The organism is Pseudomonas sp. UF-293 (genome assembly GCF_058245595.1).
Window position 1 is genome coordinate 1 of sequence record NZ_JBSICA010000040.1, and the last position, 45,564, is coordinate 45,564.

Here is a 45,564-nt window from a genome sequence, read left to right on the forward strand (position 1 = left end):
GCGGTATGTCTGGCAGTATCAAAGGTGACTGACACACCGCTTTCGCGAGCAAGCCCGCTCCCACAGGGTATTTGCGTCATGGCGGTAATCGCGCTCGCGGATATCTGACCCACAGGTTTACAATCCACGCTCCTGATCAGGAGTAATCCCGTGCTGACTCATCTCGATTCCCAAGGTCGCGCCAACATGGTCGACGTCACTGAAAAAGCCGTGACGTTCCGTGAAGCGACGGCTCAAGCGCTGGTGCGCATGCTCCCTGAAACCCTGCAGATGATCGTCAGCGGCGGCCACCCCAAGGGCGATGTGTTCGCCGTGGCGCGCATTGCCGGGATTCAGGCGGCGAAGAAAACCAGCGATCTGATTCCACTGTGCCACCCGCTGATGCTGACTGGCGTCAAAGTCGAACTCAGCGCCGAAGGCGAAGACAGCGTGCGCATCGTCGCCCGCTGCAAGTTGTCCGGGCAGACCGGCGTCGAGATGGAAGCACTGACTGCCGCCAGCGTCGCCGCCCTGACCATCTACGACATGTGCAAAGCCGTCGATCGTGGCATGACCATCGAAAGCGTGCGTCTGCTGGAGAAAGTCGGCGGCAAGAGCGGCCACTTCCAGGCGGAGCAGCCATGAAACTGACCGTGAAGTTTTTTGCCCGCTACCGTGAAGCGCTGGGCGTGGATTCGGTTGCGGTTGAAGGCGATTTCGCGACCATCGATGACGTTCGCGCACTGCTTGCGCAACGTGATGGCGCCGAGGTCTTGAGCGAGCAGAACCTGATGTGCGCGCGCAACGAAGATCTCTGCCAGCTCGACGAGCCGGTGGTCGATGGCGACGAAGTGGCGTTTTTTCCCACCGTGACCGGAGGCTGAACATGGCGATTCGCGTGCAGGCCACGCCGTTCGATCCGGGTGCTGAAGTCAATGCGATGCACGCGGCCAATGTCGGCGTTGGTGCGGTGGTGAGTTTTGTCGGTTACGTACGCGATTTCAACGATGGGCTCGACGTGGCCGGGATGTTTCTCGAGCACTATCCGGGCATGACCGAAAAGGCCCTCGGCAAGATTGCTGTCGAAGCCGAGCAGCGCTGGCCGCTGCTGAAACTTGAAGTGCTGCACCGCATCGGCGCGCTGGAGCCGGGCGAACCGATCGTCTTCGTCGGCGCCGCCAGCGCCCACCGCCAGGCCGCATTCGATGCCTGCGCCTTCGTCATGGACTACCTGAAAACCCGCGCGCCGTTCTGGAAGAAAGAAAACACCAGTGATGGACCACGTTGGGTCGAAGGGCGCGACAGTGATCATGCGGCTGCGGATCGCTGGAAAAAGTAATTCCTGTAGCGTCCTCTGGTCAGTCTTCGCGAGCAGGCTCGCTCCCACAATTGGAAAGCGTTCCCTTGTGGGAGCGAGCCTGCTCGCGAAGGCGTCATCTGTGACACCGAAAATCCTCCCCTCTCTACCCGATTGACGATTTGTACCTGAGAGTCCAGTATGGATTTCCAAGTACAAAAAAAGCTTCTGTCTTGCAGCTATCAGCTTGCCGCTTGTAGCTGCCCTTCTTCGCCAAACCAACAACAACCCGCGAGAGAACGGACATGAAGAAACTTCCCCTCATCACCGGTCTGGCTCTCAGTCTGCTGGCCTGCTCCAGCGTCTTCGCCGCCGAGAAAACCCTGCGTATCGGCATCGAAGCGGCCTATCCGCCATTCGCGTCGAAAACCGACAAAGGTGAAATCGTCGGGTTCGACTACGACATCGGTAATGCCCTGTGTGCGCAGATGAAGGTCAAGTGCGTGTGGGTTGAAGGTGAGTTCGACGGGCTGATTCCTTCGCTGAAAGTGAAGAAGATCGACATGGCGCTGTCGTCGATGACCATCAACGAAGATCGCAAGAAGTCGGTGGATTTCAGCCACAAGTACTACTTCACTTCCTCGCGTCTGGTCATGAAGGAGGGCGCGACGGTGGATGATCAGTACGCCAGCCTCAAAGGCAAGAATGTCGGTGTGCAGCGCGCGACCACCACCGATCGTTATGCCACCGAAGTGTTCGAACCCAAGGGCATCAACGTCAAGCGCTACAGCAACAACGAAGAAATCTACATGGACCTGGCGGCGGGGCGCCTCGATGCGATTTTCGCCGACACCATTCCGCTTAACGACTTTCTGTCGATGCCGCGCGGCCAGGGTTATGCGTTTGTCGGGCCGGAGCTGAAGGACCCGAAGTACGTCGGCGAGGGTGCCGGGATTGCCGTGCGCAAGGGCAACGGTGAACTGGTCAGCCAGTTGAACAGCGCCATCGACGGGATTCGCGCGAGTGGCGAGTATCAGAAGATTTCCGAGAAGTATTTCAAGGCCGATATCTACGGCGACTGATAAAAAGATCGCAGCCTTCGGCAGCTCCTACATGGGAATGCGTTCTCCTGTAGGAGCTGCCGAAGGCTGCGATCTTTTGCTTTTCAGCCCTTCAATTCCTTCAAATGCTTGTACACCGTCGCCCGCCCCATGTTCAGCACATTGGCCACGTAGTTCGAAGCGCTCTTGCCCTTGAACGCGCCCTCGGCGTGCAGTGCCAGCACCAGTTCGCGTTTGTGATCGCGGGTCAGCAGATTCAGGCTCAGCTGCCGTTCGCGCAGCCAGGCGTGAAGGAAGGTGTTGATGCGCTCCTGCCAGTCATCACGGAACAGCGAGTTCGGCTGCGGAATCAGTTTGCTCGGTGACAGAAACAGGTCCAGCGCCGCTTTGGCGTTCTCGAACAGGGAAATATTCAGATTGATGCACAGCACCGCCAGCGGACGACTTTCGCTGTCGCGCAGCACGGTGCTCAGGCTGCGAATTTTCTGACCGTCCCAGTTGAGCTTTTCGTAGGGGCCGATATTCCTGTCGCTGACATCCTTGCTGAGCATGTCTTCCAGCGATGAATCGTCGCCGATCTCGCGCTTGGACAGGTTATTGGCAATGTAGTCGACCTTCTGAGTGCGCAGGTCGTGCAGCACCACCTCGGCGTGCGGAAAGAACAGCGTAGCGATGGCGTCGGCGATGGCGCGGAAGTTATCCAGCGCCGGGTCGAATTCGGGGGCAGTCATGACAGTGGAGCTCCAGGCAGCGTCAGCGCCCCTTGTGCCGGGGCGCTGCGAGTGTGCCGCAATCTTTTGGGCGAGTCGATGCGATCAAGCCAGTCGGGCCGGGGAGAGCATGGCGCTGTCCAGACCGAATTCATGCAAGTGTTCAGGTAGCGGTTCGCCGCGCACCAGCGCCGCACTGGCCTGACCCATCGCCGGCGACGTCTGAATGCCGTAACCGCCCTGCGCGGCGACCCAGAACAGCCCCGGTATTTGCGGATCGAAGCCGCTGAGCAGATCACCGTCGGCGACGAAACTGCGCAGGCCTGCCCACGTGCGGGTCGGGCGGCGGATCGTCAGCGTGGTGGCCTCTTCGATCTGATAAATGCCCATGGCGATGTCGAGTTCTTCCGGCTGCACATCGTGTGGTTCGACCGGATCAGCGTTGGCCGGCGAGCCGAGAAACATGCCGGCGTCGGGCTTCATGTAGAAGGATTCGTCGAGGCTGACCAGCATCGGCCAATGATGAGTGTCCACACCCTCAGGGCCGGCAAAGATAAATGCGGCGCGGCGTTTCGCTTGCAGCCCCAGCGGCTGCGCACCGGCCAGGGCACCGATTTTGTCGGCCCAGGCACCGGCGGCGTTGATGATCACGGGGGCGCGGAACGTCTCGCCATTGGTCTGCACGTGCCACAGGCCATCGGCTTCGCGGCGCAGGCCAAGCACTTCGCAATCGGTGCGCACTTCGCCGTGGTTGCGCCGAATGCCGCGCAGGTAACCCTGATGCAGCGCATCGGTGTCGATGTCGCAGGCCGAAGGATCGTAGATCGCGCCGTGGACTTTGTCCCGGCGCAGGATTGGCAGGCGTGCGCAGGCTTCGTCGGCGCTGAGCAGTTGCATCTGCGGCACGGTGGCTTTGGCGCTGAGGTATTGATTGTTCAGCTCGGCGGGATCACCGATGAAGTCGACGGTCATTTCGCCACGCGGGGTCAGCAGCGGATGCTCGCAGAAGCCGCTTGGAGGATGGTCGAAGAACGCGCGGCTGGCCTGAGTCAGTGCGCGTACCTGTGCGGTACCGTAGGCTGCGGTGTACAGCGCAGCGGAGCGTCCTGTGGAGTGATAGCCGGGATGGGTTTCACGCTCGAGCACGATCACTTTGCCGTGCGGCGCCAGCCAGAACCCGGTGGAAGCGCCGGCAATCCCGCCGCCGATGATGATGAAATCTGCGTGGCTCATGAAAACTCCCAAGTTATCGAGAACCCTGTAGGAGCTGTCGAGTGAAACGAGGCTACGATCTTTTGATCTTGATCTTGAAAAAAACAGGATCAAAAGATCGCAGCCTTCGGCAGCTCCTACAGGAGATGTGTGGTGTCAGTGGTGCAGGTGATAAACCGCATTGGCGAGGGCAATGTCTTCCAGGCCCAAGCCGATTGAACGGAAGAACACGTGACGGTCGTAACCCGGGCGCTGCACTTTTTCGCTGAGCAAGTCGGCGAGGTCGCCGACAATCGAATCCTTGCTCCAGCCATGCTGTTCAGTGGCAATCAGCATCTCACCTGCCGACCCCGGCGTGGTCTGACGATAGTCGCAGAACACCTGCATGTCGCTGAGGCTTTGCGCTGGTACTTCATGGGCGCGGGGGGCGTTGGTGCTGATCGAGGTGATCAGCGCCGGTTTGCTTAACGTTGCAGGATCAATCACCGGCCCGGCCGACGAGGTGCAGAGCATGATCACATCCGCGTCGGCAACGGCGGTCTCGCAGCTGTCGGCAATCTTCAGTGACGGCGCGATGGACTTCAACGCAGCCTGTGTTTCCGCATCTTCCAGCAGCGACGGCGAGTACACGTTGATACTTTGCCAGTCGCGCAAGGTTCTGACGTAATGCAGATGCGCCTGAGCAACTTTGCCACTGCCGATGATCGCCAATCGTTGAACGTTCAACGGGGCGAGGGCGTCGACCGCCACCGCTGTGGTCGCGGCGGTACGTGCGGTAGTCAGTTCGCCGGCATCGCAGAGCAACAGCGGCTGACCGGTTTTCATCGACATCAGCAGGGTCCAGGCCGTCACCAGCGCACCCTGCTCACGCACGATGTACGGCGAAGTCTTCACTCCGTAGACACCATCCTCCGCCAGCACGCCCAAGTAGTTGATGAAGTCGCCGGCGCCCTGCGGGAATTCCACCAGTTGCTGCGCCGGCTGCATTGCGTTACCGGCCGCCAGATCGCGGAACAGCTTGCGCAGGATCTGCGGCACATCGATACGCGCCAACAGCTCATGGGCCCGGGCTTGATCGATCACGTAAGGCGTAGTGGACATTTCGCGCTCCGAAACTAAACTTATTTTTCCATTATGGACTTTTAGTTTGGCTGGGCAACCATCAGGCGTAAAAAAAGCGCAGTCCGTTTCCGGCTGCGCTTTTTCGTATCGCGACGCTTACTGTGGACGCTTGCGCTCAACCGCACGCAGCAGATGCGTCGGCGGGGTTTCGCAGCTGATCTTGCGACCGAGTTTTTCTTCGATGGACGGCAACTGGTAAGAGTCGTCCTCGCCGGCAAAGCTGATCGACACGCCGTCAGCGCCGGCACGCCCGGTACGGCCGATGCGGTGCACGTAGTCGTCCGGGACTTCCGGCAGGGTGAAGTTGATCACGTGGCTGATGCCGTCGATGTGGATGCCGCGACCGGCGACATCGGTTGCGACCAGCACGCGAATCTTGCCTTCGCGGAAACCTTCCAGAGTCTTGATGCGCTTGTGCTGCGGCACGTCGCCGGACAGCTGCGCGGCGTTGATGCCGTCACGCACCAGGCGCTCTTCGATGCGGCGCACTTCGTCCTTGCGGTTGGCAAACACGATGACCCGCTCCCAACCGTTATCGTTGACCAGGTTGTAGAGCAGCTTGTATTTGTCGGCAGCGGCGACGGCGTAGATGTGCTGCTCGACGTTTTCATTGGCGACGTTGGTGATCTCGATTTCGACGATGGCCGGGTCGGTGGTCCATTGCTTGGCCAGATTCATCACGTCTTCAGTGAAGGTCGCGGAGAACAGCAGAGTCTGGCGCTCGGATTTCGGCGGGGTCTGACGAATGATCTGCCGCACCTGCGGGATGAAACCCATGTCGAGCATGCGGTCGGCTTCGTCCAGCACCATCACTTCGACCATGTCCAGGTGCACGTCGCCGCGCTGGTTGAAGTCGAGCAGGCGGCCCGGCGTCGCAACAAGAATGTCGCAGTGACGCGCTTCGAGGTGCTTGAGCTGTTTGTCGAAATCCATGCCACCGACGAAGGTCATTACGTTGAGGCCGGTGTATTTGGTCAGGTCAGCGGCGTCCTTGGCGATCTGCACCACCAGCTCGCGGGTCGGCGCGATGATCAGCGCACGCGGCTCGCCCATATAGCGCTCTTTCGGCGGCGGCGTTTGCAGCAATTGGGTGATGATCGAGATCAGGAACGCGGCGGTCTTGCCGGTGCCGGTCTGCGCGCGGCCGATGGCGTCTTTGCCGGCGAGGGTGAAGCCCAGCACCTGCGCCTGGATCGGCGTGCAGTAAGGAAAACCCAGATCCTGAATGGCGTGCATCAGTTCCGGTGCAAGTTTGAAATCGTGAAAGCGGGTTTTGCCTTCCTGTGGCTCGACGACGAAGTCTTCGAGTTTCCATGGTATTACCGGTGCCTTGGGCTTCGGTTCGCGACGTGGTCTGGCCGGTTTCGGCGCTTCGCTGTGCGCAGTCTCGGCGGCAACAGGCGCGGCCGCAGCGGGTTTTTCTTCTGGCTTCGGTTTCGCTATGGAAGCGGGGCGGTCGGCCTGCGGGGCATCGGTGCGATGACCGGGGGCGTGCGACGGCGCACTGGGAACTGGCGCGAGCTGCTCAGCCTCGCTTTTACCGAACATTTTCTTGAGTGCTTTGAGCACGGTCATCTCATCAGTTGGTTAAGGAGTGTACGCCGGCCAGTGTAATGCAAGAATCGGGCGCGGCGTAGTAGGAGGGATCAATGGGCGGGCATTGCTCGCGAATCAGCGCAGGCGTTCGCTCAGCCAGACGCCGACGTCGCGAATCTCTTCAGGTAACACTTCGTGCTCCATTGGGTATTCCTGCCATGTCACGGTGACACCATGCTTCACCAAATGCTCATAGGCACTGCGTCCCATCGAGTTCTGCACCACGCCATCGAACTGGCCGTGCAGACACAGCACCGGAATGCGCTGCTGACTGGCGGATAACTCCAGTTCGTCGCTGAACGTCGGCGCGTAAGTCGACAGCGCCAGCACCCCGCCCAACGGTCCCTGCCATTTCAGAAAAGCGGTGTGCAGTACCACCGCGCCACCTTGCGAAAACCCGGCAAGAAAAATCCGCGAGGCGTCTATTCCGCTGGCGCGCTCGTTTTCGATCAGTTCGATGATGCGGTCTGCCGAAGCTTCCAGCTCGTCGCGGTCGATCGCCCGGGCCGGGCTCATGGCTTTGATGTCGTACCAGCTGGGCATGGCATATCCGCCATTTATCGTCACTGGACGCGTCGGTGCCTGCGGCAGGACAAAACGCGTGCTCAGCAGGCTTTCCTGCAACGCCTCGGCCACCGGCAGGAAGTCGTAGCGGTCGGCGCCGAGGCCGTGCAGCCAGATCACGCAGGCGTCTGCGGGCTTAACAGGCTGAAGAATCAAGGGCTCGGTCATGTCTGCTCCAAAAATGTGCGGGCGCTCTCATTGAGTGCGTGATTGAAGTGCGCGCCCGGTTGATCCGTTAACAAGATGTCGCAAGGTTACAAGTTTAGCTATTGACGTGTCGCGCAATCACTTCGGCAAGCGGTGTGGTACGGCGTTTGCTATGGAGCTTTGCGTACGAAGCATCCGTTGCGCGGCGGTAACACTATCAGTGTCAGTCGCGCGATGGGATAGCAACGAATCCGGTGATGGATGTTCGCCAATGGCCGCTACGGGCTTAGCGAACGTGAAAGGGCTACAGCCCGTTCGGCCGATTGGTGAGAAGTGAGTGATCCATGATGTGGATTTTCTCCTACTAGACTCATAGCGAAGGTCTTACGTCGGTTGACCCCAAAAAAAGCCAACACGGGTCAACAACGCCTCAAAAGGGTGCGACAGGACTCAAGCTCCGACACAACAAGAGCAAAACTGGAGGTTTGAATGAAGATGTTGAAATCCACTCTGGCGGTCGTGACTGCTGCAGCAGTACTCGGTGTCAGCGGGTTCGCTCAGGCGGGTGCAACCCTGGATGCGGTACAGAAAAAAGGTTTCGTGCAGTGTGGCGTGAGCGACGGTCTGCCGGGCTTCTCGGTACCGGATGCGACCGGCAAGATCCTCGGCATCGACGCCGACGTCTGCCGCGCTGTGGCCGCAGCCGTTTTCGGCGACGCCAACAAGGTCAAGTTCAGCCAGTTGAACGCCAAGGAGCGCTTCACCGCGCTGCAGTCCGGCGAGATCGACATCCTGTCGCGCAACACCACCATGACCAGCTCCCGTGACGCGGGCATGGGCCTGAAATTTCCGGGCTTCATTACCTACTACGACGGCATCGGCTTCCTGGTGAACAACAAGCTGGGCGTGAAGAGTGCCAAAGAGCTGGACGGTGCAACCATCTGCATCCAGGCCGGTACCACCACCGAACTGAACGTTTCCGACTACTTCCGTGGCAACGGTCTGAAATACACCCCGATCACTTTCGACACCTCCGATGAAAGCGCCAAATCGCTGGAATCCGGTCGTTGCGACGTGCTGACCTCCGACAAATCCCAGCTGTTCGCCCAGCGCAGCAAGCTGGCTTCGCCGAAGGACTACGTGGTTCTGCCGGAAACCATTTCCAAAGAGCCACTGGGCCCGGTCGTGCGTAATGGCGACGACGAGTGGCTGGCCATCGTGCGTTGGGTAGGCTACGCGCTGCTCAATGCCGAAGAAGCCGGCATCACTTCGAAGAACGTCGAAGCTGAAGCCAAGTCGACCAAGAACCCGGACGTGGCCCGTATGCTCGGTGCTGACGGCGAATACGGCAAAGACCTGAAGCTGCCGAAAGACTGGGTTGTGCAGATCGTCAAGCAGGTCGGCAACTACGGTGAAATCTTCGAGAAAAACCTCGGCAAGAGCACTCCGCTGGAAATCGACCGTGGCCTGAACGCCCTGTGGAACAACGGCGGCATTCAGTACGCACCACCAGTGCGCTAATGGTTCTATCGCCCGGCGGGCCAACCGCCGGGTGATGTTCTTGTTCCATTTCTTCCGGGGCACTTCATGCAAAATTCTATCGGCGCACCAAAGCAGAGGTTCAGCCTCAGCGATCCACGAGTGCGTGCGTGGCTATTCCAGATCATCACCGTTGTGGCGGTGGTCTCGCTTGGCTGGTACCTGTTCGACAATACCCAAACCAACCTTCAGCACCGGGGCATCACCTCCGGTTTCAGCTTTCTGGAGCGCAGTGCCGGATTCGGCATCGCTCAAACCCTGATCGACTACACCGAAGCGGACAGTTACGCGCGGGTGTTTGTCATCGGCCTGCTCAATACCCTGTTGGTGACCTTTATCGGCGTGATCCTGGCGACGATCCTCGGTTTCATCGTCGGTGTAGCGCGGCTGTCGCAGAACTGGATCATCGCCAAGCTGGCGACGGTGTATGTGGAAGTGTTCCGCAACATTCCGCCACTGCTGCAGATCCTGTTCTGGTACTTCGCGGTGTTCCTGACCATGCCGGGGCCGCGCAACAGCCACAACTTCGGCGACACCTTCTTCGTCAGCAGCCGTGGCCTGAACATGCCGGCCGCAATCGCCGCTGACGGCTTCTGGGCCTTCGTGGTCAGCATCGTGCTGGCGATCGTCGGCATCGTGCTGATGTGCCGCTGGGCCAACAAGCGCTTCGAAGAAACCGGCGTACCGTTCCACAAGTTCTGGACTGGCCTGGCGATTCTGTTGGTGATCCCGACCCTGTGCGCGCTGATCTTCGGCGCTCCGCTGCACTGGGAGCTGCCTGAGCTCAAGGGCTTCAATTTTGTCGGTGGCTGGGTGCTGATCCCGGAATTGCTGGCGTTGACCCTGGCGCTCACCGTGTACACCGCAGCGTTCATCGCTGAAATCGTGCGTTCCGGGATCAAGTCGGTCAGCCACGGTCAGACCGAAGCGGCGCGTTCCCTCGGCCTGCGCAACGGCCCGACCCTGCGCAAGGTGATCATCCCGCAAGCCCTGCGCGTGATCATTCCGCCGCTGACGAGCCAATACCTCAACCTGGCGAAAAACTCCTCGCTGGCCGCCGGTATCGGCTATCCGGAAATGGTTTCGCTGTTCGCTGGCACCGTGCTCAACCAGACCGGGCAGGCCATCGAAGTGATTGCCATCACCATGAGCGTGTACCTGGCGATCAGTATCAGCATTTCCCTGCTGATGAACTGGTACAACAAGCGCATTGCGCTGATCGAGCGGTAAGGAAAAGCGCATGAGTACTCATACTTTCAAACCCGACATGCCTCCACCCAACAGCAGCATCGGTGTGGTGGCGTGGATGCGCGCGAACATGTTCTCCAGCTGGCTCAACACTCTGCTGACCCTGTTCGCGTTTTACCTGATCTACCTGGTCGTGCCACCGATCCTCAGTTGGGCGATCGTCGACGCCAACTGGGTCGGCACCACACGCGCCGACTGCACCAAGGAAGGCGCCTGCTGGGTGTTCATTCAGCAGCGTTTCGGCCAGTTCATGTACGGCTACTACCCGACCGACCTGCGCTGGCGCGTCGACCTGACCGTGTGGCTGGCGGTCATTGGCGCAGCACCCCTGTTCATCTCGCGCGTGCCGCGTAAAGCGGTGTACGGCCTGAGCTTCCTGGTGCTGTACCCGATCATCGCCTTCACTTTGCTGCATGGCGGTTTCGGTCTGACCACCGTGCCGACCAGCCAGTGGGGCGGCCTGATGCTGACCCTGGTGATCGCCACCGTCGGCATCGCCGGAGCATTGCCGCTGGGCATCGTGCTGGCGCTGGGGCGACGTTCGAACATGCCGGCGATTCGTGTGGTCTGCGTGACCTTCATCGAGTTCTGGCGCGGCGTGCCGTTGATCACGGTGTTGTTCATGTCCTCGGTGATGCTGCCGTTGTTCCTGCCCGAAGGCATGAACTTCGACAAGCTGCTGCGGGCGCTGATCGGTGTGATCCTGTTCCAGTCGGCCTACGTTGCCGAAGTGGTGCGCGGTGGTCTGCAGGCGATTCCCAAAGGGCAGTACGAAGCGGCTGCAGCGATGGGCCTCGGTTACTGGCGTTCGATGGGCCTGGTGATTCTGCCGCAAGCGCTGAAGCTGGTGATCCCGGGTATCGTCAACACGTTCATTGCGCTGTTCAAGGACACCAGTCTGGTGATCATCATCGGCCTGTTTGATCTGCTCAACAGCGTCAAGCAAGCCGCTGCCGACCCGAAATGGCTGGGCATGGCTACCGAAGGCTACGTGTTCGCCGCCTTGGTGTTCTGGATTTTCTGTTTTGGTATGTCGCGCTATTCCATGCATCTGGAACGCAAGCTCGACACTGGCCACAAGCGTTAGGAGTTCTCTGTAAATGAGCGAAGCAATCAAAAAGCCTGTGGGTCCGGAAGGCATCATCCAGATGCAGGGCGTGAACAAGTGGTACGGCCAGTTTCACGTACTCAAGGACATCAACCTCAACGTCAAACAGGGCGAGCGCATCGTCCTGTGTGGCCCTTCGGGTTCCGGTAAATCGACCACGATCCGTTGCCTGAATCGTCTGGAAGAACACCAGCAGGGCCGCATCGTCGTCGATGGCGTGGAACTGACCAACGACCTCAAGCAGATCGAAGCGATCCGTCGCGAAGTCGGCATGGTGTTCCAGCACTTCAACCTGTTCCCGCACCTGACCATCCTGCAGAACTGCACCCTGGCGCCGATGTGGGTGCGCAAGATGCCCAAGCGCAAGGCCGAAGAAATTGCCATGCACTACCTGGAACGCGTACGCATTCCGGAGCAGGCGCACAAATATCCGGGGCAACTGTCCGGCGGTCAGCAACAGCGTGTGGCGATCGCCCGCGCCTTGTGCATGAAGCCGAAAATCATGCTGTTCGACGAACCGACTTCAGCACTCGATCCGGAGATGGTGAAGGAAGTGCTCGACACCATGATCGGTCTGGCCGAAGACGGTATGACCATGCTCTGCGTGACCCACGAAATGGGCTTCGCCCGCACCGTGGCCAATCGCGTGATCTTCATGGACAAGGGCGAAATCGTTGAACAGGCCGCGCCGAATGACTTCTTCGACAATCCGCAGAACGATCGGACCAAGTTGTTCTTGAGTCAGATTTTGCATTGATGCCAGCCAGGCATTGAAACAAACCCGGACTCAGTTCCGGGTTTGTTTTGTCTGGGCTCATCTGGCCAGAACAGTTTCCCGATCCGGGTGACGAGTTTCCAGAAGCTGCTTGAGACCGTCATCTGTGTGAAGTGCCTGAATTTCCTCTAGCAGATCGGGATGACGATCCAGAAGCCGCATCAGTGTGAACAACGGCTGCGGCGGAGCCAGTTCGCCGCGTTCATATCGTGAAAACGCATTATGCCCACCTCCTGACAGCCACTTCACCGCACTTCTTTGAGTGAGATGGAGCTTTCGGCGAATACGCTTCATCTCGGTACCGATCAGCCCAAGTACGTCTTCGAGTAATTGATCGCCGGCATCTACGTAGCGCTCGGCACTGTCGGTGCCACTGTCAAAAATGATTTCGCCACAGACCCTGCACTCCCAGCCGGCCAGATGGTGTACGGGCCGCGAAAACTGTTTGTAATTGACCTCGAGACTGCGATCTTGAAAGTGATGCATTGCGTGTTCGGTGCCGCAAGTCAGGCATTGCCTCTTGCTCATGTGTTTTTCTCCTTGAAGGAAATCACCGGAGAACCACCGCTGATGCAGTAGGTCACTTTGATGTAGATCTCCCGATTTCGAAACGATACGTGGTAGACGTCGTGCCAGTTCCGATGGTTGGAATACGACGTCATGGATTTGTAGAGCATCCGCCGCTCAAGCGTACCCACAACCTGCATCATCACTTTCCAGGACATGCCCATGTCCCGGCCTGTCTCAAGTGCATAACGTGTAAAGGCTTCTTTGCCTCGTCTAACTACTTCGGCCTTTACGACTGCCAAGTCGTAATGGGGTGTGTTCTTTTCCATAAGAAGCCAAAACCCTGTCCCTGAAATTACCCTTAAAGGGTAATTTTGACCAATCGAAAATGCCGCTCCATGTGTCTCCGATTGACCCTAGGTGGTTGCCGTCCTACATGGGTCTGACTAACATGTCGGAAAATTCATCCTATGATTGGATGAAAAGGCGAGGCTCATGTCTGAAATTTCCCCTTTGATCAAACGATCCCTGGTCGATCAGGCTTTGGATCAACTGCGTCAGCGCATCAACAGCGGTGCGTGGCAGGTCGGCGAGCGCTTGCCTACCGAGCCGGAGCTGTGTGCCGAACTGGGCATCAGCCGCAATACGGTGCGTGAGGCGATGCGTGTTCTGGCGTTCTCGGGATTGATCGAAATTCGTCAGGGCGACGGCAGTTATCTGCGCGCGGTGGTCGATCCGCTGGATACGCTGAAAGCCTTGTCCCGCTGTTCGTTGGAGCAGGCCCGGGAGACCCGACACATCCTTGAAGTCGAGGCCATCGGCCTGGCGGCGTTGCGCCGTACCGATGAGGATCTGGCGGCGCTGCGCGAAGCGCTCGGCACCAGCGGCAGCCACTACCACGGCGATCTCGACACCTATATCGCCTGCGATCTGGTGTTCCATCGCCGACTGGTCGACGCCGCGCATAACCCGACCCTCAGTGAGCTGTATCGCTATTTCTCCAGCATCGTCGGCGCGCAATTGCGCCAGACCCTGAATATCTCCCCGCGCCGTCAGGAAGTGTTCGATCTGCACATCGACTTGCTCGATGCGGTCGAGCAACGCGACCCGGAACGGGCCAAAGCCTTGTCGAGGCAACTGATCAATGAACCTTGAAACCGAGAAAACCATGTCCCGCAGTGAGTTATCCACAGCGTCGCAACGCTCCCCCGAACTTGAAGAGTTGCTGATCGATGCCGAGGCGGATGACGAGCAGGTGCAGCAAAGCCATCCGGTGGTAAAACGCCCATGGCTGTTGCTGCTCGGGCTGATTCTGGTGGCACTGAACCTGCGCCCGGCGTTGTCGAGCATGGCGCCCTTGCTCAGCGAGGTCTCCAGAAGTCTCAAGTTGTCTGCGGCGCAGGCGGGATTGCTGACCACGTTGCCGGTGCTGTGCCTGGGCTTGTTCGCACCATTGGCGCCGATCCTTGCGCGGCGGTTTGGTGCCGAGCGCGTGGTGTTGGGAATTCTGCTGACACTGGCCGGGGGGATTATCCTGCGCAGCAATTTCGGTGAGATCGGGTTGTTCGCCGGCAGCGTCCTTGGCGGCGCCAGTATTGGCATTGTCGGTGTGCTGCTGCCAGGCATTGTCAAACGCGACTTCGCCAAACATGCCGGGACCATGACCGGCGTCTACACCATGGCCCTGTGCCTGGGCGCGGCAATGGCCGCGGGTTCGACCGTGCCGCTGAGTGAACACTTCGGTAACAGCTGGGCGATGGGCCTGGGGTTCTGGGTAATTCCGGCATTGGTGGCGGCGGTATTCTGGTTGCCACAAGTCGGCTCGAAGCACGGTGCGCACAACGTCGCTTATCGCGTGCGCGGGTTGCTGCGGGATCCGCTGGCCTGGCAGGTGACCTTGTACATGGGCCTGCAATCATCGCTGGCCTACATTGTGTTTGGCTGGTTGCCGTCGATCCTCATCGGGCGCGGGCTGACACCGACTCAGGCTGGATTGGTGCTGTCCGGCTCGGTGATCATTCAACTGGCCAGTTCGCTGGCCGCGCCGTGGCTGGCGACCCGTGGCAAAGATCAGCGTCTGGCGATCGTTGTGGTCATGGCGCTGACCTTGGCCGGCCTGTTCGGTTGCCTCTATGCACCGATCGAAGGTTTGTGGGGCTGGGCCATTCTGCTCGGGCTGGGGCAGGGCGGTACGTTCAGTCTGGCCCTGACCCTGATCGTGCTGCGCTCACGCGACTCCCATGTCGCGGCGAACCTGTCGAGCATGTCCCAGGGCTTTGGCTACACCCTGGCGTCCATGGGGCCGTTTGCCGTGGGCGTGGTGCATGACTGGACCGGCGGCTGGAATGCGCTGGGCTGGATTTTCGGCATTATCGGCGCCGGTGCGATCCTCGCCGGGCTGGGTGCAGGGCGCGCGTTGTATGTGCAGGTGCAAAGCGAAAAGATCTGAATGCACTGGGTGCGAATGTGGGAGCGAGCCTGCTCGCGAAAAGGCTGTTTCGGTCAACATAGATGCTGAATGTTGAATTGCCTTCGCGAGCAGGCTCGCTCCCACAAGGGTTTTGCGTATTGCCGATAGTGTTTCTGCGCGCGGCAGATTATGGTGCTGGCAATCTGTACCTATTTTTTTGGAGACTGCCTTGAGCGAAGCCCATAGCGCCCTGATCAACCGCTTCTACCAAGCCTTTCAGCGCCTTGACGCAGAAGCCATGGCCGCCTGCTACACCGATGACGTGGTCTTCAGCGATCCGGCCTTCGGCGAGTTGCGCGGGCGCGATGCCGGCGACATGTGGCGCATGCTGACTACCCGCGCCAAGGATTTTTCCCTGACCTTCGACAACGTCCGCGCCGACGAGCGCACCGGCGGCGCGCATTGGGTGGCGACTTACCTGTTCAGCCAGACCGGCAATGTCGTGGTCAACGATATCCAGGCGCGCTTCGTCTTCCGTGACGGCAAGATCTGTGAGCACCACGACCACTTCGATCTGTGGCGCTGGTCGCGGCAGGCGTTGGGTTTCAAGGGCTTGCTACTGGGCTGGACGCCGCTGGTGCGCAACGCCGTGCGTGCTCAGGCGCGCAAGGGCCTGAAGGCATTTCAGGCCGGGCGCTGATAAGATCGCCGCCTGTTTTCCTACACGTTCAGATCACCCAAGTGACCAGTCTTAGCGAACAATCCGTCGATGCTGCCGAGCCAGTGAGCAAATCCTGGTTCGTCTACCTCGTGCGTGCCGCCAATGGCTCGTTGTATTGCGGAATCAGCGACGACCCGGTGCGCCGTTTCGCCAAGCACCAGAGCGGCAAGGGTGCGCGGTTCTTCCTCTCCAGCCCGGCGATGGCGCTGGTTTACACAGAACGTTGCCAGGACAAGAGCGATGCTCTGCGTCAAGAACGGCTGATCAAGAAGCTGCGCAAGAGCGCCAAGGAATGCCTCGTCGCGTCTTATCAATCTGACTGATTGGTTCCCATCAGGCAGATCGGTAGGCCTGCCAGGTAATGCACGCTAAGCTGCGGATTCACTTTTCCAGCGGCGGAGCCGAGCATGTCCGAGTTGATTCTGCACCATTACCCGACCTCTCCATTTGCCGAAAAGGCCCGCCTGCTGCTGGGCTTCAAAGGCTTGTCCTGGCGTTCGGTGCATATTTCCCCGGTGATGCCAAAGCCGGATCTGACCGCCCTGACCGGCGGCTACCGCAAGACCCCAGTGCTGCAGATCGGTGCTGACATCTATTGCGACACCGCGTTGATCGCTCGACGCCTGGAACAGGAAAAAGCCCTGCCGGCGTTCTTCCCCGAAGGCCAGGAAATGACCAGCGCCAGTTTTGCGGCGTGGGCCGACTCGGTAGTGTTTCAGCACGCGGTGAGTCTGGTGTTCCAGCCGGAATCGGTGGCCGTGCGTTTCGGCAAATTGCCGCCGGAAGCGATCAAGGCATTCCTGGCCGATCGCGCCGGTTTGTTCAGCGGTGGCAGCGCTACGCGTTTGTCTGCCGAGCAGGCCAAGCATCAATGGCCGACGATCATGGCGCGCTTGGAACAGCAGTTGCAGCGCGAGCAGGGCGACTTCCTCTTCGGCGAGCCTTCGATTGCCGACTTCGCGCTGGCGCATCCGCTATGGTTCCTCAAGGCGACCCACGTCACGGCGCCGCTGGTGGATGAATATCCGGCGGTTGCGGCGTGGCTGGGTAGAGTGCTGGGGTTCGGCCATGGCGCAGCGAGCGAGATGTCTTCCGCCGAGGCACTGGAGATCGCGCGTAACGCGACGCCGGCGGGATTGCCCGATGAGCAGTTCGTTGATCCGAACGGCTTCAAGGCGGGCCAGCAAGTGGCTATTGCCGCTATCGATTACGGCGTCGACCCGGTGGTCGGTGAGTTGCTGTTTGCCGGTAGCGAAGAGTTGATCATTCGCCGTGAAGACGAGCGTGGCGGCGTGGTGCATGTGCACTTCCCGCGCTTTGGGTTCCGTATCGAAGCGCGCTAAAAGCAAAAGATCGCAGCCTTCGGCAACTCCTGCACCGATCTCATGTAGGAGCTGCCGAAGGCTGCGATCTTTTGATCTTGATGTTATTTCAGGGCAGCGAGGATTTCTTCCGGATCAAACCCGCGAATCAACGTACCGTTCACATCGATCAGCGGAATCCCGCGTCCACCCAATGCCTCATACGCCTTGCGCGCATCGGCATCCTTCTCGATATCGAACTCCTTGAACGCAATACCCTTGCTGTCGAGAAAGCGCTTGGTCTGCTTGCAGTAGCCGCACCAGTCGGTAGCGTAGAGCACGACATTGGCCTGCGCCCGCGTCTGCTCCGAGACCATTTGCGAGGGGTTGAACACCCGCTCGATCTTGCCCCAGTTCTGATAGACCACGACCACCAGCAGCACCAGGGCGACTTTTTTCAGCACATTGCCGAGCATCAGTTACGCCGCTTCAACTGGTCGGTCAGCGAAGTCGGCAGGCCTTTGATGATCAGGGTGCCGTTCTCTTCGTCGTACTCGATCTTCGAACCCAGCAGATGCGCTTCGAAGCTGATCGACAGGCCTTCGGCGCGGCCGGTGAAGCGGCGGAATTGGTTGAGGGTACGTTTGTCTGCCGGGATCTCCGGCGACAGGCCATAGTCCTTGTTGCGGATGTGATCGTAGAAGGCTTTCGGGCGTTCTTCGTCGATCAGCTCCGACAGCTCCTCAAGACCCATCGGTTCGCCGAGCTTGGCCTGGCTGCTGGCGTAGTCGACCAAAGTCTTGGTCTTCTCCCGGGCCGAATCTTCCGGCAGGTCTTCGCTTTCGACAAAGTCGCTGAAGGCCTTGAGCAGTGTGCGCGTCTCGCCGGGGCCGTCGACGCCTTCCTGGCAGCCGATGAAGTCGCGGAAGTACTCCGAGACTTTCTTGCCGTTCTTGCCTTTGATGAACGAGATGTACTGTTTCGACTGCTTGTTGTTCTGCCACTCCGAGACATTGATCCGCGCTGCCAGATGCAATTGGCCAAGGTCGAGATGGCGCGAGGGCGTTACGTCGAGCTCGTCGGTCACCGCCACGCCTTCGCTATGGTGCAGCAGGGCAATTGCCAGGTAGTCAGTCATGCCCTGCTGATAGTGGGCAAACAGCACGTGGCCGCCCACGGAGAGGTTGGATTCTTCCATCAGCTTCTGCAGATGCTCAACCGCCACTTTACTGAACGCGGTGAAGTCACGGCCGCCTTCCATGTACTCCTTCAGCCAGCCGCTGAAGGGGAACGCGCCGGATTCCGGATGGAACAGGCCCCAGGCTTTGCCCTGTTTGGCGTTGTAGCTTTCGTTGAGGTCGGCGAGCATGTTTTCGATGGCTGCGGACTCGGCCAGTTCAGAGTCACGGGCGTGCAGAACTGCGGGCGTGCCGTCGGGTTTTTTGTCGATCAGGTGGACGATGCAATGACGGATCGGCATGGGCTTCTCGGCTGTTGGAAGGGAGGAGGGCAGGCTCCCCCGAAAAAGCGCTCAGTGTAACCGAATCTCCAGCCGAGGCTCTGCGTAGGAGCTGCCGAAGGCTGCGATCTTTTGATCTTGTTTTTGAAAAAGCAAAGTCCAAAGATCGCAGCCTTCGGCAGCTCCCACAGGGGGGCCAAGGCTTAAATCGACTCAAGCGGCCGGCCTTAAGCGGTTTTTTACCGATTTAGCGCAATAAAGCTGACCAAATGGGTAGCTAGAGGCGGATATTTCCTTGTCGCTGTGCTAGTTTTGCCCGGTCTTACGCGAAGTCACTGCGTTAAGCGTGCATTCAGCATTTGTCAGGTCGAACCAAACCCTGATTTCGGCATCTATAACCCGACTCGTCGTGGTTATCGCCGAGGGTGCCAGATCCAGAAGATCGGGCTCGATGGCTGACACTGCACTCTGCAATCCATATGAATTTGATAGGGAAGGAACACTACATGGCTCTTACTAAAGACCAACTGATCGCCGACATCGCTGAAGCTATCGACGCGCCGAAAACCACCGCGCGTAACGCTCTGGACCAACTGGGCCAAATCGTTGCCGATCAGCTGGAAAACGGCGGCGAAATCACCTTGCCAGGCATCGGCAAGCTGAAAGTGACCGAGCGTCCTGCCCGCACCGGCCGTAACCCTTCGACTGGCGCTGCCATCGAAATCCCTGCAAAGAAAGTGATCAAGCTGGTTGTGGCCAAAGGCCTGACCGACGCTGTGAACAAGTAAGACGCAGCGATAAAAAAACCGTGCTTCGGAGTGATCCGGGGCACGGTTTTTTTGTGTCTGTGATTCGTTGATGTCACCAAGGTCTTTGTGGGTGCACGTCCCGTAGGAGCTGCCGAAGGCTGCGATCTCTTGATCTTGTTTTTGCCAATCCAGGACCAGGATCAAGATCAAAAGATCGCAGCGTGCCGCAGCTCCTATAGGGGCATCTGCGCAGCTATCAGCGCACCCAGCGCTCGCGCCGCCAGATCTGCTGCTCGGACTTGGTCTGGAACGTCCACGCAACAAAGCGGCTCTGCTTCTGCCCCTGCGACATCTCCACGACCTGGCTTTCCAGCACGCCAGCCTTCTTCAATGCTGTCTCGATCGCCGGCAGGTTCGAGGCCTTCGACACCAGCGTGCTGAACCACAACACCTTGTGCTGGAAGTTCGCGCTCTCGGCAATCAACTGCGTCACGAAGCGCGCTTCACCGCCTTCACACCACAGCTCCGCCGATTGCCCGCCGAAGTTCAGCACCGGCAATTTGCGTTTCGGATCAGCCTTGCCCAAGGCGCGCCATTTGCGCTCGCTGCCCTTGGTCGCTTCTTCCATGGAGGCGTGGAACGGCGGGTTGCACATGGTCAGGTCGAAACGCTCGCCCGGCTCCAGCAAGCCAATGAGGATGTGCTTGCGGTTTTCCTGCTGGCGCAGCTGGATCACCTTGCTCAGATCGTTGGACTGCACGATGGCTCGGGCCGCCGCCACGGCCGTCGGGTCGATTTCCGAGCCGAGGAAGTGCCAGCGGTATTCGCTGTTGCCGATCAGCGGATAAACGCAGTTGGCGCCCATGCCGATGTCCAGCACATTGACGATCGCGCCGCGCGGGACCTTGCCGTCGTTCATGCTCGCCAGCAGGTCGGCGAGAAAATGCACATAGTCGGCACGCCCTGGAACCGGAGGGCACAGGTAGTCCGCCGGAATGTCCCAATGCTGGATGCCGTAGAACGCCTTGAGCAGCGCCCGGTTGAACACACGCACCGCGTCGGGGCTGGCGAAGTCGATGCTTTCCTTGCCGTACGGGTTGGTGATCACGTACTTGCCCAGTTCCGGCGTGGTCTTGATCAGCGCCGGAAAGTCGTAACGACCCTGATGGCGATTGCGCGGATGCAGGCTGGCCTTCTCGCGCGGCTCGACGGCTTTGCTCGGGGACGCGGCGTCAGGCTTCTTGCGCGCAGGTTTTGGTGTGCGGGGGGCGGTCATGGGCGTGGTCGATTCGGGTATGGCTGAAAGTGGCGGGTATTGTCCCACATTGACGTCGAATACGCCGAACCCATGTAGGAGCTGCCGAAGGCTGCGATCTGTTGAGCTTGATCCTGAAAAACAAGATCAAAAGATCGCAGCCTTCGGCAGCTCCTACAGGGGAGTGTGGTGGGCATAAAAAAGGGAGGCCACTGCTGGCCTCCCTTTTTCAGTGCGATCTGCCGTTACAGACTGGCAATCCGCGCGTGCTGCTCGGCCAGTTTGCCCAGGGCCTGTTCGGCCTCGGCCAGTTTGGCGCGTTCCTTCTCAATGACTTCGGCCGGGGCCTTGTCGACGAAACCTGCGTTGGACAGCTTGCCGCCAACCCGCTGGACTTCGCCCTGCAAACGCAGGATTTCCTTGTCCAGACGCGCCAGTTCGGCGCCCTTGTCGATCAGGCCGGCCATTGGTACCAGCACTTCCATCTCGCCGACCAGTGCGGTGGCGGACAGCGGTGCTTCTTCGCCAGCGGCGAGTACGGTGATCGATTCCAGACGCGCCAGCTTCTTCAGCAGCGCTTCGTTCTCGGTCAGCCGGCGCTGGTCGTCAGCGCTGACGTTCTTCAGGAAGATCGGCAGTGGCTTGCCCGGGCCGATGTTCATCTCGCCACGAATGTTGCGCGTGCCGAGCATCAGTTCCTTGAGCCATTCGATGTCGTTTTCTGCAGCCGGATCGATGCGCTCTTCGTTGGCCACCGGCCAGGGCTGCAGCATGATCGTCTTGCCCTGAATACCGGCCAGCGGCGCGATGCGCTGCCAGATTTCTTCAGTGATGAACGGCATGAACGGATGCGCCAGACGCAGCGCCACTTCCAGCACGCGCACCAGCGTACGGCGAGTGCCGCGCTGACGCTCAACTGGCGCGTTCTCGTCCCACAGCACTGGCTTGGACAATTCCAGATACCAGTCGCAGTACTGGTTCCAGATGAACTCGTACAACGCTTGCGCGGCCAGGTCGAAACGGAACTGATCGAGTTGGCGGGTCACTTCGGCTTCGGTGCGTTGCAGTTGCGAAATGATCCAGCGATCTGCCAGCGACAGCTCGTAGGCTTCGCCGTTCTGGCCGCAGTCTTCGCCCTTGTCCAGAACGTAACGCGCGGCGTTCCAGATCTTGTTGCAGAAGTTGCGATAGCCTTCGACGCGACCCATGTCGAACTTGATGTCGCGACCGGTCGAGGCCAGCGAGCAGAACGTGAAGCGCAGGGCGTCGGTGCCGTAGCTTTCGATGCCGTTGGCGAACTCTTCGCGGGTCTGCTTCTCGATCTTCTTCGCCAGTTTCGGCTGCATCAGGCCGGAGGTGCGTTTCTGCACCAGCGACTCGAGGTCGATGCCGTCGATGATGTCCAGCGGGTCAAGGACGTTGCCCTTGGACTTGGACATTTTCTGGCCCTGGCCGTCGCGCACCAGACCGTGTACGTAAACGGTCTTGAACGGAACCTGCGGCGTGCCGTCTTCGTTCTTCATCAGGTGCATGGTCATCATGATCATCCGGGCAACCCAGAAGAAGATGATGTCGAAACCGGTGACCAGCACGTCGGTAGAGTGGAATTTCTTCAGGAACTCGGTCTGCTCAGGCCAGCCCAGGGTCGAGAAGGTCCACAGGCCGGAACTGAACCAGGTGTCGAGTACGTCGTTGTCCTGTTGCAGCGCAACGTCCGGGCCGAGGTTGTGCTTGGCACGCACTTCGGCTTCGTCGCGACCGACGTAGACCTTGCCCGACTCGTCGTACCAGGCCGGAATCCGGTGGCCCCACCACAGCTGACGGCTGATGCACCAGTCCTGGATGTCGCGCATCCACGAGAAGTACATGTTTTCGTACTGCTTGGGCACGAATTGGATGCGCCCGTCTTCAACGGCGGCGATGGCAGGCTCGGCCAGCGGCTTGGTCGATACGTACCATTGGTCGGTCAGCCACGGCTCGATGACCGTGCCGGAACGATCGCCTTTCGGCGTTTTCAGGTTGTGATCGTTGACGCTCACCAGCAGGCCGGCAGCGTCGAACGCGGCGACGATCTGCTTGCGCGCTTCGAAACGTTCCAAGCCAGCGAACTCGGCCGGAATCTTGCCGTCGATGCTCTCGTTCAGCGTGCCGTCGAGGTTGAACACCTGAGCGGCAGGCAGCACGTTGGCGTTCTTGTCGAAGATGTTCAGCAGTGGCAGGTTGTGGCGCTTGCCGACTTCGTAATCGTTGAAATCGTGGGCCGGGGTGATTTTCACGCAGCCGGTGCCGAATTCAGGATCGCAGTAATCGTCGGCGATGATCGGGATGCGGCGGCCAACCAGTGGCAGCTCGACGAATTTGCCGATCAGCGCTTTGTAGCGCTCGTCGTTCGGGTTAACCGCGACGGCGGAGTCGCCGAGCATGGTTTCCGGACGGGTGGTGGCGACGATCAGGAAGTCATCGCCCTCGGCGGTTTTTACACCGTCGGCCAATGGGTATTTCAGGTTCCACAGGAAACCTTTCTCTTCGTGGTTTTCCACTTCGAGGTCGGAAATCGCTGTGTGCAGTTTGGTGTCCCAGTTGACCAGACGCTTGCCGCGGTAGATCAGGCCGTCTTCATGCAGACGCACGAAAGCTTCCTTGACCGCTTCCGAGAGGCCGTCGTCCATGGTGAAGCGCTCGCGGCTCCAGTCGACGGACGAGCCGAGGCGACGGATCTGCCGGCTGATGTTGCCGCCGGACTGATCTTTCCATTCCCAGACTTTTTCGAGGAATTTTTCCCGGCCCAGATCGTGACGATTCTGGCCCTGGGCTTCGAGCTGACGCTCTACCAGCATCTGCGTGGCGATACCGGCATGGTCGGTGCCCGGCTGCCACAGGGTGTCGCGACCCTGCATGCGGCGGAAACGGATCAAGGCGTCCATGATCGCGTTGTTGAAGCCGTGACCCATGTGCAGGCTGCCGGTGACGTTCGGCGGCGGGATCATGATGGTGTAGGACTCGCCCGCGCCTTGCGGGGCGAAGTAGTTCTCGGACTCCCAGGTCTTGTACCAGGAAGTTTCAATGGCGTGCGGCTGGTAGGTCTTATCCATGCGCGGCGGGACCCTATTGGCATTTATTCAGGAAAAGCCGATGAGTATAGCGGGGCATGCCGAGTAGGGCGAGCGGGGCGCAATCGCCAAGCATCGCGCGGGCGGTGGTGCAAATTGTCTGCTAGTACTTTCCCGCAGGGAACGAAGGGCAGATCAAATGTGTGCATCTCAAACATCGCTGCATGCCAACACTCCATCGATCACGGTGCTGGATAGCCGCTGCCTTCGTGTGCGGGATGTGCGTTACCACCGCCATCCCGATTCACTCGCTGTTACAAGCGAACGCATTGACCGTCACTATTACGATGGTCGCGGGTTCCTGATGCGCAGCGCTGACCCACGATTAAACGAAGCCGGGTTGGCCAATTTCATTTATGTCAGGAGTCTGTCCGGGCGCGTGTTGAGCCAGCAGGGCGCCGACAATGGCAGCAGCGTGGTGCTACCTGACGCCGTCGGTCGTTCCTGGAGGGTGGTGAGCAATATTCCCGGCCCTGACCACGATGCGGGATCCACAAGTCAGCTTGTTACCAGCACCTATCAATATGAAGGGGACGACCTTCTCGGTCGCTTGACCAGCGTTTCCGAACAAGTGGCGAACGAACGACCGAAAATCAGCGAGCGCAGGGTGTATGCCGCAAACACTGAGGCTGAAATGGCCTTGAACGTGGCCGGCCGGTGCGTGAGCCATTACGATACGGCGGGTCTGACCCAGACTGATAGCGTGGCGCTGACAGGCGTGCCGCGTTCCATTAGCCGGCGTTTCGTCAAGAACGCAGATAACCCGGACGAGGTGGTCGATTGGCAGGGTGAAAACGCCTCGGACTGGAATGCCGATCTGGATGACGAGACCTTTACCAGCCTGGTGACCACCGATGCGATGGGCGCGCTGCATACCTCTAAGGACGCAGCGGGCAACCGGCAGCGCGTGGCTTACGATATGGCAGGCGCAATCCGGGGGCACTGGGTGACGCTCAAGGGTAGCGCGGAACGGGTTGTCGTGAAGTCGCTGACGTATTCGGCGGCGGGTCAGAACCTGCGTGAAGAGAGCGGCAACGGTGTGGTGACTATCTGGAAATACGAGGAAGAAACTCGGCGCCTCTCGGGAATCAGAGTGGAAAGACCGCTTGGGCATGCCTCGGGAGCGAAGGTGCTGCAGGATCTGAAGTACGCCTACGATCCGGTTGGTAACGTCAGCGTTGAGCGCGACGATTCGCAGATGCCTCGTTTCTGGCGAAACCAGAAGGTGCCGGCGCAAAGCACTTATATCTATGACTCGCTCTATCAATTGATCAGCGCAACTGGACGCGAGATGGCAAATGCCCAGGTGCCGTGCAACTCCCCTCTGGTCTGCGGTTCTGACGACGCCGCTTACACCAATTACACTCGCGCTTACCGCTACGATAGGGGCGGCAATCTGATTCAGATATGCCACATCGCACCAGTCTCCCAGAATAATCACACCACGAGAGTCACTATCAGCAACCGTAGCAATCGCGGTGTGTTGGACACCCTGGCAACAAAACCCGATGAGGTGGAAGGCTTTTTCTCGGCGAGCGGGCAGCAGAACATTTTGCAGCCCGGTCAACGTCTTGCCTGGACTTCACGCCAGGAGCTTTTGCAAGTGACGCCGGTAGTGCGTGATGGTGCGATGGATGATCATGAGACCTATCGCTATGGCAGTGGTAGTCAGCGAGTGCTGAAGTTCAGTGCGCAGAAAGTGTGTAGTGGGATACAGAAGCAACGGGTCGTCTACCTGCCGTCACTGGAACTGAGAACAAAGGATGTCGGCACAACAGCGGCGGAGCGTCTGCAAATCATCAACGTGGATGCATCAGGTCGATCCCGGCTGCGAATCCTTCACTGGGACAGTCCGAGGCCGCAGAACACCGACGGCGACCTGCAGTACTACAGCTATGACAACTTGATTGGCAGTAGCGCACTGGTCGTGGACTGTGAAGGGAAACTAGTGAGCCAGGAGGAGTATTACCCGTTCGGCGGAACAGCCATATGGGTGGCGCGAAGTGCCATTGAGGCGAGTTATAAAACCGCCAGGTACTGCGCAAAGGAGCGCGATGCCACGGGACTTTACTACTTTGGCTGGCGCTACTATCAGCCTTGGGCAGGGCGCTGGTTAAGTGCTGATCCCGCAGGAACGGCGGACGGCATGAACCTGTTTACGATGGTCGGCAATAATCCCGTCACGTTTTTTGACAGCAATGGTTTGTATAAAGAAGGGCAAGAAGCCAGGCGAATGGTTGGCGAGTCATTTATCCATCCGTTGCATATGCCAGCCTTCGAAAAGGTATCCAAAGAACACAATGTCGCAGTAAGCGTCAGAGAGTCCGGAAGTTACACCATCAAGGCCTTGGGCGAGGGTGCCGCTGCCAAGGGCCATAACATCCTCGAAAAGACCATCAAGCCGGCTTCGTTGAAAGCTGCTTACGGGGGTGGCGCTGAAGCGATGCTCGCACAGGCAGAAAAAAGCGGGTTGGTCGGGCGAGTGGGACAGTGGGGCAGGGGTGGTGTTCGAGGACTTTATGCGCGCAATAGCATCAGCGATGAGGATGTTTCCTACAGCGTTAATCTGCAAAGTCCCATCGAACACGAACTTCTGGATGCCTGGGTAAAGTTCAAAATAGTCACGCCTTATACGGGTGACTACGATATGCACGATGTTATTCAGATAAGACAAGGTAAGGGCATTGTTCCGGGCTCGGGAAGTAGTGAGGAGACGCAAGTCATGAATTTGCTCAATCATGCTGTCGCCGAGCTGGATTCCTCAAGGCCGTTAGATAACACCCCGATGAATGTGATCCGTCATGGTCCCCAAGTGAACTTCGTTTCATATATGTGGGGACATGAATTCGACAAGGTCAAACAGGACAACGGATATCTGGAGGCGGTTGCCCGGCCAGGCCCGTTCCCTATAGCGATGGTGCACCAGGGACAGTGGTCGATTATCGAAAGCACCCGCGAACTGTTCGATTTTTACGGGGCGTTGAACACCGCCGTTCCAGAACACTGGGCGCGAGAGTTTGTGAGTCGGGGAAACGGCATGGTTGCCACGCCCCGACATGCCAGAACACTGGATTGGCATCGCAGCAACACCGTCTAGAAATCAGGTTTGCCGGTTGCCGACCCAGTGCTGATCGCAGGAGCGCCAAAGCTATTCGTACTGGCTGAGCAGCCGGTCCATCCGCGCATCCAAGCGACGTTTGATCTCGGTTTCGATGTGCGGAGCGAAGTCGTCGATCACGTCTTGCATGATCAATTGCGCGGCGGCGCGCAGTTCGCTGTCCAGATGAAGCAGCGCGTCCGGGCCTTTGTCGACCGCTGCAGCAGTCGCGGCAGCCGGGGCCGGCGTTGGTGCTGGCTCGACGGCCGCCGGCTCGTTGCCGACGGAGTCGAACAGCATCGGAATCTGTTCCTGTTCGCTGTCATCGACCGTATCGGTCAACAGCGGCGGTTGCAGGTTGTCATCGCCGAGCAACTGGCGGATCGATTCGAGATCGTCCAGCAGGTGAGCGGATTTCTGTTGCGGTTTCGGAGTGTCCATTGGAATGCTCAGAGTCGCTGTAAACGGTGGTCTTGCAGAGAATAGCCCTGTTCGCGGTAGAAACGGAAACTCTCCCGCGCCGCCGCTCGGATGGTCGGATCTTCCACCACCACTTCCGCCACGCGGGCAAATTTGCTGGCGAAGGCCGGGACTTTCAGATCGAGATTGACCAGCAGATCCTGATGTTCACCGCAGTTTTCGTCCAGTCCCAGCACGATCAAACCGTCCGGTTCGCTGTCGGCAGGGCCGTGAGGCACGAAACTTTCGCCCTTGAATGCCCACAGGCGCGCATCGAGGTCGTCACGCTGGGCCGCATCGCTGCAATGCAGGTAGATGCAGTGGCCCATGCGCCAGGCTTTCTCGGTGAGCTTGCAGGCGAAATCCAGACGCGCTGAAGGATCGGCGCTGGGCAAGATATAGAAGTCGACTTTGGTCATTGCGGTTCCAGAGCGGCAAGCGGCGTCACCCGAAAGGGACGCCGCCGCCCATCAGCGGTGTCAGGCTTTGGCGCGATCGAGCAGGTACTGGGTCAGCAGCGGAACCGGACGGCCAGTGGCGCCCTTGTCCTTGCCGCCGCTGGTCCACGCGGTGCCCGCGATGTCCAGATGCGCCCAGTTGAGGTTCTTGGTGAAGCGCGACAGGAAGCACGCGGCGGTGATGGTGCCGGCCTTCGGCCCGCCAATGTTGGCGATGTCGGCGAACGGGCTGTCCAGCTGCTCTTGATACTCATCGAACAGCGGCAGTTGCCAGGCGCGGTCGTCGGCAACCTTGCCAGCGCTGAGCAGTTGGTCGATCAGTTCGTCGTTGTTGCCCAGCAGGCCGGACGTGTGTGCGCCCAGGGCCACCACGCAGGCACCGGTCAGGGTGGCGATGTCGATCACCGCTTGTGGCTTGAAGCGCTCGGCGTAGGTCAGCGCATCGCAAAGCACCAGACGGCCTTCGGCGTCGGTGTTGAGGATTTCCACGGTCTGGCCGCTCATGGTGGTGACGATATCGCCAGGACGGGTCGCGTTGCCGCTAGGCATGTTCTCGGCGCAGGCGAGGATGCACACCAGATTGATCGGCAGTTTCAGTTCAAGCACGGCGCGCAATGTGCCGAACACAGAGGCAGCGCCGCCCATGTCGTACTTCATTTCGTCCATGCCGGCGCCCGGCTTCAGGCTGATGCCGCCGGTGTCGAAGGTGATGCCCTTGCCGACCAGCGCGTATGGCTTCTCGGATTTCTTGCCGCCGTTGTATTGCATGACGATCAGGCGCGGTGGCTGGGCGCTGCCCTGGCCCACGGCGTAGAACGAGCCCATGCCGAGGGATTTGATCTTCTTCTCGTCGAGTACTTCGACTTTCAGATCCTTGAACTCTTTGCCCAGGTTCTTCGCCTGTTCGCCCATGAACGTCGGGTGGCAGATGTTCGGCGGCAGGTTGCCCAGATCGCGGGTGAAGGCCATGCCGTTGGCGATCGCGGTGGCGTGATTCACGGCGCGCTGCACTTCGGCTTGTGCAGCCTTGATGGTCAGCAGGGTGATTTTCTTCAGCGCGCGGGGTTCGGCTTTCTGGCTCTTGAACTGGTCAAAGGTGTAGCCGCCGTCGACCAGGGTTTCCGCCAGCAGACGGGTCTTGCCGTAGCTGTCGCGACCTTTGACGATGACTTCATCCAGCGCCAGCACGGCATCGCCGCCGCCCAGACCTTTAAGGGTGTTGAGGATGCCGGCAACGATTTTGCGGAACGGACGGTCGCCCAGTTCCTCGTCCTTGCCCACGCCGACCAGCAACACGCGCTCGGCTTTCAGGTTCGGCAGGCTGTGCAGCAGCAGGCTCTGACCGACCTTGCCGGCCAGGTCGCCACGCTTGAGCACGGCGCTGATCGCGCCACCGCTCGACTCGTCGACCAGTCTGGCGGCGACACCGAGTTTGCGGCCTTCGCCGACGGCAACCACCAGGGTGGCGGTTTTCAACGTTTCTGGGCTAACGCTTTTTACAACCAGTTCCATGTCCGGATCCCTGAATGAATGGTCAACACGCAGGCGTTCGACGCTGTCCGCAGTCGCCTGCTTATAAAAGAAGAGGCGCAGGCCAAAGCCTGCGACAAGGGCCGCAGTTTGAACCTCGCTCCCCGCGCCTGACAACCCTAGGGGGCGTTCTCAATTAGTTTTCACACCGCGTTGTCGCCTTAAAGCCAGCCAGGCAAGGCGCAGGCCGCTGGGAATGGTTGTTCCCTTTCCAAGGCCTGCAACGCAGACTGGCCGGCTTTAAGGCACAACCCGAAGGGCCGGGCCTGCTGTTGTGCAGGGCTGCGTTGCTCGAAGCTTATCTGGAATGACCAAACCACGCTTCTCGCGCCTTGCCCTGCACAACAGCAGACCCGGCGCGGTGTGAAAACTAATTGAGAACGCCCCCTAGGTTGTACGATCAGCAAAGGATTACAGAGATGGATGAGTGTGCGCAGTGACAGGCGCACCCAATCACAGGATAATGCCGCATCTTTTTTCGACCGCTCTGCATGGCGGGCCGGTCGATGTGTTTGCTTGTTTGGCCGCCTTAGCCTGACAACCCTGGAGTGTCTGGTTTGATCGTCTTCCGTTATCTGTCCCGCGAAGTCCTGTTGACCCTCAGCGCCGTAAGTGCCGTGCTGCTGGTCATCATCATGAGCGGTCGCTTCATCAAATACCTGGCGCAGGCTGCGGCCGGTCAGCTCGATCCGGGCTCGCTGTTCCTGATCATGGGCTTTCGTCTGCCGGGTTTCCTGCAACTGATTCTGCCGCTGGGTCTGTTCCTCGGGATCCTGCTGGCTTACGGTCGCCTGTACCTCGAAAGCGAAATGACCGTGCTTTCGGCCACCGGCATGAGCCAGCAGAAGCTGTTTCGCATGACCTTGTTTCCGGCGACGCTGGTGGCACTGGTGGTGGCGTGGCTGAGCCTTGGCCTGGCTCCGCAGGGCGCCAACCAGTTTCAGTTGCTGCTGAACAAGCAGGACGCGCTGACCGAGTTCGATACCCTCGAACCGGGCCGCTTCCAGGCATTGCGTGACGGTACTCGGGTGACCTACACCGAAACCCTGAGCGACGACCGCGTCAATCTCGGCAGCGTGTTCATCTCGCAGAAGAACCTCGGCGCCGATAAAAAGGACCGTGGGATTTCCGTGCTGGTGGCCGAGTCGGGCCGTCAGGAAATCCGCCCCGATGGCAATCGCTATCTGATTCTCGACAACGGCTATCGCTATGACGGCAGCCCGGGGCAGGCCGATTACCGCGCCATTCATTACGAAACCTACGGCGTGCTGCTGCCCAAGCCGGACGTCAGCGAAGAAGTCACCGACCGTGACGCGATGCCGACCTCGTCCCTGTGGGGCAGTGATGACATCCGCTCGAAAACCGAACTGCAATGGCGCATGTCCCTGCCGTTGCTGGTGTTCATCGTGACCCTGATGGCGGTGCCGCTGTCGCGGGTGAATCCGCGTCAGGGGCGTTTCCTCAAGCTGCTGCCGGCGATTCTTCTTTATATGGCTTACCTGACCATCCTGATTGCCGCTCGCGGCGCCCTTGAAAAAGGCAAGATCCCGCCAGCCCTCGGCCTGTGGTGGGTACACGCGATCTTCCTGGTCATCGGCCTCGGCCTGCTGTATTGGGAGCCGCTGCGCCTGAAACTGGCCAGCCGTCGCAGCGCCGCGCTGGAGGTGGCCCGTGGTTAAACTCGACCGCTACATCGGCAGCAGCGTGTTCATGGCGATCATCGCCGTGCTGGCGATCATTCTCGGCCTGGCGACGTTGTTTGCCTTCATCGATGAAATGGGCGACGTCAGCGACACCTACACGCTGGTCGACGTGCTCGGTTTTGTATTGCTGACCGCACCGCGCCGGCTCTATGAAATGCTGCCGATGGCGGCATTGATCGGCTGCCTGATTGGTCTCGGCAGTCTGGCCAGCAGCAGTGAGCTGACCGTGATGCGCGCTGCTGGCGTGTCGATCGGCCGTATAGTCTGGGCTGTCATGAAGCCGATGCTGGTGCTGATGCTCGCCGGCGTGCTGATCGGCGAATACGTTGCCCCGGCCACCGAAAGCATGGCCCAGGCCAATCGCTCGCTGGCCCAGGGCAGTGGCGATGCGCAAAGCGCCAAGCACGGCATGTGGCACCGTCAGGGTGAAGAATTCATCCACATCAATGCGGTTCAGCCAAACGGCGTGTTGTATGGCGTGACGCGCTATCACTTCGACAAAGAGCGCCATCTGCTCAGCTCCAGCTTCGCCAAGAAGGCCGAGTTTGACGGTACCAAGTGGCAGCTCACGGACGTTGCCACCACGCTGTTCCACGAGCGCAGTACTGAAGTCGTCAGTGCCCCGAGCGAGGAGTGGGACGTGGCGTTGAGTCCGCAACTGCTCAGCACCGTAGTCATGGCGCCGGAATCGCTGTCGATCAGCGGCCTGTGGGGCTACATCCACTATCTGGCCGAGCAGGGCCTGAGCAATGGCCGTTACTGGCTGGCATTTTGGGTCAAGGTGTTGCAGCCGCTGGTGACCGCCGCGCTGGTGCTGATGGCGATCTCGTTCATCTTCGGCCCGCTGCGTTCGGTGACCCTCGGTCAGCGTGTCTTCACCGGTGTGCTGGTGGGCTTCACCTTCCGCATCGTCCAGGATTTGCTGGGGCCATCGAGTCTGGTGTTCGGATTCTCGCCGCTGTTTGCGGTGCTGGTGCCGGCCGGCGTGTGTGCGCTGGCGGGTGTCTGGCTGCTCAGGCGCGCGGGCTGATGAACAAGTTTTCATTCAGCGCTTGAACCCTGAAAACGCCTCGGTCGCCAGACCGGGGCGTTTTTGCATGCGATCCGGGTGACAGGCGAACGTGACGCTTGCGCCGTGTATCAGGTACAATTCCCGGCTATTTTTCGGCGGGCCAAGCCTGCAGCCTTTTTGAGTGTTGATCCGTGAGTGATTTGAGTCATATCCGCAATTTCTCCATCATCGCCCACATTGACCATGGCAAGTCGACGCTGGCTGACCGTTTCATCCAGATGTGCGGCGGCCTGGCCGAGCGTGAAATGGAAGCCCAGGTACTGGATTCCATGGATCTTGAGCGTGAACGCGGGATCACCATCAAGGCCCATAGCGTTACCCTCTATTACAAAGCCAAAGATGGCATCACCTACCAGCTGAACTTCATTGACACCCCGGGCCACGTCGACTTCACCTACGAAGTCAGCCGTTCCCTGGCCGCGTGCGAAGGCGCCTTGCTGGTGGTCGATGCGGGGCAGGGCGTAGAAGCCCAGTCCGTGGCCAACTGCTACACCGCCATCGAGCAGGGCCTGGAGGTCATGCCGGTCCTGAACAAGATCGACCTGCCTCAGGCCGAGCCGGATCGCGTCAAGGACGAGATCGAGAAGATCATCGGCATCGACGCCACCGACGCCGTCACTTGCAGCGCCAAGACCGGCCTGGGTGTCGACGAAGTGCTCGAGCGTCTGGTGCACACCATCCCTGCGCCGACCGGCAACATCGAAGATCCGCTGCAAGCGTTGATCATCGACTCCTGGTTCGACAACTACCTGGGCGTTGTTTCCCTGGTACGCGTGCGCCATGGCCGTGTGAAGAAGGGCGACAAGATCCTGGTCAAGTCCACCGGCAAGGTGCACCTGGTCGACAGCGTCGGCGTGTTCAACCCGAAACACACCGCTACCGTTGATCTGAAGGCCGGCGAAGTGGGCTTCATCATCGCCAGCATCAAGGACATTCACGGTGCGCCGGTCGGTGACACCCTGACCCTGAGCTCCACGCCAGACGTTCCGGTGCTGCCGGGCTTCAAACGCATCCAGCCACAGGTTTACGCCGGTCTGTTCCCGGTCAGCTCCGACGACTTCGAGGATTTCCGCGAAGCGCTGCAGAAGCTGACCCTGAACGACTCGTCGCTGCAGTACACCCCGGAGAGCTCCGACGCTCTTGGCTTCGGCTTCCGTTGCGGCTTCCTCGGCATGCTGCACATGGAAATCATCCAGGAGCGCCTCGAGCGCGAGTACGACCTGGACCTGATCACCACCGCGCCGACGGTAATTTTCGAGCTGGTGCTGAAAACCGGTGAAACGATTTACGTCGACAACCCGTCGAAGCTTCCGGATGTGTCGGCGATCGAGGACATGCGCGAGCCAATCGTGCGCGCCAATATCCTTGTACCGCAGGAACACCTGGGCAACGTCATCACCCTGTGCATCGAGAAACGCGGCGTGCAGGTCGACATGCTGTTCCTCGGCAATCAGGTGCAAGTGACCTATGACCTGCCGATGAACGAAGTGGTTCTGGACTTCTTCGACCGTCTCAAATCCACCAGCCGCGGCTATGCTTCGCTGGACTACCATTTCGATCGTTACCAATCGGCTAATCTGGTGAAACTGGACGTGCTGATCAACGGCGACAAGGTCGATGCCCTGGCATTGATCGTGCACCGTGACAATTCGCACTTCAAAGGTCGCCAGTTGACCGAGAAGATGAAAGAACTGATTCCTCGTCAGATGTTCGACGTGGCGATCCAGGCCGCCATCGGTGGTCAGATCGTGGCCCGGACAACCGTCAAGGCACTCAGAAAGAACGTATTGGCCAAATGCTACGGCGGTGACGTCAGTCGTAAGAAGAAACTGCTCGAGAAGCAGAAGGCCGGTAAGAAACGCATGAAACAGGTCGGTAACGTGGAAATTCCACAGGAAGCCTTCCTCGCCGTGCTCAGGTTGGAATAATCAGGTCCTATGTCGCTAAATTTCCCGCTGTTGCTGGTCATCGCCGTGTTCGTCTGCGGCCTGTTGGCGTTGATTGATCTGCTGTTCCTGGCGCCGCGTCGGCGAGCTGCCATTGCCTCGTATCAGGGCAGTGTCAGCCAGCCCGAGCCTGTGGTGGTCGAGAAGCTGAACAAAGAGCCGCTGCTGGTCGAATACGGCAAGTCGTTCTTTCCGGTGCTGTTCATTGTCCTGGTCCTGCGTTCGTTCCTGGTGGAGCCGTTCCAGATTCCGTCCGGTTCGATGAAACCGACCCTGGACGTCGGCGACTTCATTCTGGTGAACAAGTTTTCCTACGGCATCCGTCTGCCGGTGATCGACAAGAAGATCATCGAAGTCGGTGACCCTCAGCGCGGCGATGTCATGGTGTTCCGCTACCCGAGCGACCCGAACGTCAACTACATCAAGCGTGTGGTGGGCCTGCCGGGTGACACGGTGCGTTACACCGCCGACAAGCGTCTGTTCGTCAACGGCGAATCGATTGCCGAGAAGATGGTCGGCGCCGAGGCGGGTTCGCTGGGCAGCGCGGAGCTCTATCAGGAAAAACTCGGCGCAGCCGAGCACCTGATCCGCAAGGAAATGAGCCGCTACCGCGCCACCCCGGATCGTTCGTGGACAGTGCCGGCCGGGCACTACTTCATGATGGGCGACAACCGCGACAATTCGAACGACAGCCGCTACTGGGATGATCCGAACATTCCCAAGGATCTGCTGGGTATGGTTCCCGACAAGAATATTGTCGGCAAGGCCTTCGCGGTCTGGATGAGCTGGCCGGAGCCGAAACTCAGCCACCTGCCGAATTTCTCGCGGGTCGGCCTGATCAAGTAATCAAACACGGCGCTGTTGACCACAGCGCCGAATGCATTTCTGGAGCCGGCACAATCGGCTTCGCAATCGCCAGGATTTATTTTTTGAACACAGCGTTAATTGTCCCAGGCCTGCGCCGTATCCCGGCGATGGCAGTGGAAACCAGCCACGAACTCAGCGTGGGTAAACCGTGAGCGTTTCTCTAAGCCGTCTCGAGCGCCAGCTCGGTTACACCTTCAAGGACCAGGAGCTGATGCTGCTGGCCCTCACGCACCGCAGTTTTGCCGGGCGCAACAACGAGCGTCTGGAATTCCTCGGTGATGCCATCCTCAACTTCGTCGCTGGCGAGGCGCTGTTCGATCGCTTCCCGCTGGCCCGCGAAGGCCAGTTGTCGCGTTTGCGCGCACGGCTGGTAAAAGGTGAAACGCTGGCCGTACTGGCTCGCGGTTTCGACCTCGGCGATTATCTGCGTCTGGGTTCGGGTGAACTGAAGAGCGGTGGTTTCCGCCGTGAATCGATTCTCGCCGATGCCCTCGAAGCTCTGATCGGTGCGATCTACCTCGATGCCGGCATGGACGTCGCCCGCGAGCGCGTGCTGGCCTGGCTGGCCGGCGAGTTCGAAGGGCTGACGCTGGTCGACACCAACAAGGATCCGAAAACCCGCTTGCAGGAACACCTGCAATCGCGCGGTTGCGAACTGCCACGCTACGAAGTGGTGGATATCCAGGGCGAACCGCACTGCCGAACCTTCTTCGTCGAATGCGAAGTGGTCTTACTGAATGAAAAAAGCCGAGGTCAGGGTGTGAGCCGTCGTATTGCCGAACAGGTAGCGGCCGCCGCAGCACTGATTGCCCTGGGCGTGGAGAATGGCAATGACTGATACAAACGCAACTCGCTGTGGCTACGTTGCCATCGTCGGCCGTCCCAACGTCGGCAAGTCGACGCTGCTCAACCACATCCTCGGGCAGAAGCTCGCGATCACCTCGCGCAAGCCGCAGACCACCCGCCACAACATGCTCGGCATCAAGACCGAGGGCGACGTGCAGGCGATCTACGTCGACACCCCGGGCATGCACAAGGGCGGCGAAAAAGCCCTGAACCGTTACATGAACAAAACCGCTTCGGCAGCGTTGAAAGATGTCGACGTGGTGATCTTCGTCGTCGACCGTACCAAGTGGACCGACGAAGATCAGATGGTTCTCGAACGTGTGCAATACGTGACCGGCCCGCTGATCGTCGCCCTGAACAAGACCGATCGCATCGAAGACAAAGCCGAGCTGATGCCGCACCTGAGCTGGTTGCAGGAACAGCTGCCGAACGCACAGATCATTCCGATTTCCGCGCAGCACGGGCACAACCTCGAAGCGCTGGAAAAGGTCATCGCCGATCACTTGCCGGAGAATGATCACTTCTTCCCGGAAGACCAGATCACCGACCGCAGCAGCCGTTTCCTTGCCGCCGAACTGGTGCGCGAGAAAATCATGCGCCAGATGGGTGCCGAGCTGCCGTACCAGATCACCGTCGAAATCGAAGAATTCAAGCAGCAGGGCAAGACCCTGCACATCCACGCGCTGATTCTCGTCGAGCGTGACGGCCAGAAGAAAATCATCATTGGCGACAAGGGCGAGCGCATCAAGCGCATCGGCACCGAAGCGCGCAAGGACATGGAGCTGCTGTTTGACTCCAAGATCATGCTCAACCTGTGGGTCAAGGTGAAGGGCGGCTGGTCCGATGACGAGCGCGCGCTGCGTTCGCTGGGTTATGGCGATTTGTAAGTAGCGAACTCGAGAACACCGCTACTCACTGTGGGAGCGAGCCTGCTCGCGAAGAGGATGTAACATTCAGCATCGATGTTGACTGTCACTCCGCTTTCGCGAGCAGGCTCGCTCCCACAGTGGTTTTGGGTTGTATGTAAAACCGCGTTTCTTCATCGAGAACTCAATGTCGCAAAACCCGCCTCCCGCCCAACCCGCCTACGTCCTGCATTCGCGCGCCTATCGCGAAACCAGTGCACTGGTCGATTTCCTCACGCCGCAAGGTCGGCTGCGGGCGGTGTTGCGCAGTGCGCGGGGCAAGGCCGGGACACTGGCGCGGCCGTTCGTGGCGCTGGAGGTCGAGTTCCGTGGCAAGGGCGAGCTGAAGAATGTCGGGCGCATGGAGAGCTCCGGCACCTCGGCATGGCTCAACGGCGAGGCGCTGTTCAGCGGCCTCTATCTCAACGAGCTGTTGATTCGGCTGTTGCCTGCCGAAGATCCGCATCCGGCAGTGTTCGATCATTACGCCGCAACCTTGCTGGCGCTGGCCGAAGGTCGACCACTGGAACCGTTGCTGCGCTCCTTCGAATGGCGTCTGCTGGATGATCTCGGCTACGGCTTCTCCATGAATACCGACATCCACGGCGAACCTGTCGCTGCTGACGGCCTCTATCGCTTGCAAGTGGACGCCGGACTCGAGCGCGTTTACCTGCTGCAACCCGGCCTGTTCAACGGCACTGAACTGCTGGCCATGGCCGAAGCCGACTGGTCGGCGCCCGGTGCGCTGTCGGCGGCCAAGCGTCTGATGCGCCAGGCGCTGGCGGTGCATTTGGGCGGGCGTCCGCTCGTCAGTCGCGAGCTGTTTCGCAAGCCCTGATATGCTGTGTGCCGAATCTCTCAATCCAGGAGCGCATCCGTGACCAGCAGCAATCGCATTCTTCTCGGCGTGAACATCGACCACGTCGCCACCTTGCGTCAGGCCCGTGGCACGCGCTACCCGGATCCGGTCAAGGCGGCGCTGGATGCAGAAGAGGCGGGCGCCGATGGCATCACCGTGCACCTGCGCGAAGACCGCCGGCACATCCAGGAGCGTGACGTGCTGCTGCTAAAGGATGTGCTGCAAACCCGCATGAACTTCGAAATGGGCGTCACCGAAGAAATGATGGCTTTCGCCGAGCGCATTCGCCCGGCGCACATTTGCCTGGTCCCGGAAACCCGTCAGGAACTGACCACCGAGGGTGGCCTGGATGTAGCGGGGCAGGAGGAGCGCATCAGGGCTGCGGTCGAGCGGTTGTCGAAAATCGGCAGCGAAGTGTCGCTGTTCATCGACGCCGACGAGCGCCAGATCGCCGCCTCCAAGCGCGTCGGAGCACCGGCCATCGAGCTGCACACCGGGCGTTACGCCGATGCCGAAACCCCGACTGAAGTGGCCGAGGAATTGAAGCGTGTGGCGGATGGCGTTGCGTTTGGTCTGGCCCAAGGCTTGATCGTTAACGCCGGTCACGGCTTGCATTACCACAACGTTGAAGCCGTGGCTGCGATCAAAGGCATCAACGAACTGAACATCGGCCACGCGCTGGTGGCGCATGCGTTGTTCGTCGGCTTCAAGTCCGCCGTATCGGAAATGAAAGCGCTGATTCTGGCTGCTGCCAAATCCTGAGCAGCTACACAAACCCCCTGTGGGAGCGAGCCTGCTCGCGAAAACGATGTATCAGTCAAAGATAATGTCGACTGACACGACGCTTTCGCGAGCAGGCTCGCTCCCACAAGTTTTCCCCATACAAATTCAAAAAGATTGGAGAACACAATGGCCGAAGCAAAAGTACTCAGTGGCGCCGGGCTCCGGGGCCAGGTTGCCGGGCAAACCGCACTGTCCACCGTGGGCCAGGCCGGTGCCGGGCTGACTTATCGCGGCTACGACGTGCGTGAACTGGCCGCCGACGCGCAATTTGAAGAAGTCGCCTATCTGCTGCTGTACGGCGAACTGCCGACAACAGCGCAACTGGCCGATTACCAGGCCAAATTGAGCAAGCTGCGCGACCTGCCGCAAGCGCTTAAAGAAGTGCTTGAGCGCATCCCGGCTGACGCGCATCCGATGGACGTCATGCGTACCGGTTGCTCGTTCCTCGGCAACATCGAACCGGAGAAAGACTTCTCCGAGCAGCGCGACAAGACCGACCGTCTGCTCGCCGCGTTCCCGGCGATCATGTGCTACTGGTATCGCTTCAGCCACGACGGCAAGCGCATCGACTGCGTCAGCGACGAGCCGACCCTTGGCGGCCACTTCCTGCACTTGCTGCACGGCAAGAAGCCGAGCGAACTGCACGTCAAGGTCATGAACGTGTCGCTGATCCTCTACGCCGAACATGAATTCAACGCCTCGACCTTCACCGCGCGTGTTTGCGCTTCGACTTTGTCGGATCTGTACTCGTGCGTGACGGCGGCCATCGGTTCGCTGCGCGGTCCATTGCACGGCGGCGCCAACGAAGCGGCGATGGAAATGATCGAGCGCTTCTCGTCGCCGGAAGAGGCGATCAAAGGCACCCTCGGCATGCTTGAGCGCAAGGACAAGATCATGGGCTTCGGCCACGCGATCTATAAGGACAGCGACCCGCGCAACGAGGTGATCAAGGGCTGGGCGAAAAAACTCGCGGACGAGGTTGGCGACAAGGTGTTGTTCCCCGTCTCCGAAGCCATCGACAAGACCATGTGGGAGCAGAAGAAACTGTTCCCGAATGCCGACTTCTACCATGCCTCGGCTTACCACTTCATGGGTATCCCGACCAAGCTGTTCACGCCGATCTTCGTCTGCTCGCGCCTGACCGGCTGGGCCGCGCACGTGTTCGAACAACGTGCCAACAACCGCATCATCCGTCCAAGCGCCGAATACACCGGCGTCGAACAGCGCAAGTTCGTGCCAATCGAACGCCGCTGAAATGGTGGGCTGACCCGGAACCAGAGAACACCGCTAGACCCTGTGGGAGCGAGCCTGCTCGCGAAGACGGACTGACATTCAACATTGATGTCGACTGATATACCGCTTTCGCGAGCAGGCTCGCTCCCACAGTGGACGGTGTGTAACTCAGGTTTCTGGCCCACCCTTTGTAACCACCGTGACCCGAGTCCTGACCCGATGAACACAGAATTCCGCAAGAACCTGCCCGGCACGCCGCTGGATTACTTCGACACCCGCGCGGCGGTCGAGGCGATTGCGCCTGGCAGCTACGACACCCTGCCGTACACCTCCCGCGTGCTGGCGGAAAACCTTGTGCGTCGCTGCGACCCGGCCACGCTCACCGATTCGCTCAAGCAACTGATCGAACGCAAGCGCGATCTCGATTTTCCGTGGTTCCCGGCGCGGGTGGTGTGCCATGACATCCTCGGCCAGACCGCGCTGGTCGACCTCGCTGGCCTGCGCGATGCCATCGCTTTGCAGGGCGGCGACCCGGCGCAGGTCAACCCGGTGGTGCCGACGCAATTGATCGTCGACCACTCGCTGGCTGTCGAGGCGGGCGGTTTCGATGCCCAGGCCTTCGAGAAGAACCGCGCCATCGAAGACCGCCGCAACGAAGACCGTTTCCACTTCATCAACTGGACCAAAAAGGCCTTCAAGAACGTCGACGTGATCCCGCCGGGCAACGGCATCATGCACCAGATCAACCTGGAGAAAATGTCGCAGGTGATTCAGGTGCGCGAAGGTGTGGCGTTCCCCGACACCTGCGTCGGCACCGACAGCCACACCCCGCACGTCGATGCGCTTGGCGTGATCGCCATTGGTGTCGGCGGCCTCGAAGCCGAGAGCGTGATGCTCGGCCGCGCGTCGTGGATGCGCCTGCCGGAAAGCGTCGGCGTCGAACTGACCGGCAAGCTGCAGCCGGGCATCACCGCTACCGACATGGTCCTGGCCCTGACTGAATACCTGCGCAAACAGAAAGTCGTCGGCGCGTGGCTGGAATTCTTCGGTGAAGGTGCTGCAGCGCTGACCCTCGGCGACCGCGCGACCATCTCCAACATGGCCCCGGAATACGGCGCCACGGCAGCAATGTTCTACATCGATCAGCAGACCATCGATTACCTGAAACTGACCGGTCGTGAAGACCAGCAGGTTCAATTGGTCGAGCAGTACGCCAAACTTACCGGCCTGTGGGCTGACAGCCTCAAAGGTGCGCAATACGAGCGCGGCCTGACTTTTGATCTGTCTTCGGTGGTGCGCAACATGGCCGGCCCGAGCAACCCGCACGCCCGCGTTGCAGTGTCCGATCTTGCGGCCAAAGGCATCTCCGGGCAATGGGAAGATGTGCCGGGGCAAATGCCCGACGGCGCGGTGATCATCGCCGCCATCACCAGCTGCACCAACACCAGCAACCCGCGCAACGTCATCGCCGCCGGCCTCTTGGCGCGCAATGCCAACAAGCTCGGCCTGACCCGCAAGCCGTGGGTCAAATCCTCGCTGGCGCCGGGTTCGAAAACCGTGGCGCTGTACCTCGACGAAGCGGGGCTGACCACTGAGCTGGAACAGCTCGGTTTCGGCGTTGTGGCATTTGCCTGCACCACTTGCAACGGCATGTCCGGCGCCCTCGATCCGGTGATCCAGCAAGAGATCATCGACCGCGATCTGTACGCGACCGCGGTGCTTTCCGGCAACCGCAACTTCGACGGCCGCATTCACCCGTACGCCAAACAGGCTTTCCTCGCCTCGCCGCCGCTGGTGGTTGCCTACGCGATTGCCGGGACCATCCGTTTCGATATCGAGAAGGATGTGCTGGGCGTGGTCGATGGTCGGGAAATTCGCCTGAAAGAAATCTGGCCGAGCGACGAAGAAATCGATGCGGTGGTGAAGTCGTCGGTCAAGCCTGAGCAGTTCCGTCAGGTCTACATCCCGATGTTCGCCGTGCATGAAGACACCGGGCCGAAAGTCGCGCCGTTGTACGATTGGCGCGAGATGAGCACTTACATCCGCCGTCCGCCGTACTGGGAAGGTGCGTTGGCCGGCGCCCGTCCCCTGAAGGGTATGCGCCCGTTGGCGGTGCTGCCGGACAACATCACCACTGATCACCTGTCGCCATCGAACGCGATCATGCTCGACAGCGCCGCCGGCGAATACCTGGCGAAAATGGGCCTGCCGGAAGAGGACTTCAACTCCTACGCTACCCACCGTGGCGACCACCTGACCGCCCAGCGCGCGACCTTCGCCAACCCGAAACTGTTCAACGAAATGGTCGTGGAAAACGGCAAGGTCAAGCAGGGTTCGCTGGCCCGTGTCGAGCCGGAAGGCCAGGTCATGCGCATGTGGGAAGCCATCGAAACCTACATGCAGCGCAAGCAGCCGCTGATCATCATCGCTGGCGCTGACTACGGTCAGGGTTCGTCTCGCGACTGGGCGGCGAAAGGCGTGCGTCTGGCTGGTGTCGAGGCGATTGCCGCCGAAGGTTTCGAGCGCATTCACCGCACCAACCTGGTGGGCATGGGCGTGTTGCCGCTGGAATTCAAAGCCGGCACCAATCGCCACACCCTGGCCATCGATGGCAGCGAAACCTACGACGTGATCGGCGAGCGCAAGCCGCGTGCGGATCTGACTCTGGTGATCAATCGCAAGAATGGCGAGCGCGTCGAAGTGCCGGTGACCTGCCGTCTCGATACCGCTGAAGAAGTGTCGATCTACGAGGCCGGCGGCGTGCTGCAGCGCTTCGCGCAGGACTTCCTCGAAGGATCGGCGGTAGCCGTTTAAACAGGTTCAGCGGTCGGGGGGGGATGAGTCCCTTGGCCGCTTTGAAGGAGCAATCATGGCTCACGCACCACAAATCAGAATCCCTGCGACTTACATGCGCGGCGGCACCAGCAAAGGCGTGTTTTTCAGCCTCACCGACCTGCCCGAAGCGGCGCAGGTACCCGGTCCCGTCCGCGACGCTTTGCTGCTGCGGGTCATCGGCAGCCCCGACCCGTACGACAAGCAGATCGACGGCATGGGCGGCGCGACGTCGAGCACCAGCAAAACCGTGATCCTGTCGAAAAGCACCCGTGCCGATCACGACGTCGATTACCTGTTTGGCCAAGTGTCGATCGACAAGCCGTTCGTCGATTGGAGCGGCAACTGCGGCAATCTCTCGGCGGCGGTCGGTTCGTTCGCCATCAGCAACGGCCTGGTCGATGCCAGCCGCATCCCGCACAACGGTGTGGCGGTGGTGCGCGTGTGGCAGGCCAATATCGGCAAGACCATCATTGCCCACGTGCCGATCACCAATGGCGAAGTGCAGGAAACCGGTGATTTCGAACTCGACGGCGTGACCTTTCCGGCGGCCGAAGTGCAGGTTGAGTTCATGGATCCGGCGGCGGAAGAAGAGGGCGGCGGTGGCTCGATGTTCCCCACCGGCAATCTGGTCGATGAGCTCGAAGTGCCGGGTGTCGGCACGTTCAAGGCGACCATGATCAACGCCGGGATCCCGACGATTTTCGTCAACGCCGAGGACATCGGCTACACCGGCACCGAACTCCAGGGCGCGATCAACGGCGATCCGAAAGCGCTGCTGATGTTCGAGACCATTCGCGCCTACGGTGCGTTGCGCATGGGCCTTATCTCCAGCCTGGAAGAAGCCGCCAAGCGGCAGCACACGCCGAAAGTCGCATTCGTTGCCAAACCTGCGGATTACCTGGCGTCGAGTGGTAAAGCGATTGCCGCTGGTGACGTCGATCTGCTGGTGCGCGCGTTGTCGATGGGCAAGCTGCATCACGCGATGATGGGCACGGCAGCGGTGGCGATTGGCACGGCGGCGGCGATTTCCGGCACGTTGGTGAATCTTGCGGCGGGTGGGATTGAACGCAATGCCGTGCGCTTCGGACATCCGTCGGGGACATTACGCGTGGGCGCCGAGGCGACGCTGGAGAACGGCGAGTGGGTGGTGAAGAAAGCCATCATGAGCCGCAGTGCCCGCGTTCTCATGGAGGGCTACATCCGCGTGCCCGGAGATTCTTTCTGACTTAACCCCAAACCAGGTAGGAGCTGCCGAAGGCTGCGGTCTTTTGATCTTGATCGCGAAAAACAAAAAGATCGCAGCCTTCGGCAGCTCCTACAGGAGTGAATCGAACATGAGCGCCAACGTCGACCTGAACAACCGCCCCGATTACGATGCAGTTCTGCAGGACATCGCTGACTACGTCCTCACTTTCAAGCCTGACTCCGCCGAAGCGCTGAACACCGCGCGCAACTGCCTGATCGACACGCTGGGCTGCGGTCTGCTGGCCTTGCGTTTCCCCGAATGCACGAAACACCTCGGCCCGATCGTCGAAGGCACGGTTGTACCGTTCGGCGCGCGCGTGCCCGGCACCAGTTATCGTCTCGACCCGGTCAAAGCCGCGTGGGATATTGGCTGCATCGTCCGCTGGCTCGACTACAACGACACCTGGCTTGCCGCCGAGTGGGGCCATCCATCGGACAACCTCGGCGCCATCCTCGCCGTTGCCGATCACCTCTCGCAAAAGCGCATTGCCAACGGTGAAGCACCGCTGACCCTGCGCGATGTGCTGGAAGCAATGATCATGGCCCACGAGATTCAAGGCGTGATCGCTCTGGAAAACTCCTTCAACCGGGTAGGACTCGATCACGTCATTCTGGTGAAAGTCGCCTCGACTGCCGTCAGCGCCAGACTGATGGGCGCCAACCGCGAGCAGATGCTGTCGGCGCTGTCCCATGCCTTCGCCGACGGTCAGGCGCTACGCACCTATCGCCACGCACCCAACGCCGGCTCGCGCAAATCCTGGGCGGCGGGGGATGCTGCAAGTCGTGGCGTAAGGCTGGCCGACATCGCCATGCGCGGCGAGCTGGGTATTCCCGGTGTGTTGAGCGCGAAGCAGTGGGGCTTTTATGACGTATCGTTCAGCCACAGCAACAATGATCTGGCGCTGAAACCCGAGGGCAAGCGTGCCTTCAGCTTTTCCCGGCCGTTCGGCAGTTACGTGATGGAAAACGTGCTGTTCAAGATCAGTTTTCCCGCCGAATTTCATGCGCAGACCGCGTGCGAGGCGGCGGTGACCTTGCATCCGCTGGTTCGCAATCGCCTGCATGAGATCGACCGCATCGTCATCACCACCCATGAATCGGCGATCCGCATCATGTCCAAGGTCGGCCCGCTGGCCAACGCCGCCGACCGCGATCATTGCCTGCAATACATGACCGCCGTGCCGCTGGCATTCGGCAATCTGATAGCCGAGCACTACGAAGACGACTTCCACAGGGCGCATCCGATCATCGATGTGCTGCGCGAGAAAATGGTCATCGTTGAAGAACCGCGCTTTACCCGCGAATACCTTGAGCCCGACAAACGCTCGATTGCCAATGCCGTGCAGGTGTTTTTCAAGGATGGCAGCAGCACAGAGAACGTGGTGGTGGAGTACCCGATCGGCCATCGCCGCCGCCGCGCCGAGGGTATTCCGTTACTGGAGGACAAGTTCAAGGCCAATCTGGCGACGCGGTTCGCCGGGCAGCGTTGCGCGGAGATTTTTGCGCTGTGCGGGGATCAGGCGCGGCTGGAAGCCACGCCGGTGAATCGATTCATTGACCTGTTTGTGATCTGACAGACCGCGTCTTCGTTCTTCGCGAGCAGGCTCGCTCCCACAGGTTGTTGTGATGGACACAGAAATTGTGAACGCCTTCAGAAACTGTGGGAGCGAGCCTGCTCGCGATAGCGGTGTGTCAGACACCGTTGATGCTGAATGTGCCACCTCCTTCGCGGGCAAGCCCGCTCCCACAGGTTTTTCAGGCTGATTGCAATGTTGTATACACCACCAAACCCTGTGGGAGCGAGCCTGCTCGCGATAGCGGTGTGTCAGACACCATTGATGCTGAATGTGCCATCA

General features: G+C 59.9%; 41 protein-coding genes. 27 read left to right on the plus strand and 14 right to left on the minus strand.

What is annotated here, in order from left to right; all coding sequences use genetic code 11:
- Positions 1-150 precede the first annotated feature (150 nt).
- The 4 genes from moaC to AC4IHP_RS25625 all read left to right on the plus strand — a co-directional run bounded on the left by moaC (position 151) and on the right by AC4IHP_RS25625 (position 2,358).
- Positions 151-624, plus strand: a complete 474-nt coding sequence (gene moaC, locus AC4IHP_RS25610; protein WP_008080206.1) for a cyclic pyranopterin monophosphate synthase MoaC — start codon at positions 151-153, stop codon at positions 622-624.
- A complete protein-coding gene (locus AC4IHP_RS25615) occupies positions 621-863 on the plus strand; it encodes a MoaD/ThiS family protein (protein WP_460124210.1) in 243 nt (80 codons plus the stop codon). The genes moaC and AC4IHP_RS25615 overlap by 4 nt, the downstream gene beginning before the upstream one ends.
- Before the next feature lie 2 nt (positions 864-865).
- Positions 866-1,318 carry a molybdopterin synthase catalytic subunit MoaE gene (moaE, locus tag AC4IHP_RS25620; protein WP_016771590.1) on the plus strand — a complete coding sequence of 151 codons (453 nt, stop codon included), beginning with the start codon at positions 866-868 and terminating at the stop codon, positions 1,316-1,318.
- A gap of 263 nt (positions 1,319-1,581) precedes the next feature.
- The gene (locus AC4IHP_RS25625) at positions 1,582-2,358 is read left to right on the plus strand and encodes an ABC transporter substrate-binding protein (protein WP_490833050.1); all 777 of its coding nucleotides are present in this window, start codon (positions 1,582-1,584) and stop codon (positions 2,356-2,358) included.
- Positions 2,359-2,441: 83 nt separating this feature from the next.
- Here AC4IHP_RS25625 and AC4IHP_RS25630 read toward each other — a convergent pair whose 3' ends face one another.
- The 5 genes from AC4IHP_RS25630 to AC4IHP_RS25650 form a co-directional block, all read right to left on the minus strand.
- Positions 2,442-3,068, minus strand: a complete 627-nt coding sequence (locus AC4IHP_RS25630; RefSeq protein ID WP_490833051.1) for a helix-turn-helix transcriptional regulator — start codon at positions 3,066-3,068, stop codon at positions 2,442-2,444.
- An 84-nt stretch (positions 3,069-3,152) separates the two neighbouring features.
- Positions 3,153-4,280, minus strand: a complete 1,128-nt coding sequence (locus AC4IHP_RS25635) for an NAD(P)/FAD-dependent oxidoreductase (RefSeq protein ID WP_460124216.1) — start codon at positions 4,278-4,280, stop codon at positions 3,153-3,155.
- Between the two features lie 135 nt (positions 4,281-4,415).
- The gene (locus AC4IHP_RS25640; RefSeq protein WP_490833052.1) at positions 4,416-5,360 is read right to left on the minus strand and encodes an ornithine cyclodeaminase family protein; all 945 of its coding nucleotides are present in this window, start codon (positions 5,358-5,360) and stop codon (positions 4,416-4,418) included.
- Positions 5,361-5,477: 117 nt separating this feature from the next.
- Positions 5,478-6,956, minus strand: coding sequence for an ATP-dependent RNA helicase RhlB (gene rhlB / locus AC4IHP_RS25645; protein ID WP_460124221.1), 1,479 nt, complete (start codon positions 6,954-6,956; stop codon positions 5,478-5,480).
- A 96-nt stretch (positions 6,957-7,052) separates the two neighbouring features.
- Positions 7,053-7,709, minus strand: a complete 657-nt coding sequence (locus AC4IHP_RS25650; RefSeq protein ID WP_460124224.1) for an alpha/beta hydrolase — start codon at positions 7,707-7,709, stop codon at positions 7,053-7,055.
- Between the two features lie 468 nt (positions 7,710-8,177).
- Between AC4IHP_RS25650 and AC4IHP_RS25655 the strand changes: the two genes are divergently transcribed.
- From AC4IHP_RS25655 to AC4IHP_RS25670, 4 genes are all read left to right on the plus strand, one after another.
- Positions 8,178-9,209, plus strand: coding sequence for an amino acid ABC transporter substrate-binding protein (locus tag AC4IHP_RS25655; RefSeq protein ID WP_016771583.1), 1,032 nt, complete (start codon positions 8,178-8,180; stop codon positions 9,207-9,209).
- 66 nt (positions 9,210-9,275) lie between these two features.
- The gene (locus tag AC4IHP_RS25660) at positions 9,276-10,457 is read left to right on the plus strand and encodes an amino acid ABC transporter permease (RefSeq protein ID WP_460124227.1); all 1,182 of its coding nucleotides are present in this window, start codon (positions 9,276-9,278) and stop codon (positions 10,455-10,457) included.
- A 10-nt stretch (positions 10,458-10,467) separates the two neighbouring features.
- Entirely contained in the window at positions 10,468-11,562 is a 1,095-nt protein-coding gene (locus AC4IHP_RS25665) for an amino acid ABC transporter permease (RefSeq protein ID WP_490833053.1), read from the plus strand.
- 13 nt (positions 11,563-11,575) lie between these two features.
- Positions 11,576-12,340 (plus strand): amino acid ABC transporter ATP-binding protein, encoded by a 765-nt coding sequence (locus AC4IHP_RS25670; protein ID WP_016771581.1) that lies wholly within the window; start codon positions 11,576-11,578, stop codon positions 12,338-12,340.
- 57 nt (positions 12,341-12,397) lie between these two features.
- Here the strand turns inward: AC4IHP_RS25670 and AC4IHP_RS25675 are convergent, their stop codons facing one another.
- Positions 12,398-12,886: a type II toxin-antitoxin system MqsA family antitoxin gene (locus tag AC4IHP_RS25675; RefSeq protein WP_490833054.1), complete on the minus strand. Its 489-nt coding sequence runs from the start codon at positions 12,884-12,886 to the stop codon at positions 12,398-12,400.
- Positions 12,883-13,194, minus strand: coding sequence for a type II toxin-antitoxin system MqsR family toxin (locus tag AC4IHP_RS25680; protein ID WP_490833055.1), 312 nt, complete (start codon positions 13,192-13,194; stop codon positions 12,883-12,885). The genes AC4IHP_RS25675 and AC4IHP_RS25680 overlap by 4 nt, the downstream gene beginning before the upstream one ends.
- 166 nt (positions 13,195-13,360) lie before the next feature.
- Here AC4IHP_RS25680 and AC4IHP_RS25685 point away from each other — a divergent pair, with 166 nt between their 5' ends.
- The 5 genes from AC4IHP_RS25685 to AC4IHP_RS25705 all read left to right on the plus strand — a co-directional run bounded on the left by AC4IHP_RS25685 (position 13,361) and on the right by AC4IHP_RS25705 (position 17,339).
- Positions 13,361-14,020, plus strand: coding sequence for a FadR/GntR family transcriptional regulator (locus tag AC4IHP_RS25685; RefSeq protein WP_262139228.1), 660 nt, complete (start codon positions 13,361-13,363; stop codon positions 14,018-14,020).
- Positions 14,010-15,314: a CynX/NimT family MFS transporter gene (locus tag AC4IHP_RS25690; RefSeq protein WP_490833056.1), complete on the plus strand. Its 1,305-nt coding sequence runs from the start codon at positions 14,010-14,012 to the stop codon at positions 15,312-15,314. The genes AC4IHP_RS25685 and AC4IHP_RS25690 overlap by 11 nt, the downstream gene beginning before the upstream one ends.
- Before the next feature lie 190 nt (positions 15,315-15,504).
- On the plus strand, positions 15,505-15,975 hold the full coding sequence (locus tag AC4IHP_RS25695; protein WP_490833057.1) for a nuclear transport factor 2 family protein: 471 nt from the start codon (positions 15,505-15,507) through the stop codon (positions 15,973-15,975).
- 41 nt (positions 15,976-16,016) lie between these two features.
- On the plus strand, positions 16,017-16,319 hold the full coding sequence (locus tag AC4IHP_RS25700) for a GIY-YIG nuclease family protein (protein WP_434767794.1): 303 nt from the start codon (positions 16,017-16,019) through the stop codon (positions 16,317-16,319).
- A gap of 84 nt (positions 16,320-16,403) precedes the next feature.
- Positions 16,404-17,339, plus strand: coding sequence for a glutathione S-transferase family protein (locus AC4IHP_RS25705; RefSeq protein ID WP_460124245.1), 936 nt, complete (start codon positions 16,404-16,406; stop codon positions 17,337-17,339).
- 83 nt (positions 17,340-17,422) lie between these two features.
- Here AC4IHP_RS25705 and AC4IHP_RS25710 read toward each other — a convergent pair whose 3' ends face one another.
- Together AC4IHP_RS25710 and yejK are read right to left on the minus strand one after the other, a co-directional pair.
- Positions 17,423-17,773 carry a glutaredoxin family protein gene (locus AC4IHP_RS25710; protein WP_490833058.1) on the minus strand — a complete coding sequence of 117 codons (351 nt, stop codon included), beginning with the start codon at positions 17,771-17,773 and terminating at the stop codon, positions 17,423-17,425.
- Positions 17,773-18,777 (minus strand): nucleoid-associated protein YejK, encoded by a 1,005-nt coding sequence (gene yejK, locus AC4IHP_RS25715; protein ID WP_039759184.1) that lies wholly within the window; start codon positions 18,775-18,777, stop codon positions 17,773-17,775. The genes AC4IHP_RS25710 and yejK overlap by 1 nt, the downstream gene beginning before the upstream one ends.
- A gap of 485 nt (positions 18,778-19,262) precedes the next feature.
- Here yejK and AC4IHP_RS25720 point away from each other — a divergent pair, with 485 nt between their 5' ends.
- Positions 19,263-19,544 (plus strand): HU family DNA-binding protein, encoded by a 282-nt coding sequence (locus AC4IHP_RS25720; RefSeq protein ID WP_003221909.1) that lies wholly within the window; start codon positions 19,263-19,265, stop codon positions 19,542-19,544.
- A 217-nt stretch (positions 19,545-19,761) separates the two neighbouring features.
- On the opposite strand, the gene rlmF is transcribed toward AC4IHP_RS25720, so the two are convergent.
- Both rlmF and AC4IHP_RS25730 read right to left on the minus strand, forming a co-directional pair.
- On the minus strand, positions 19,762-20,781 hold the full coding sequence (gene rlmF, locus AC4IHP_RS25725; RefSeq protein ID WP_490833059.1) for a 23S rRNA (adenine(1618)-N(6))-methyltransferase RlmF: 1,020 nt from the start codon (positions 20,779-20,781) through the stop codon (positions 19,762-19,764).
- Between the two features lie 224 nt (positions 20,782-21,005).
- Positions 21,006-23,852: a valine--tRNA ligase gene (locus AC4IHP_RS25730; RefSeq protein ID WP_490833060.1), complete on the minus strand. Its 2,847-nt coding sequence runs from the start codon at positions 23,850-23,852 to the stop codon at positions 21,006-21,008.
- Positions 23,853-24,009: 157 nt separating this feature from the next.
- Here AC4IHP_RS25730 and AC4IHP_RS25735 point away from each other — a divergent pair, with 157 nt between their 5' ends.
- Positions 24,010-26,967 (plus strand): RHS repeat-associated core domain-containing protein, encoded by a 2,958-nt coding sequence (locus AC4IHP_RS25735; protein ID WP_490833061.1) that lies wholly within the window; start codon positions 24,010-24,012, stop codon positions 26,965-26,967.
- 51 nt (positions 26,968-27,018) lie between these two features.
- Here the strand turns inward: AC4IHP_RS25735 and AC4IHP_RS25740 are convergent, their stop codons facing one another.
- Genes AC4IHP_RS25740 through AC4IHP_RS25750 form a run of 3 tightly spaced genes read right to left on the minus strand, consistent with a single transcriptional unit; the run spans position 27,019 to position 29,396 of the window.
- Positions 27,019-27,408 carry a DNA polymerase III subunit chi gene (locus AC4IHP_RS25740; RefSeq protein ID WP_490833062.1) on the minus strand — a complete coding sequence of 130 codons (390 nt, stop codon included), beginning with the start codon at positions 27,406-27,408 and terminating at the stop codon, positions 27,019-27,021.
- A gap of 8 nt (positions 27,409-27,416) precedes the next feature.
- The gene (locus AC4IHP_RS25745) at positions 27,417-27,845 is read right to left on the minus strand and encodes a DNA polymerase III subunit chi (protein ID WP_490833063.1); all 429 of its coding nucleotides are present in this window, start codon (positions 27,843-27,845) and stop codon (positions 27,417-27,419) included.
- 60 nt (positions 27,846-27,905) lie between these two features.
- Positions 27,906-29,396: a leucyl aminopeptidase gene (locus AC4IHP_RS25750; RefSeq protein ID WP_490833064.1), complete on the minus strand. Its 1,491-nt coding sequence runs from the start codon at positions 29,394-29,396 to the stop codon at positions 27,906-27,908.
- A gap of 575 nt (positions 29,397-29,971) precedes the next feature.
- Between AC4IHP_RS25750 and lptF the strand changes: the two genes are divergently transcribed.
- From lptF to prpD, 12 genes are all read left to right on the plus strand, one after another.
- Positions 29,972-31,093: an LPS export ABC transporter permease LptF gene (lptF, locus tag AC4IHP_RS25755; RefSeq protein WP_016771566.1), complete on the plus strand. Its 1,122-nt coding sequence runs from the start codon at positions 29,972-29,974 to the stop codon at positions 31,091-31,093.
- The gene (gene lptG, locus AC4IHP_RS25760; RefSeq protein ID WP_490833065.1) at positions 31,086-32,147 is read left to right on the plus strand and encodes an LPS export ABC transporter permease LptG; all 1,062 of its coding nucleotides are present in this window, start codon (positions 31,086-31,088) and stop codon (positions 32,145-32,147) included. Before lptF ends, lptG begins: the two co-directional genes overlap by 8 nt.
- A gap of 173 nt (positions 32,148-32,320) precedes the next feature.
- The gene (lepA, locus tag AC4IHP_RS25765; protein WP_016771564.1) at positions 32,321-34,117 is read left to right on the plus strand and encodes a translation elongation factor 4; all 1,797 of its coding nucleotides are present in this window, start codon (positions 32,321-32,323) and stop codon (positions 34,115-34,117) included.
- A 9-nt stretch (positions 34,118-34,126) separates the two neighbouring features.
- Entirely contained in the window at positions 34,127-34,981 is an 855-nt protein-coding gene (gene lepB, locus AC4IHP_RS25770) for a signal peptidase I (protein ID WP_460124273.1), read from the plus strand.
- 169 nt (positions 34,982-35,150) lie between these two features.
- Positions 35,151-35,840, plus strand: coding sequence for a ribonuclease III (rnc, locus tag AC4IHP_RS25775; RefSeq protein ID WP_024011703.1), 690 nt, complete (start codon positions 35,151-35,153; stop codon positions 35,838-35,840).
- Complete coding sequence (gene era / locus AC4IHP_RS25780) at positions 35,833-36,735, plus strand: GTPase Era (RefSeq protein ID WP_016771562.1); 903 nt, start codon at positions 35,833-35,835, stop codon at positions 36,733-36,735. Before rnc ends, era begins: the two co-directional genes overlap by 8 nt.
- A 166-nt stretch (positions 36,736-36,901) precedes the next feature.
- The gene (recO, locus tag AC4IHP_RS25785) at positions 36,902-37,591 is read left to right on the plus strand and encodes a DNA repair protein RecO (RefSeq protein ID WP_041479514.1); all 690 of its coding nucleotides are present in this window, start codon (positions 36,902-36,904) and stop codon (positions 37,589-37,591) included.
- A 39-nt stretch (positions 37,592-37,630) separates the two neighbouring features.
- Entirely contained in the window at positions 37,631-38,374 is a 744-nt protein-coding gene (gene pdxJ / locus AC4IHP_RS25790) for a pyridoxine 5'-phosphate synthase (RefSeq protein ID WP_076566005.1), read from the plus strand.
- Between the two features lie 147 nt (positions 38,375-38,521).
- A complete protein-coding gene (prpC, locus tag AC4IHP_RS25795; RefSeq protein ID WP_490833066.1) occupies positions 38,522-39,649 on the plus strand; it encodes a bifunctional 2-methylcitrate synthase/citrate synthase in 1,128 nt (375 codons plus the stop codon).
- Between the two features lie 198 nt (positions 39,650-39,847).
- On the plus strand, positions 39,848-42,442 hold the full coding sequence (gene acnD, locus AC4IHP_RS25800; RefSeq protein WP_490833067.1) for a Fe/S-dependent 2-methylisocitrate dehydratase AcnD: 2,595 nt from the start codon (positions 39,848-39,850) through the stop codon (positions 42,440-42,442).
- A 55-nt stretch (positions 42,443-42,497) separates the two neighbouring features.
- Positions 42,498-43,688 carry a 2-methylaconitate cis-trans isomerase PrpF gene (gene prpF / locus AC4IHP_RS25805; RefSeq protein ID WP_490833068.1) on the plus strand — a complete coding sequence of 397 codons (1,191 nt, stop codon included), beginning with the start codon at positions 42,498-42,500 and terminating at the stop codon, positions 43,686-43,688.
- A gap of 109 nt (positions 43,689-43,797) precedes the next feature.
- Positions 43,798-45,282 (plus strand): 2-methylcitrate dehydratase, encoded by a 1,485-nt coding sequence (prpD, locus tag AC4IHP_RS25810; protein WP_490833069.1) that lies wholly within the window; start codon positions 43,798-43,800, stop codon positions 45,280-45,282.
- Positions 45,283-45,564: the final 282 nt, after the last annotated feature.

Coding starts and splice junctions, on each gene's coding strand:
- AC4IHP_RS25615 (WP_460124210.1), top strand. CDS start 621: ATGAAACTGACCGTGAAGTTTTTTGCCCGCTACCGTGAAGCGCTGGGC.
- moaE (WP_016771590.1), top strand. CDS start 866: ATGGCGATTCGCGTGCAGGCCACGCCGTTCGATCCGGGTGCTGAAGTC.
- AC4IHP_RS25625 (WP_490833050.1), top strand. CDS start 1,582: ATGAAGAAACTTCCCCTCATCACCGGTCTGGCTCTCAGTCTGCTGGCC.
- AC4IHP_RS25630 (WP_490833051.1), bottom strand. CDS start 3,068: ATGACTGCCCCCGAATTCGACCCGGCGCTGGATAACTTCCGCGCCATC.
- AC4IHP_RS25635 (WP_460124216.1), bottom strand. CDS start 4,280: ATGAGCCACGCAGATTTCATCATCATCGGCGGCGGGATTGCCGGCGCT.
- AC4IHP_RS25640 (WP_490833052.1), bottom strand. CDS start 5,360: ATGTCCACTACGCCTTACGTGATCGATCAAGCCCGGGCCCATGAGCTG.
- rhlB (WP_460124221.1), bottom strand. CDS start 6,956: ATGACCGTGCTCAAAGCACTCAAGAAAATGTTCGGTAAAAGCGAGGCT.
- AC4IHP_RS25650 (WP_460124224.1), bottom strand. CDS start 7,709: ATGACCGAGCCCTTGATTCTTCAGCCTGTTAAGCCCGCAGACGCCTGC.
- AC4IHP_RS25655 (WP_016771583.1), top strand. CDS start 8,178: ATGAAGATGTTGAAATCCACTCTGGCGGTCGTGACTGCTGCAGCAGTA.
- AC4IHP_RS25660 (WP_460124227.1), top strand. CDS start 9,276: ATGCAAAATTCTATCGGCGCACCAAAGCAGAGGTTCAGCCTCAGCGAT.
- AC4IHP_RS25665 (WP_490833053.1), top strand. CDS start 10,468: ATGAGTACTCATACTTTCAAACCCGACATGCCTCCACCCAACAGCAGC.
- AC4IHP_RS25670 (WP_016771581.1), top strand. CDS start 11,576: ATGAGCGAAGCAATCAAAAAGCCTGTGGGTCCGGAAGGCATCATCCAG.
- AC4IHP_RS25675 (WP_490833054.1), bottom strand. CDS start 12,886: ATGAGCAAGAGGCAATGCCTGACTTGCGGCACCGAACACGCAATGCAT.
- AC4IHP_RS25680 (WP_490833055.1), bottom strand. CDS start 13,194: ATGGAAAAGAACACACCCCATTACGACTTGGCAGTCGTAAAGGCCGAA.
- AC4IHP_RS25685 (WP_262139228.1), top strand. CDS start 13,361: ATGTCTGAAATTTCCCCTTTGATCAAACGATCCCTGGTCGATCAGGCT.
- AC4IHP_RS25690 (WP_490833056.1), top strand. CDS start 14,010: ATGAACCTTGAAACCGAGAAAACCATGTCCCGCAGTGAGTTATCCACA.
- AC4IHP_RS25705 (WP_460124245.1), top strand. CDS start 16,404: ATGTCCGAGTTGATTCTGCACCATTACCCGACCTCTCCATTTGCCGAA.
- AC4IHP_RS25710 (WP_490833058.1), bottom strand. CDS start 17,773: ATGCTCGGCAATGTGCTGAAAAAAGTCGCCCTGGTGCTGCTGGTGGTC.
- yejK (WP_039759184.1), bottom strand. CDS start 18,777: ATGCCGATCCGTCATTGCATCGTCCACCTGATCGACAAAAAACCCGAC.
- AC4IHP_RS25720 (WP_003221909.1), top strand. CDS start 19,263: ATGGCTCTTACTAAAGACCAACTGATCGCCGACATCGCTGAAGCTATC.
- rlmF (WP_490833059.1), bottom strand. CDS start 20,781: ATGACCGCCCCCCGCACACCAAAACCTGCGCGCAAGAAGCCTGACGCC.
- AC4IHP_RS25730 (WP_490833060.1), bottom strand. CDS start 23,852: ATGGATAAGACCTACCAGCCGCACGCCATTGAAACTTCCTGGTACAAG.
- AC4IHP_RS25735 (WP_490833061.1), top strand. CDS start 24,010: ATGTGTGCATCTCAAACATCGCTGCATGCCAACACTCCATCGATCACG.
- AC4IHP_RS25740 (WP_490833062.1), bottom strand. CDS start 27,408: ATGGACACTCCGAAACCGCAACAGAAATCCGCTCACCTGCTGGACGAT.
- AC4IHP_RS25745 (WP_490833063.1), bottom strand. CDS start 27,845: ATGACCAAAGTCGACTTCTATATCTTGCCCAGCGCCGATCCTTCAGCG.
- AC4IHP_RS25750 (WP_490833064.1), bottom strand. CDS start 29,396: ATGGAACTGGTTGTAAAAAGCGTTAGCCCAGAAACGTTGAAAACCGCC.
- lepB (WP_460124273.1), top strand. CDS start 34,127: ATGTCGCTAAATTTCCCGCTGTTGCTGGTCATCGCCGTGTTCGTCTGC.
- era (WP_016771562.1), top strand. CDS start 35,833: ATGACTGATACAAACGCAACTCGCTGTGGCTACGTTGCCATCGTCGGC.
- recO (WP_041479514.1), top strand. CDS start 36,902: ATGTCGCAAAACCCGCCTCCCGCCCAACCCGCCTACGTCCTGCATTCG.
- prpC (WP_490833066.1), top strand. CDS start 38,522: ATGGCCGAAGCAAAAGTACTCAGTGGCGCCGGGCTCCGGGGCCAGGTT.
- acnD (WP_490833067.1), top strand. CDS start 39,848: ATGAACACAGAATTCCGCAAGAACCTGCCCGGCACGCCGCTGGATTAC.
- prpF (WP_490833068.1), top strand. CDS start 42,498: ATGGCTCACGCACCACAAATCAGAATCCCTGCGACTTACATGCGCGGC.
- prpD (WP_490833069.1), top strand. CDS start 43,798: ATGAGCGCCAACGTCGACCTGAACAACCGCCCCGATTACGATGCAGTT.